49 protein-coding genes and 1 tRNA gene (1 of these 50 running past the window's edge) are annotated in these 57,671 nt (G+C 47.0%); 24 read left to right on the top strand and 26 right to left on the bottom strand.

The features are described from left to right. A protein-coding gene (dnaE, locus tag ADIS_RS04800) for a DNA polymerase III subunit alpha (RefSeq protein ID WP_010853220.1) crosses the window boundary here: on the top strand, positions 1–857 show its 3' end. Its footprint begins 3,430 nt before the window's first position; only the last 857 of its 4,287 coding nucleotides appear in the window; the start codon falls outside the window, past its left edge; it ends in the stop codon at positions 855–857. A 90-nt stretch (positions 858–947) separates the two neighbouring features. Next, positions 948–1,271, top strand: coding sequence for a thioredoxin (trxA, locus tag ADIS_RS04795; protein WP_010853219.1), 324 nt, complete (start codon positions 948–950; stop codon positions 1,269–1,271). Between the two features lie 87 nt (positions 1,272–1,358). Here the strand turns inward: trxA and ADIS_RS04790 are convergent, their stop codons facing one another. The 8 genes from ADIS_RS04790 to cmk form a co-directional block, all read right to left on the bottom strand. Continuing rightward, a complete protein-coding gene (locus ADIS_RS04790; protein WP_010853218.1) occupies positions 1,359–1,964 on the bottom strand; it encodes a DUF502 domain-containing protein in 606 nt (201 codons plus the stop codon). Positions 1,965–2,067: 103 nt separating this feature from the next. Further along, complete coding sequence (gene nqrE, locus ADIS_RS04785) at positions 2,068–2,679, bottom strand: NADH:ubiquinone reductase (Na(+)-transporting) subunit E (protein WP_035804703.1); 612 nt, start codon at positions 2,677–2,679, stop codon at positions 2,068–2,070. A 12-nt stretch (positions 2,680–2,691) separates the two neighbouring features. After that, on the bottom strand, positions 2,692–3,375 hold the full coding sequence (locus tag ADIS_RS04780) for an NADH:ubiquinone reductase (Na(+)-transporting) subunit D (protein ID WP_010853216.1): 684 nt from the start codon (positions 3,373–3,375) through the stop codon (positions 2,692–2,694). A 26-nt stretch (positions 3,376–3,401) separates the two neighbouring features. Beyond that, positions 3,402–4,169, bottom strand: coding sequence for an NADH:ubiquinone reductase (Na(+)-transporting) subunit C (gene nqrC / locus ADIS_RS04775; RefSeq protein ID WP_010853215.1), 768 nt, complete (start codon positions 4,167–4,169; stop codon positions 3,402–3,404). Then, entirely contained in the window at positions 4,156–5,358 is a 1,203-nt protein-coding gene (locus tag ADIS_RS04770; RefSeq protein ID WP_035804701.1) for an NADH:ubiquinone reductase (Na(+)-transporting) subunit B, read from the bottom strand. Before ADIS_RS04770 ends, nqrC begins: the two co-directional genes overlap by 14 nt. A 3-nt stretch (positions 5,359–5,361) precedes the next feature. After that, on the bottom strand, positions 5,362–6,726 hold the full coding sequence (locus ADIS_RS04765; RefSeq protein ID WP_010853213.1) for a Na(+)-translocating NADH-quinone reductase subunit A: 1,365 nt from the start codon (positions 6,724–6,726) through the stop codon (positions 5,362–5,364). Positions 6,727–6,855: 129 nt separating this feature from the next. Then, positions 6,856–7,758: a 4-hydroxy-3-methylbut-2-enyl diphosphate reductase gene (locus ADIS_RS04760; protein WP_010853212.1), complete on the bottom strand. Its 903-nt coding sequence runs from the start codon at positions 7,756–7,758 to the stop codon at positions 6,856–6,858. 11 nt (positions 7,759–7,769) lie between these two features. Further along, entirely contained in the window at positions 7,770–8,447 is a 678-nt protein-coding gene (gene cmk / locus ADIS_RS04755; protein WP_010853211.1) for a (d)CMP kinase, read from the bottom strand. A 132-nt stretch (positions 8,448–8,579) separates the two neighbouring features. Between cmk and ade the strand changes: the two genes are divergently transcribed. Together ade and ADIS_RS04745 are read left to right on the top strand one after the other, a co-directional pair. Further along, positions 8,580–10,241, top strand: a complete 1,662-nt coding sequence (ade, locus tag ADIS_RS04750; RefSeq protein WP_035804699.1) for an adenine deaminase — start codon at positions 8,580–8,582, stop codon at positions 10,239–10,241. 84 nt (positions 10,242–10,325) lie between these two features. Next, positions 10,326–11,603: a sensor histidine kinase gene (locus ADIS_RS04745; protein WP_035804724.1), complete on the top strand. Its 1,278-nt coding sequence runs from the start codon at positions 10,326–10,328 to the stop codon at positions 11,601–11,603. On the opposite strand, the gene ADIS_RS04740 is transcribed toward ADIS_RS04745, so the two are convergent. The 4 genes from ADIS_RS04740 to ADIS_RS04725 form a co-directional block, all read right to left on the bottom strand. Beyond that, a complete protein-coding gene (locus tag ADIS_RS04740; protein WP_035804697.1) occupies positions 11,593–12,573 on the bottom strand; it encodes a YpdA family putative bacillithiol disulfide reductase in 981 nt (326 codons plus the stop codon). The two genes, ADIS_RS04745 and ADIS_RS04740, sit on opposite strands and share 11 nt — an antisense overlap. A gap of 20 nt (positions 12,574–12,593) precedes the next feature. Continuing rightward, on the bottom strand, positions 12,594–13,361 hold the full coding sequence (locus ADIS_RS04735; protein ID WP_010853207.1) for an NRDE family protein: 768 nt from the start codon (positions 13,359–13,361) through the stop codon (positions 12,594–12,596). 208 nt (positions 13,362–13,569) lie between these two features. Beyond that, positions 13,570–17,013 carry a ThuA domain-containing protein gene (locus ADIS_RS04730; RefSeq protein ID WP_010853206.1) on the bottom strand — a complete coding sequence of 1,148 codons (3,444 nt, stop codon included), beginning with the start codon at positions 17,011–17,013 and terminating at the stop codon, positions 13,570–13,572. Positions 17,014–17,081: 68 nt separating this feature from the next. Then, positions 17,082–17,840: an SDR family NAD(P)-dependent oxidoreductase gene (locus ADIS_RS04725; protein WP_010853205.1), complete on the bottom strand. Its 759-nt coding sequence runs from the start codon at positions 17,838–17,840 to the stop codon at positions 17,082–17,084. A 212-nt stretch (positions 17,841–18,052) separates the two neighbouring features. Between ADIS_RS04725 and rhaM the strand changes: the two genes are divergently transcribed. From rhaM to ADIS_RS23245, 5 genes are all read left to right on the top strand, one after another. Further along, positions 18,053–18,367 carry an L-rhamnose mutarotase gene (gene rhaM / locus ADIS_RS04720; RefSeq protein WP_010853204.1) on the top strand — a complete coding sequence of 105 codons (315 nt, stop codon included), beginning with the start codon at positions 18,053–18,055 and terminating at the stop codon, positions 18,365–18,367. Positions 18,368–18,400: 33 nt separating this feature from the next. Next, positions 18,401–21,211 carry a glycosyl hydrolase gene (locus tag ADIS_RS04715; protein WP_010853203.1) on the top strand — a complete coding sequence of 937 codons (2,811 nt, stop codon included), beginning with the start codon at positions 18,401–18,403 and terminating at the stop codon, positions 21,209–21,211. A gap of 118 nt (positions 21,212–21,329) precedes the next feature. After that, the gene (locus tag ADIS_RS04710; RefSeq protein WP_010853202.1) at positions 21,330–22,379 is read left to right on the top strand and encodes a GntR family transcriptional regulator; all 1,050 of its coding nucleotides are present in this window, start codon (positions 21,330–21,332) and stop codon (positions 22,377–22,379) included. Between the two features lie 81 nt (positions 22,380–22,460). Continuing rightward, a complete protein-coding gene (locus ADIS_RS04705; RefSeq protein WP_010853201.1) occupies positions 22,461–23,867 on the top strand; it encodes a purine-cytosine permease family protein in 1,407 nt (468 codons plus the stop codon). A gap of 44 nt (positions 23,868–23,911) precedes the next feature. After that, positions 23,912–24,076: a hypothetical protein gene (locus ADIS_RS23245; protein ID WP_010853200.1), complete on the top strand. Its 165-nt coding sequence runs from the start codon at positions 23,912–23,914 to the stop codon at positions 24,074–24,076. 56 nt (positions 24,077–24,132) lie between these two features. Here the strand turns inward: ADIS_RS23245 and ADIS_RS04700 are convergent, their stop codons facing one another. From ADIS_RS04700 to ADIS_RS04685, 4 genes are all read right to left on the bottom strand, one after another. Then, complete coding sequence (locus ADIS_RS04700; RefSeq protein ID WP_010853199.1) at positions 24,133–25,941, bottom strand: alpha-L-rhamnosidase-related protein; 1,809 nt, start codon at positions 25,939–25,941, stop codon at positions 24,133–24,135. Positions 25,942–26,143: 202 nt separating this feature from the next. Beyond that, the gene (locus ADIS_RS04695; protein ID WP_010853198.1) at positions 26,144–27,283 is read right to left on the bottom strand and encodes a hypothetical protein; all 1,140 of its coding nucleotides are present in this window, start codon (positions 27,281–27,283) and stop codon (positions 26,144–26,146) included. A gap of 66 nt (positions 27,284–27,349) precedes the next feature. Continuing rightward, positions 27,350–28,447, bottom strand: coding sequence for an Ldh family oxidoreductase (locus ADIS_RS04690; RefSeq protein WP_035804720.1), 1,098 nt, complete (start codon positions 28,445–28,447; stop codon positions 27,350–27,352). A gap of 84 nt (positions 28,448–28,531) precedes the next feature. Next, on the bottom strand, positions 28,532–29,164 hold the full coding sequence (locus ADIS_RS04685) for a 3-keto-disaccharide hydrolase (RefSeq protein WP_010853196.1): 633 nt from the start codon (positions 29,162–29,164) through the stop codon (positions 28,532–28,534). Positions 29,165–29,443: 279 nt separating this feature from the next. Here ADIS_RS04685 and ADIS_RS04680 point away from each other — a divergent pair, with 279 nt between their 5' ends. From ADIS_RS04680 to ADIS_RS04660, 5 genes are all read left to right on the top strand, one after another. Continuing rightward, entirely contained in the window at positions 29,444–29,827 is a 384-nt protein-coding gene (locus ADIS_RS04680) for a TraR/DksA family transcriptional regulator (protein ID WP_010853195.1), read from the top strand. A 3-nt stretch (positions 29,828–29,830) separates the two neighbouring features. After that, positions 29,831–30,391: an SMC-Scp complex subunit ScpB gene (gene scpB, locus ADIS_RS04675; protein WP_081634863.1), complete on the top strand. Its 561-nt coding sequence runs from the start codon at positions 29,831–29,833 to the stop codon at positions 30,389–30,391. Positions 30,392–30,569: 178 nt separating this feature from the next. After that, positions 30,570–31,592 carry a pseudouridine synthase gene (locus ADIS_RS22605; RefSeq protein WP_010853193.1) on the top strand — a complete coding sequence of 341 codons (1,023 nt, stop codon included), beginning with the start codon at positions 30,570–30,572 and terminating at the stop codon, positions 31,590–31,592. A 90-nt stretch (positions 31,593–31,682) separates the two neighbouring features. Further along, positions 31,683–35,243 (top strand): response regulator, encoded by a 3,561-nt coding sequence (locus ADIS_RS22180; protein ID WP_010853192.1) that lies wholly within the window; start codon positions 31,683–31,685, stop codon positions 35,241–35,243. A 69-nt stretch (positions 35,244–35,312) separates the two neighbouring features. Further along, a complete protein-coding gene (locus tag ADIS_RS04660; RefSeq protein ID WP_010853191.1) occupies positions 35,313–38,195 on the top strand; it encodes a PAS domain-containing protein in 2,883 nt (960 codons plus the stop codon). Positions 38,196–38,198: 3 nt separating this feature from the next. Here the strand turns inward: ADIS_RS04660 and ADIS_RS04655 are convergent, their stop codons facing one another. After that, positions 38,199–38,798 (bottom strand): DUF6134 family protein, encoded by a 600-nt coding sequence (locus ADIS_RS04655; RefSeq protein ID WP_010853190.1) that lies wholly within the window; start codon positions 38,796–38,798, stop codon positions 38,199–38,201. A 252-nt stretch (positions 38,799–39,050) separates the two neighbouring features. Continuing rightward, positions 39,051–39,123 (bottom strand) — tRNA-Phe (locus ADIS_RS04650). 90 nt (positions 39,124–39,213) lie between these two features. On the opposite strand from ADIS_RS04650, the gene ADIS_RS04645 reads away from it, so the two are divergent. From ADIS_RS04645 to ADIS_RS04620, 6 genes are all read left to right on the top strand, one after another. Next, positions 39,214–40,545 carry a (Fe-S)-binding protein gene (locus ADIS_RS04645; protein ID WP_035804695.1) on the top strand — a complete coding sequence of 444 codons (1,332 nt, stop codon included), beginning with the start codon at positions 39,214–39,216 and terminating at the stop codon, positions 40,543–40,545. A gap of 25 nt (positions 40,546–40,570) precedes the next feature. Then, positions 40,571–41,365 carry a (Fe-S)-binding protein gene (locus ADIS_RS04640; protein WP_202900552.1) on the top strand — a complete coding sequence of 265 codons (795 nt, stop codon included), beginning with the start codon at positions 40,571–40,573 and terminating at the stop codon, positions 41,363–41,365. A gap of 168 nt (positions 41,366–41,533) precedes the next feature. Then, on the top strand, positions 41,534–42,019 hold the full coding sequence (locus tag ADIS_RS04635; RefSeq protein WP_010853186.1) for a hypothetical protein: 486 nt from the start codon (positions 41,534–41,536) through the stop codon (positions 42,017–42,019). A gap of 52 nt (positions 42,020–42,071) precedes the next feature. After that, positions 42,072–43,997 carry an OmpA family protein gene (locus tag ADIS_RS04630; protein WP_010853185.1) on the top strand — a complete coding sequence of 642 codons (1,926 nt, stop codon included), beginning with the start codon at positions 42,072–42,074 and terminating at the stop codon, positions 43,995–43,997. 41 nt (positions 43,998–44,038) lie between these two features. Next, complete coding sequence (locus tag ADIS_RS04625; protein WP_035804714.1) at positions 44,039–45,208, top strand: AIR synthase related protein; 1,170 nt, start codon at positions 44,039–44,041, stop codon at positions 45,206–45,208. Positions 45,209–45,233: 25 nt separating this feature from the next. Continuing rightward, positions 45,234–46,574 (top strand): neutral/alkaline non-lysosomal ceramidase N-terminal domain-containing protein, encoded by a 1,341-nt coding sequence (locus tag ADIS_RS04620; protein ID WP_010853183.1) that lies wholly within the window; start codon positions 45,234–45,236, stop codon positions 46,572–46,574. On the opposite strand, the gene ADIS_RS04615 is transcribed toward ADIS_RS04620, so the two are convergent. The 5 genes from ADIS_RS04615 to ADIS_RS04595 form a co-directional block, all read right to left on the bottom strand. Beyond that, positions 46,571–47,134 (bottom strand): pyridoxamine 5'-phosphate oxidase family protein, encoded by a 564-nt coding sequence (locus tag ADIS_RS04615; protein WP_010853182.1) that lies wholly within the window; start codon positions 47,132–47,134, stop codon positions 46,571–46,573. The genes ADIS_RS04620 and ADIS_RS04615 overlap by 4 nt on opposite strands. Positions 47,135–47,248: 114 nt before the next feature. Further along, the gene (locus ADIS_RS04610) at positions 47,249–47,866 is read right to left on the bottom strand and encodes a thioredoxin family protein (RefSeq protein WP_010853181.1); all 618 of its coding nucleotides are present in this window, start codon (positions 47,864–47,866) and stop codon (positions 47,249–47,251) included. Positions 47,867–47,874: 8 nt separating this feature from the next. Beyond that, the gene (locus tag ADIS_RS04605) at positions 47,875–48,360 is read right to left on the bottom strand and encodes a TlpA family protein disulfide reductase (RefSeq protein ID WP_010853180.1); all 486 of its coding nucleotides are present in this window, start codon (positions 48,358–48,360) and stop codon (positions 47,875–47,877) included. A 114-nt stretch (positions 48,361–48,474) separates the two neighbouring features. After that, positions 48,475–49,320, bottom strand: coding sequence for a sugar phosphate isomerase/epimerase family protein (locus ADIS_RS04600; protein ID WP_010853179.1), 846 nt, complete (start codon positions 49,318–49,320; stop codon positions 48,475–48,477). Between the two features lie 131 nt (positions 49,321–49,451). Continuing rightward, positions 49,452–49,793 (bottom strand): hypothetical protein, encoded by a 342-nt coding sequence (locus ADIS_RS04595; protein WP_035804694.1) that lies wholly within the window; start codon positions 49,791–49,793, stop codon positions 49,452–49,454. Positions 49,794–49,981: 188 nt separating this feature from the next. Between ADIS_RS04595 and ADIS_RS04590 the strand changes: the two genes are divergently transcribed. Beyond that, a complete protein-coding gene (locus ADIS_RS04590) occupies positions 49,982–52,456 on the top strand; it encodes a bifunctional UDP-N-acetylmuramoyl-tripeptide:D-alanyl-D-alanine ligase/alanine racemase (RefSeq protein WP_010853177.1) in 2,475 nt (824 codons plus the stop codon). A gap of 85 nt (positions 52,457–52,541) precedes the next feature. Beyond that, the gene (locus ADIS_RS04585; protein ID WP_010853176.1) at positions 52,542–53,237 is read left to right on the top strand and encodes a hypothetical protein; all 696 of its coding nucleotides are present in this window, start codon (positions 52,542–52,544) and stop codon (positions 53,235–53,237) included. A 14-nt stretch (positions 53,238–53,251) separates the two neighbouring features. On the opposite strand, the gene ADIS_RS04580 is transcribed toward ADIS_RS04585, so the two are convergent. Then, positions 53,252–54,175: a M28 family peptidase gene (locus tag ADIS_RS04580; RefSeq protein WP_238325373.1), complete on the bottom strand. Its 924-nt coding sequence runs from the start codon at positions 54,173–54,175 to the stop codon at positions 53,252–53,254. A 55-nt stretch (positions 54,176–54,230) separates the two neighbouring features. On the opposite strand from ADIS_RS04580, the gene ADIS_RS04575 reads away from it, so the two are divergent. Next, positions 54,231–55,220 (top strand): hypothetical protein, encoded by a 990-nt coding sequence (locus ADIS_RS04575; protein ID WP_010853174.1) that lies wholly within the window; start codon positions 54,231–54,233, stop codon positions 55,218–55,220. Positions 55,221–55,538: 318 nt separating this feature from the next. Here the strand turns inward: ADIS_RS04575 and yjjX are convergent, their stop codons facing one another. Then, the gene (gene yjjX / locus ADIS_RS04570) at positions 55,539–56,120 is read right to left on the bottom strand and encodes an inosine/xanthosine triphosphatase (protein WP_010853173.1); all 582 of its coding nucleotides are present in this window, start codon (positions 56,118–56,120) and stop codon (positions 55,539–55,541) included. 28 nt (positions 56,121–56,148) lie between these two features. Then, positions 56,149–56,856: a YebC/PmpR family DNA-binding transcriptional regulator gene (locus ADIS_RS04565; protein ID WP_010853172.1), complete on the bottom strand. Its 708-nt coding sequence runs from the start codon at positions 56,854–56,856 to the stop codon at positions 56,149–56,151. A 327-nt stretch (positions 56,857–57,183) separates the two neighbouring features. Between ADIS_RS04565 and ADIS_RS04560 the strand changes: the two genes are divergently transcribed. After that, positions 57,184–57,624, top strand: a complete 441-nt coding sequence (locus ADIS_RS04560) for a Spy/CpxP family protein refolding chaperone (protein ID WP_010853171.1) — start codon at positions 57,184–57,186, stop codon at positions 57,622–57,624. The last annotated feature ends 47 nt before the right edge of the window (positions 57,625–57,671 follow it).

Below are 57,671 nucleotides of genomic sequence, written 5' to 3'. Positions count from 1 at the left end.
CCATGGCAGGAGGGCTGGATTGTTTCAAAACGTATCATCGCCGCCAATACCTGGAAGCTCCCGAGGGCGACCTTCCCCTCATCGAGAAGGCCATCAAATACGCCCAAAAAGTCATACAGGAAGAAGAAAGCGCCCAAGTTTCTCTGTTTGGTGGCAGTAGCGGCATGGCCATTCCACTGCCAAATGTCCCGAGCATGGAGCCATTCAGTCAATTGCAGGCGCTTAATATCGAAAAAGAGGTGGTCGGCCTCTATATATCCGGGCATCCCTTGGATCAATTTAAGATCGAAATAGAAGCCTTCACCAATACGCATTTGCCCGAAATGACTAATCTCGAAACCATCAAATCGAGGGGAGAAATAAAGGTGGCCGGTGCGGTCACTTCGTTTGCCCACCGTACGACCAAAACCGGAAAACCCTTTGGTACCCTGACACTTGAAGATTACCATGGAGGCCATACTTTTTTTATTTTCGGCGATGATTACGTCAAGTACAAAGAATACTTTATGACAGGTTGGTTCCTGTACATCACCGGCAGTATCTATCCAAATAAATACAAACCGACAGAGGTGGAGTTTAAGATAAACAACATTTCCTTGCTTAACGAATTGAGGGGCAAGATGATAAAAGGCATACGGGTTCATATCGCACTGGATGACCTTAGCTATGACTTGATGGAAAAGCTTGAGGAAATAACCCGCACCTATCAGGGCGATGCAAAGCTATTCATCAATATCATCGACAACCAGGAAAACATAACCCTGGACCTGATGTCCAAAAAATTCGCAGTAGATCCATCCAATGAAATGATCCAAGCACTTAAGTCCATCCCCGAAGTCGCCTATAAGATCCTGTAAAAAATAAAGCCCGTTCGGAACTAATTAATTACAGAACGGTTTTACATAGATACTTTAAATATTCTGCAATAAATTGACAACTAATCAGAAATGGCAAAAGCAATAGAAATTACCGACGCTAACTTTGAGGATGTGCTTAAATCTGACCATCCTGTACTTGTGGATTTTTGGGCTGAGTGGTGCGGACCTTGTAAGATGATAGGGCCCATCGTGGAAGAGTTGGCCGGTGAATACGAAGGAAAGGCCGTAATCGGCAAATTAGATGTGGATAGCAACCCGGAAGTTACCATGAAATTTGGCGTGCGCAGCATTCCTACCCTGTTGATCTTTAAAGGAGGTCAAGTGGTAGACAAACAGATCGGTGCCGTTCCAAAATCCATTTTGAGCCAAAAAATCGAAGCTCAACTTGCCTAAATCGTACTGGATACAACACAATCAAATTATACCTAAAAAAGCTGCCCAAATGGGCGGCTTTTTTAGGTATATAGAAGACGAAGGCACCTACAACAGATCTGGATCCCTCCCCTCGGCGGTAGGCACCTCAGGCGTTTTGGCCAACTGGGAAACCCCTCCAGACACAATGAATTTCATGATCTCCGTGCTGTTGACATTTTTCAATACCCGTATGTTTTCCCTGGGAACCAAATAAAGGTTACCGCTAAAATTATACGAGTGAGGAAAGTAAACGGACACCAGGCCGGGTTCATCCAAGACTTCTAAACTGTCTTGGGTCATGAAGCCGAGCCGATGCATATTATCCGACAACTTAACCATAATGGGCGTACTGAATTTCTTCTTGTCCCCTACAAAGGCGGACATCAGATCCTTGATGCTCGTATAAAGTATGTTGACCAAGGGAATCTTAAAAACGATCTTCTCCAGTTCCTCAAAAATAGACCGGGTCAAAAACATGCTGGTCATGTAGCCAACTGCCGTCACTATGATGAATACAAACAGGATTCCAAAACCAGGTATGGGAATGGGAATAAGACTGTCCAGAAACTGAACAGCCAAAATGATGATATAGGCAGTAAGGGCAAAGGGAACCACAAACAACAAGCCCCTAAAAAAATAGCCAAGAATTCGCTTAGAGGTAAAACTAGACATAGCCGATTTGATTAGTATACATCACTCTCCCATAAATATTGTACCAAAAAAGGCCCTGTTCGCTACAAACAGGGCCTCTTCTCATAACTCTCAACTTTTTCCATCAAAGGTCAATACCCATAAACGACATAAAGGCGATCCCCATAAGCCCGGTCAGCAGCATGGTAATACCCAATCCCTTTAGGCCATTTGGAACACTTGAATACTTCAACTTCTCACGAATCGCAGCCAAGGCCACGATCGCTAAAAAGAACCCGGTTCCGGAACCAAAACCATAGACAGCCGCCTCTGCCAGCGTATAATCACGCTGTGCCATAAAAAGCGACCCTCCCAAGATCGCGCAGTTCACGGCGATCAAAGGAAGGAAAATACCTAAGGCCCCGTATAATGCAGGCGCAAATTTTTCCACTACCATTTCTACCAACTGCACCATCGCCGCAATGATTGCGATGAACATGATGAAGCGAAGAAAGCTTAGGTCAACCGAAGCCAAACCAGATCCTAAAAACGCCAACGCACCTTCTTTCAGCACAAATTCGTTCAATAGCCAGTTAAGTGGCACCGTGATGGTCAAAACGAAGATTACGGCAGCACCAAGACCCAACGCAGTACTTACCTTTTTCGAAACGGCCAGAAAAGAGCACATCCCCAAAAAGTAGGCAAATACCATGTTATCTATAAAGATCGATTTAATTCCTAGATTAATTAATTCCATTTTCTTTCGAATTTAATGTTCTACATATCCGGTCTTGGTACGCTGTACCCAGATAATCAGTCCCAAAATGATGAAAGCGCCTACTGGGCTTACCATTAATCCGTTGGTAGCCAAGTTAAAATTCTCTCCAAACAGCCCGGAGATGGCGTCAAACACAGGAACGCCAAAAACAGAACCAGATCCCCATAGCTCCCTAAAGAAGGCAACCGCCAAGATGATCCAGGAATATCCCAGTGCACTACCGAAGCCATCCAAAATGGAATCATAGGGCTTATTGCCTAAGGCATAAGCCTCCAAACGTCCCATTACGATGCAGTTGGTAATAATCAAACCAACAAATACCGAAAGTTCCTTGTACATGTCAAAGGCAAAAGCCTTCAAAATTTCGTTCACCAGGGTAACCAAAGAGGCAACCACAGCCAACTGTACGATGATCCTAACCCGGGTAGGGATTTTATTGCGTAGCAATGAGATGGTCAAATTCGCCATGACCATCACAAATATTACCGACAGAGCCATCACAAGCGTTGGCTGCATCTGGGTAGTAACGGCAAGCGCGGAACAGATTCCCAACACCTGTATGGTGATTGGGTTGTCATCTACCAGCGGATCCGTGATTAATTTCTTCCTTCGCTTCGACAAAAGAGGCTCGATGTCCTTCTTTTCGATTACTTTTTCTACGGTTTCTGCACTCATTATATCTTGAATTGAAACGTTTGAGATTAATTTAACGCCATGGCATCGGCATTGGACTTTTTCTTGTCAAGGTAAGCCTTGTAATGCCTCAGGTAGGCATCCAACATTTTGTTGACTCCTTCTGCAGTGATCGTGGCACCTGACAAACCGTCAACCTTGTGAGGGTCATCGGAATAATCCCTGCCCTCGCCCTTTTGCATACGAACAGAAGCCAAGTTGCCGCTATCATCAAATACCTTCTTCCCTTCAAACCTACCCTGTACATCTCTGGCGGTGATTCGGGCACCAAGACCGGGGGTCTCTCCTGCATGGGAGAACGTAACTCCCTCAATGGTAGTTAGATCCGTCTGTAGTGCCAAGTATCCCCAAATGCTATCCCAAAGGCCGGCTCCATAAACCGGTAGGATATAGGCTTGAACAGCGTCCGGATCACCTTCTTCGTGAAAGATAAATACAGGATACAATCGGTCTTCTGGAGCTTTCTTATAATTCCTGCCTATGTCTACCGACTCGGCTGTAACGGCTACTCCATCCTGTTCGGAAACCTCTTCTCCCTTGATGTTAACCACCTTGGAAGTAATATGACTTTCATAGAAAGCATCGATCTCCTCTGCCTTCATTTTTCGGATTTCCTCTGCTGAAATCACCGCACCTAAGATCTGTTTCTTGGTATCCAAGGCCTCCGCCTTTTTCTGGATCGGCTTCAGTACCTCCGCTGTGCCGGAAAGTAGTAAACCCAAAACGATTGTTAGGATTACGGAAAACGTAATCACATAAGCATTAGACTGTTGCACGTTGTAACCTCCTTTTCTTATTTGCTTTTACTACATAATGATCAATCAATGGCGCAAACACGTTCATGAATAAAACGGCTAGCATGATACCTTCCGGATAGGCCGGGTTGGTGACTCGGATGATGACGGTCAAAACACCGATCAGGAATCCGTATATCCATTTTCCTACTTCAGTTTGCGCGGCTGATACAGGGTCTGTTGCCATGAAAACAACACCGAATGCCAGGCCGCCCATTACCCAGTGGTACTGAGGAGGCATGGCCATAAACTGGTTGGCTGCAAATAGGTTCAATATCAAGCCCATTACATACGCGCCTGCAAATCCACTGAAAATAATCTTCCAACTTGCCACACCTGTTCCGATCAGAATCACCGCACCGATCAACGCCATCAAAACCGAAGTCTCTCCGATGGAGCCCGGTATCCAACCCATGAACATATTGGCAAAGCTAAACATGCCATCGCCCAGCACCGAATTATGCTTGGCCAAGGCATCCGTAACGGCTACTTCGTCAATACCTGCATTGTAGGCCACTGCCAAAGCGGTCGCACCAGAATATCCATCGATGGGTGCTTTGTCTCCCAGATAGGTCCATACCTGATCACCGGAAATTTGAGCTGGATAGGCAAAATACAAGAACGCCCTCGCCGTCATGGCTACGTTGAGGATGTTCATACCTGTACCGCCAAAAACCTCTTTACCAACTACCACTGCAAAGACGGTAGCGAGCCCTACCTGCCACAACGGAATATTGGGAGGCATTACCAAGGCTATCAGCATACCGGTCACCAAAAAGCCCTCACTAATGGGGTGGTTTCTGATTACGCAAAAGGTAAACTCTGTAGAAAGGCCCACTGCATAGGAAACAATCAAAATCGGCAAGACGGCAATCATGCCCACCAGCGCCTTGTCCAGCCAAGTGGCCTCCTCACCGGTTACCAGAAAATGCTGGTGTCCCACATTTAGAATCCCGAATATCAACGCGGGGATCATGGCGATCACCACCGTAATCATGATCCGCTTCAGGTCAGTCGCATCCTTTATCTGCGCCCCCTTGGATCCAGTGATCAAGTCCGGTGCAAACGCAATGGTACGGTGCCCCTCATACAACGTGTAGAACTTTTCCCATTTGCCTCCCTTCATAAAGTTCGGCTTAACACTGTCGAAAAGATTTTGTAATACTTTCATATCTTAACTATACATTAATAACTCGATACCACTTCTAAGCAACGCCTGTATTTCATTTTTGGAAGGGTCGATAAATTCGCAAAGAGCCACATCCTCTTCCACCAACTCGTATATGCCCAATTCCTCCATTTCATCGTAATCTTCCGCATGGATTGCCTTGAACAGATAAGTGGGAAGAATATCCATGGGCGTAACCTTCTCGAAAGCACCGCTCACTACAAACGGCCTCTCCTCTCCGTGGGTATTGGTATCAACTATGTATTCCTTATCTTTATTCAAAAAGGACAACATGCCGATTGCCTTATGAAAACTCAATTTCGTGGTACTCGGCTTTATCCATCCCAAGAACTCTTCATAGTCACCTTCGGGAATCACCGTAATCTGATGGTCATAATAGCCAAGGTAACCATCTGCGTTCACCTTACTCCCCGTCAGGACATTTCCTGAAATGACTCGAACATGGTCGGATTTGGTGTTGCCTGCTACAAAGCTGTCTACGCAGGCTCCTAAATAGGTGTTGACATACGCCGCCTTTTTCAGCTCTGACCCAGTAAGCGCTATCACCTTGGATGCGTCGTATATGCCGTTTAGGAAAAGTTTACCAATTTGGGCAACACCGAAGGGGCTGACCGTCCAAACAATATCGCCCTTGTTGATCGGATCGATGTGATGGATCTGAACACCCACATTCCCAGCGGGATGGGGTCCGGAAAATTTATTTACCTCTGCACCTTTGACGGTAGCGAATGCAGCGGGAACGGCACCTTCTGCCTTCAGTCCCAAATAGACTTTTCCTTCTGTCAATTTCTTCAAAACGTCGACACCCGTTTGAAATGCTTTCTCCTGTCCCTTGAAGAGAAGTTCGTAATCCGGTGCCAACGGATGACTATCAAAACCAGAAATATAGATTGCTTTGGGCTCATCGGCAGGATTCGCAATAATTCCGAAGGGACGTTGGATTATTTGAGGCCAAACGCCACTTTGGGTCATGTGGTCGATGAGCTTCTCCCTGCTGGCAGCCTGAATATCCCCATCGGTCAATTTTTCGAAGGACTCAAATTCGATCTCGCTATCCGCCAAAATCTTTATCTCAAGGAGTTTTCTCTTTTCTCCTCTTTTTATTTCGACCACTTCGCCGGAAACGGGTGCTACAAACTGCACTTTTTCCATTTTCTTATCAAATAATATGGGGGTACCGGCCTTTACAGTATCCCCTTCCTTGACAAGCACCTTTGGTCTTTCCATTCCAAGGAAGTCAGTCGGTTTGATAGCGAAGGTTTTAACCATCGGAAACGCCTCGACTTTCTTCTCGGCCTTTCCCGCAAGGTTAATATCAAACCCTTTCTTTAGCTTTACTAGTTTTGACATATTTGAAATTTAAAACTACATGATCCTTTGAAAAACGGCTCAAATCTAATAAATTACCTCAGTTATTAGAAGATAAATCCGCTATTTATTGATTTCTGCACTGTCCCTTTACGGAGTGTAGCGCATGGTTTATGGCTGAACGAAAGCCGGCTTTTCATCCAAGCTGACGATAAAGGACTTAACCTGTTCCATCAGCCACATCGGGGTAGAGGTGGCACCGCAAATGCCCACCTTATCCTCACTCTTTATCCAAGACGGGTCAATCTCCTCCTCGCTTTCCACAAAATAACTTCGTGGATTCACCTGTTTGCAAACCTGAAACAGTGCCTTACCATTTGAACTCTTTTTACCGGAAACGAAAACAATCACGTCGTTCTCTCCTGCAAAATGAGCCAATTGAGGTTCTCTATTCGATACCTGACGGCAAATGGAGTCGTTGGCATTGAAATCCAATTCCGTAAGCGTTCCTTTCTCCTCCCTTATACGGGCCTCTATCTTGTCCTTGAGCGCGTAGAACCCCTTGGTGCTTTTAGTAGTCTGACTGAACAAAGTGACCGGACGGCTGAAATCTATCCTATCCAAATCTTTATCCTCCATGACCACAATCGCCTTCTCCAACGTTTGACCGGTGAGACCGATCACTTCTGCATGCCCCTTTTTCCCATAAATGACTATTTGACCGCGTTCTTTTTCCATCTTATCGAAGGCATTTTTGACGCGGTGTTGGAGCTTCAGTACCACTGGACAAGAAGCATCTATCAACTCTATATTGTTTTCAATGGCCAGCTTGTAGGTCTCCGGAGGCTCCCCATGGGCCCTTATCAACACCTTACAGTCTGACAACCACTTTAATTGCTCACGGTCGATTACCTTCAGGCCCTTTTCACTCAGCCGCTTCACTTCCATGTCGTTATGCACAATATCACCGAGACAATAGAGAGCCTCTTCATGCTCCATTTCGTCCTCAGCCATCTGTATGGCATACTCGACGCCAAAGCAGTAACCCGAATTCTTATCAATTGTTACTTCCATGTTGCTTTCCTTCAGTTCATCCGTTCTTTCGCCAATTCCAAGATCTTCGCTACCTGATCTTCGAAGTGCAGATCACTGGTATCAATTTCCACGGCATCTTTGGCCTTCACGAGGGGACTCTCCGAGCGGGTACTGTCCAAGAAATCCCGTTTGGCTAGATTCTCCCGAATTTGCTCCAAATCAGCACTATGTCCCCTGTCTGCCAACTCCTTCATTCGCCGGGCGGCCCGCACTTCTAAATTTGCGGACATAAAGACTTTCAGTTCAGCATGCGGGAAAACCACGCTTCCAATGTCCCTGCCATCCATGACGACTCCTTTTCGGGCACCTAGGATACGCTGCTTGGCCACCAACGCCTGCCTGACTTCCTTAATTTTACTTACATCACTAACACGCTCCGTTACCGACATCCCCCTAATTTCATCTTCTACGTCGACACCGTTCAAAAGGATGCGTTGGGAGCCATCATTTCCATCCAGGTGAAAATCAATATGTACCCGATCCAAGGATTGGCTTATTTCCCCAATATTGTTTAATTTGGTGTGATTGTTTAAAAAATACAGGGTAACCGCTCTATACATGGCTCCCGAATCGATGTAGGCGTAGTTGAGTGCCTTTGCAACCGACTTTGCCGTGGAACTTTTTCCGCATCCAGAAAGGCCATCTATAGCGATAATGATTTTTTTCATTAAGGGAAATAGCTTTTGACGTCGATTGTGTAATTGGCTGCAAATATAGTAGTTTTATATCGATTACAGGAACATTACGGCCATTTAGAATTTTTTATTTCTTAATGATGCTTGGGTTTTATTTCGCAATTTATGGAAAACAAGGCAACAGACGATAAGATCGTTAATATATCGGGACAGTATGTCGACATTTACAGGGAACTTATTTACCCAGCTGAGATTCTTGTAAACCGCGGAAAAATCATTGCCTTGAGAAAGCTTGAAGCCGCGCCCAGCCAGTTTATTCTCCCCGGCTTAATAGACGCCCATATCCATATTGAATCTTCCCTCCTTATACCCTCAGAATTTGCCCGACTGGCTGTTCTACATGGCACGGTAGCCACCGTATCTGACCCCCACGAGATCGCAAATGTGTGTGGCATGGACGGTGTGAACTACATGATCGAAAACGGGGAGTCTGTAAACTTCAAATTCTATTTCGGTGCTCCATCCTGCGTTCCGGCCACTGGTTTTGAAACTGCCGGTGCCTCAATTGGGCCCGCAGAAATCAAACAACTCCTGGGTGACGACCGGATCAAGTACTTGGCGGAAATGATGAATTGGCCTGGTGTATTGAAACACGACAATGAGGTGATGGAAAAGATCATGCTGGCAAAAGAAGCCGGAAAACCGGTAGATGGACATGCGCCCGGTCTGACCGGCGACCTGGCAAAAGCCTACATCGAAGCCGGCATTAGTACCGACCACGAGTGCGTCAGTCTCGATGAGGCAACCCACAAAATCAAGCTTGGGATGAAAATCGCCATTCGGGAAGGTAGTGCTGCGAAAAACTTCGACACACTAATTGATCTCATGGATACCTATCCGGGCAGCTTGATGTTCTGCTCAGACGATAAACACCCGGACAGCTTGTTGGAAGGGCATATTGATCAATTGGTGTCACGCGCCATCAAACGGGGCAAGAAGCTATTCGACGTGCTACGGGCGGCCTGTATAAACCCAATCCAACATTACGGATTGGACGTAGGAACCCTGCGCGAGGGAGACCCGGCGGATTTTATCGTCGTAGACGACCTTACGGATTTCAAGGTCAAACAAACGTACATCAACGGAGTACTTGTAGCGGACAATGGGAAAACATTGATCAGCTCCCAAAAGACCGACCGCATAAACCGGTTTCATACCGAATTAATCACGGAAAACTCGCTTCGGGTCAATAGCGCAGGAGATCAGATCCGGGTAATCGTAGCCGAAGACGGTCAGTTGGTCACTAGGCAGGAATGGGCCTTTCTACCGAATCCAGACGGACTGTTGGCCTCCTGCGTAGAAAAGGATATTCTGAAAATAGCGGTAACAAACCGCTATGAAACAGCCACTCCAGCCATTGGCTTTATCCGGAATTTTGGCCTAAAAAAAGGTGCCATTGCGTCCTCCGTAGCCCATGACTCCCATAATATCATTGCCGTCGGCACGAACGACGCAGCGATCATGCAGGCGGTGAATGCCATCATACGAGAACGGGGCGGACTCTCTCTGTTCGATGGAGAAACCTGTACGGTACTTCCTCTTCCTGTGGCCGGGTTAATGAACACAGAGGATGCCTTCTCGACCGCCGCAAAATATACCGAACTGGACCACAAATCCAAAGTAGTGCTTGGGTCTACCCTTAAATCACCCTACATGACCCTTAGTTTTATGGCATTATTGGTCATTCCATCGCTAAAGTTAAGTGATAAGGGGCTTTTTGATGGAAGTTCATTTAAATTCGTATCTTTACACAAAGGCTTGAATTAGAAAGTTATCCGCCCAAAAATGGCAGATTGGAATAGATTTAGGGAGAAAATAGGGTCTTGGTTTTTTTGGCACAAAACCTCGGTAATGGAAAAGCAGCTTTTCAACTCCATGCTCTTCATCATTGCCGTATACCTAATAGCCATGGGTCTGTTGAACATTTTTCTAGGGCAGCAGCTGCTTACAATTATTTCATTTGCCACGCTTCTTCCACTTGGAGGCATTTTTCACCTTGTACGTATCAAAAATCAATTTACCCTTTCCCTTTATCTTTTTGGTGGCCTCAGCTATCCGCTTATTGCCATTAACTTCTTCCTTAACGACGGTGTGCTGGGCCCCACAGCCTATATATTTTTACTCATCAATGTGGTGATTATAAGTATATCCCCGCGAAAAATGATCGTTGGCTGGGCAACGGTTAATACACTGCTTTTCATCGCGCTGTTTTACATCGGCACCTACCAGCCTGGTTGGATTTACACAACCAATATTTCAAAAGACTACCTTTTTCTGGATCACATCCTGACCTATACAGGTTCCCTGCTCGGAATTACCCTGCTACTTGCTACGATCAAGGAATACTACTACTATCAAAAGGCGGAGGCAGAGGCAAAAAGAAACGAGTTGGCCCTGCTTAACCGAGATCTAAGCGAAATCAATAAGCAAAAAGACAAAATCATCGCCATCATTGTACATGACATCAAAAACCCCCTAAACTCGATACTCCAAACCCTTGAATTGATCAATCAGGACGGGGATCTTTCCCCAGAGGATCTGAACTTCATCCACTCCGAGTTACTTAAAAACACCAAACGTACCTACGACATGATGGAGAACATACTCGAATGGTCTTCTTTTGAACTTAACCAAACCCGAAACCGAATCAAAAGTACCGATCTTAAGGGATTGTTTAAGGATACATTGGATATTATGACGGCCATTGCCAAGCAAAAGCAAGTAACGCTGCTGGTAGAATTTGCCAAAAACCCAATCGTAAACGGAGAAACCGACCGTATCCTATTGATCGTCCGCAATCTCATTCAAAATGCAATCAAGTTCACGCACTCCGGCGGAATTATTCGCTTCGAAGTATCCGGAGAGGATCGTGAGGTGGTGATTTCGGTGGAGGACAATGGAATCGGTATATCGGAAGAAAAAATCAAAGATCTGTTCCGGCTGGAAATTAAGCCAACCTACGGAACGGCCAACGAAAAAGGCACGGGAATGGGTCTTCATATTTGCCACCAAAATGCCGTTAAATTGGGAGGTTCCATTGAGGTAAGGAGCAAGGAAGGAATGGGCAGCGTTTTTACCTTGCGATTCCCAAGCGTTCTATCCGTGGAAAAGCCCGCTGTCAGCCTTTAACCTTCTTTTTTTGGGATATGTCGCCCATGATATAGGAAGCATGGACAATCGTGTTCTCAATAAAGAATTCCCTGGTATTCAACCCTCCACATACAACGCCTGCTAAATACAGGCCGGTCACATTTGATTCCTGACTTTGACTATCGTAGCAGGGTTTTTTATGTTCATCCAGACTGAGCTTTACGCCAAGCTGATCCAGCAGCGCAAAATTTGGCCTATATCCGGTCATCGCAAGGACAAAATCGTTTGGAAGGCGAACACTTCCATCGGGAGTATCAATCCAAACATGGTCAGCTTCTATGGAGTCAATTTTCGAATTGAAATAGGCCTTAATGGAGCCCTCTTTGATACGATTTTCAATATCAGGAAGCACCCAGTATTTTACCGTTCGGTCAATGGTCGGTTTCATTACTACCATGGTTACCTCGGCACCTTTGCGCCAAGTTTCAAGGGCCACATCCACCGCAGAGTTTCCACCACCCACCACAATGACCTTTTGACCTATATAAGGCCAAGGCTCCTTGTAATAATGGGATACCTTCGGTAAATTCTCCCCAGGTACATTCATTGAATTGGGCAAATCGTAGAAACCCGTGGCCATTACCAACCGGTCGGCAAGGTACGACGCCTTATTGGTCTGAACTTCAAATTCACCGGCAGGGTTCTTTTTAAGCTGTGTAGCCTCTTCATACAAATGAATCTTCAGCCCATAGTGTTTTACGATTCGCCGGTAATACTCCAAAGCTTCGGTGCGAGTCGGCTTATTGGCAATCGACATGAAGGGGATACCTGCCATTTCCAGTTTCTCGGAGGTCGAAAAAAAGGTCATGTTGGAGGGATAGTGAAAAATCGAATTGGTCAATACGCCCTTTTCAATGATCAGGTAGTTCAGGCCTGCTTTACCGGCTTCCACGCCACAGGCGATACCAATGGGGCCTCCTCCAATGATCAAGACATCTAATTTATTCATCTTCAGCAATTATGACACGTTCAACTCACCAAGGCCGGCTCCATCTGAAAGGAAACCCGGTTCTTCTCCAATTCCGGAATATACCTTTGCTCCATTATCTCAACTTCTCCGCTATGCTTCCACAATAAAGCTGTGGTATTAACGGTTCCATAATAATCCTCGACACGGATAAATTGTGCTGAAACGGATCTTTCCAACTGTCTATCAAGTCCAGTCGACGGAAGCATTGCTTCTGGGGCATAGTCCCTCGACTGCAATAACCCTCCCAATGCATCTAACCCTACAAATTCCGCAGATATCAGTCCCTCTAAGCTTTTTTTTGCACTTTGTACTTTTGCCCAAGGCGTGTCAAGAAGGGCGTTGCTCAGGCCATGTACCCCGGGCGTGACTTGGATTGCCTCCGATTGATAGTTGGAGATATACCACATTTCCGTCCCCTCCACCACTAGCAAACTAAACCCATTGTACTGATGCTTTTCTGTTTGAAGCAAATCCAGATAGCCAGATATCGTCAAAGGACTGCTTATGAAACCGGGTATCAAATCCCCCCTGCTTCTCTTACCTTCCTCTTCGTTCGGGATATCCCTATAATTGGTGAGGGCGGCAAACCTCCCATTTGGGTGAATTCCAAGCCAAGTCCCCCCGGCCTTCCTGTCCCTACCAGCGTACAAACCCGACTCCCAACGGTGCAGGGAGTCTGTTGGGCGATCGAAATACTCATCCCTATTGGCCACCAGCACCAACCTATAAACGGGGTGCTCCACCCAGTTAAACGTAATCAGACACATTGGATCCTCCTTCTACATTCCCCAAATTACAACCCACTAAAAACACCATCATCCAAAAAGATGTTCAAACACGTACACCACAAATAAAATACCTCCCCGTGTCCGCTGTAATCAAGCCCTCCCATTCGACCGGTTCTGCACGTAGGAAGACAGCGCCTCCTTCCGATAATTGGTTGGCGAGAAAGCGCTGCCTCGAGGGATAAGGCCCCTATTCCGAGATCATTTCAGCCGCTACAATGGTCATCGCCACCGATTCATCCGAATTTAAAGGAGATACCACCAAGTGCACCGGCTGCTTTGTAGATCCAGCTTGGGATCCGATTGGCAAACTAACCATACCCGAATAGCGCCCCTGGGCTTCCTTCAAATCAGGCCCTCGTACCACCTTTGATGCAATGACCTCGCCCGCTATGGTACCTCGCCTTAACTCTACCTTGTACCCAAACTCCATGGGGGTCTGACTGCCCAGCTGCAAATCCAATGACCGTACGCCTACCAAGTCTATCGTGCCTAATGAAACGGAACTCTCCAAGTCGGTGTCAGCAAGAAGCATGGTACGGCCTCTCATTTCAAAAGTCCTGAAATTATCTACTGCCATTTGCCCAAAATCGAACTGCGGGCTTCTAAGATAGATTGACCCTCCACCGGTAAGTGGCTTAATATTCTGCCCCCCTTTATCTGTAAAGGTAGCGGTGATACGCAATGTTCCAAAATCGGAAACAGGCTTTCCGAGGGTTGGATCCAACGAACCGGAGGCAGGCAAGGAAGCCTGTCTGCTGGATCCATTTACCAACGACATAATGTAGGCGATTATCTTCTTGGCATCGCCTTCTTTCACGTCCGGATTGGCCGGCATCATGGTCTCGCCCCAAATACCCGAACCACCTTTCATTATCTTATTGATGAGATGAGCCTCTGCGGATGGGTTGTTGCGGTACTTTCTGGCGACATCCAAGTAGGCCGGGCCAATCGAGGCTTCATCCTCTTTATGGCAGGTCTTGCAGGTAAGCGACTCCATTAAACTCTTACCCGCCATTGCTTCGGTCATCACTTGATGCCCCATAGAGGCCTCTGCTTGGTCAAACCCTTCGATGTAATCCGCCACCACATAGAGGGTCGACAGGTCATTCGCCGCACCGGGATCATCGGGGTCAACGACCTTCACCTCATAATTTACCTTTTTACCGGGAAAATAAAACGAACTATTGCCACTGACTTCTATACTCACATGTGGGGCAATATTACCGGCATAAACATCCACCGCCTGCGACACGGCGGTCAGTCCCCCAGTATCAGTAACCCTAAGCCTGATCGAATGATCCCCTACCTGGGTAAAGGTGTGGGTCAAACTCGGCTCTTTGGTCTCTACCAGCTCTCCATTGCCCAAGTCCCATTCAAAACGCAACTTGTCGTTTTCCGGATCACGGACCTGAGCTTTTACCGTAACCTCAAACGGAAGCGCACCGGAGGTATTATCTACCGAAATGGATGTAATAACAGGTGCACGGTTTCCTGGATTATAATCAATACGGGAAAGGGCAGCATCTGGATTTTTGGAGAACCATCCGTTGCCATATTCCAAGTAGTACAGTTTTCCATCAGGACCCAACTCCATATCAATCAAAGCATTGTTTCGGGTACTTTGCATAAAAGGCTCCATCTTCTCGTAATCACCATTCTCATCCATGGTCACCAGCTTTACCCAGCCCCGAATCCATTCGTAGATGAATAGCTTACCGTCAAAGTAGTCAGGCAATCCGCCACCATTGGGATACATATCTGAATAATATACGGGGCCTGCCATGGCATTTCTTCCGCCGGTACCTACTTGGGGAAATTCGGCAGACTCCACATAGGGATACCAGATAAATGCCGGTTGCGCCGGCGGCAATTCCCTGAGTCCAGTGTTGTTTCTGGACAAATTAACGGGCTTTTTCGGATCAAAGGTGATACCTGACTCACCGGTATCAAAATTATAGGTTGTGTAAGGGTAATTGTCTCCCACAAAAAACGGCCAACCGAAGTTACCGGCCTTTTTCGCCTGATTCACTTCGTCGTATCCCATCGGGCCCCGTATACCCAGACTATCTGCCCGTGCATCCGGTCCGACCTCACCCCAATAAAGGAAACCTGATTTTTGGTCTACGCTAATCCGGTACGGGTTACGGTTGCCCTGCACATAGATTTCCGGCCTTGCCCCCTCCGTGCCTTTAGGGTATAGATTGCCGTCAGGAATATCATAACTGCCGTCTTCGTTTACTCTAATGCGGAGAATTTTTCCCCTTAGGTCGTTGGTGTTACCAGATGAACGTGCCGCATCGTATTGCTCCCTGCCAGGACGGTCGTCCAAAGGAGCATAACCTCTGAGCGTAAACCTTGAATTTGCCTGGTTGAAGGGAGTCGCATTGTCTCCAGCGGAAACATACAGCAGGCCGTCCTTGTCAAAAGCAATGGAACCGCCGGTATGACAACAAATATCCCGCTGGGAATAAAACTGGAGAATTACCTGCTCAGAGGCCAACTCCAGCTGATCATTTTCAAATTTGAAACGGGAAAGTCGGTTAACCCATTCCCCTGTTGGACTGTAAAAAAGATACACCCATCGATTGGTAGCAAAATTTGGATCTACCTGCAGCCCCAGCAGACCCTCCTCCGCATTAACACCGCGTACGTCTGTCCGCCAGTACACATCCAACAAACCCACCTGCTTTACAGTGGAATCTTCCTGTTTGTACAGTAACACCTCTCCCCTTCGCTGCGCCACCAAAATATCAAGATTGGGCAAAATAGCCATCTCAACCGGTTCAGTGAACACGCCCGAGGCTAGGGTTGTCTTTTGAAAACGGTCCTCTTCGGGTACCCGTTTGCTGGTTGCTTTGGAATAATCCCGCTTACCGGTTTTGCCCATGGCGTAGTTGATGCCTTCCAAAATATGCTTAAGAAAAAGCTCTTCGGTAAACGATTCGGAGGTATGTCCTCCGCCCGTATAGAAAGCGCGTCCTCCATCGTACTCATGGTACCAGGCTATGGGGTGATATCCCGTTCGGGCACCTCCCTGGTAGCTGTCTTCATCCAACGTGATGAGCACGTTTACGGCCTCGTTGAAATTTTTATAGGTATACCATTCATCCTTACGGCCCCACCTTTCGGGCAGAAAAACGGTGGAAGGATGACTTCTGTCCACCACATCCAACATACCATCCTGCACGTTAGGGTGTGGATCATTGATTCCCGGGTGATCCAAGAAATTGCCACCCACCATTTTGGCGTACCAGGGCCAGTCGTACTCGGTATCCGCAGCAGCGTGGATTCCCACAAAGCCTCCACCAGCCTGAATATATCGTTCAAAATCGGCCTGTTGGTAGTGGTCCAACACGTCGCCGGTGGTACTAAGAAACACAACTGCGTCATACTGCTTCAATATTTCTTCCGTAAACATCGATGCATCCTTTGTGGTATCTACCTGAAAGCCATTTTCCGCTCCCAGACGCTGTAGGGCAGCGATCCCATCCGGGATGGAGGTGTGGTAATACCCAGCTGTTTTACTAAATACCAATATTTTTGGTTTGCCTGAACGCCCTGAACAAGCGACCACAAAGGCAGCCAGCACAAGCATCAGCAATAGGCCGATAGGTTTTCTAATGCGATTCATTATGGATTACTATTTGTTTTTTTAATTCTCGATCAACAAAAAAGCACTGCGCTTGCCGTGGGTCACTGTCAATAGGTTGCCCTGCCTCCCGAAAGATCAAACACAAAGGCGGTATTAAAACTTGCTTCCTCCGAAACTATCCAAGTAGCCAATGAGGCCGTCTCTTCCACCGTACCCAACCGTTGCATGGGGATTTTTGACGCCATATATTCGAGCTGTTCTGGTGCTGTATCGGCATTCATGGGCGTCCTGATCACCGCCGGTGCTATGGCGTTGACCGTGATACCGGTAGTCGCTAGTTCCTTGCCCAAGCTCTTTACCAGTCCGATCACACCTGCCTTTGTAGCTGAGTACCCTACCATAAACGGATTGCCTTCTTTCCCTGCGATGGAGGCGATAAGGAGTATTCGCCCATAATTTTGATTTTCCATATAAGGAACTGCGTACTTGCAGACCAAAAAAGAGCCACGCAGGTTCACCCGGTAGATTTGATCGAAGGCCTCGGCGGAGTAATCCGTGATCTTGGTTTGGGTAGGCCCTACAATACCGGCTGCATGCACCAATATATCTATCTTCCCAAAATGGGCTACCGCATCGGAAAAAGCATTTTCTACCTGCTCTTCGTCCGCTACGTCCACCACCTGAATCAAGACCTCTGTCCCACGTTCCCCTAATTCGGTGGCCCTCTGCTTTAACAGGCTTTCTTTGATATCCCAAAGGACTACCTTGCCTCCCTCCCTCGCAATTCGCTCGGCGATGCCCCTGCCGATACCATCAGCGGCACCCGTGACCACAGCCACCTGATTGTCAAATCGAATACTTGTCATTTTGGATTTTATAAAACTAGCCCCCTAAGCTAATACATGAACCTCAGGATTCCATAAGAGGTTTGCGTTTTTTACATAAGTGATGTTTTCGCCACCATGTAAATGGTCAATACCCCTATTGTGGAAAAACGACTATGCATCATTGCAAAATATTTGTTAAACTTACACGCTGACTAACGTTCACTTCCCATTTACCCAAAAAACCAAACCCCATGAACCAAATCGCCTTTACCATGAAGCTACTCCCGGGATTTGAAAAGGAGTACGAAAAGCGACACGATGAGATATGGCCGGAACTGCAGGCACTTCTAAAAGCCTCCGGAATAAGTGACTACCACATATTTCTTGACAGATCATCCAATACCCTATTTGCCTTTCAGCAGACCTCAGGAACATCCTCTTCCCAAGACCTCGGAGAGACAGAACTGGTAAAAAAATGGTGGGCCTATATGGCGGATATCATGGAGACCAACCCTGATAATTCGCCGGTTACCAATCCATTAACCAAGGTATTTACCCTCAAATAATAGTAATAGACGAAATCAATAACCCCCAGCCTATTGAAAAAAACAGCTACTTCTGATACATTCACTCATCTTCTCGTTGGCTTTCTGCTTATCCTCACTGTAATGCCTGCGCTAGGTCAGGTCATTGCCAAAAAGGGTACCGAAAGCGATCTATGGCCAGCCCAAACCCAAACAAGCAAACCCTGGAGCAGATGGTGGTGGATGGGAAATGCCGTGGATAGGGGAAACATTAGTTACCTTATGAAAGCCTACGCAGAGGCAGGTCTCGGTGGTTTGGAGGTAGCACCAATCTATGGTGCAAAGGGTTTTGAGGAGCATTTCATCGAATACCTGAGCCCTGAATGGCTTGATATGTTGCACCATACCATTTCGGAAGCGACTTCCCATCAAATGGGAATTGACCTGACCCAAGGCACCGGATGGCCTTTTGGAGGCCCGTGGGTCTCACCCGAAATGGCCGCACAACGAATGCACCTTCAGGAATACACGTGGGAGAATAGCCGCCTCGATCGTCCGATTGGACTGGAAGGGCGCAGGATGGAAGGCTTGGCTTACGAAATTGAGCATGTGATGGCCTTTCCTGAAGAGGGAGGCCCTGTAGAAATCACCCATACACTCCAGGCAGATGGTAGCTTGCGGTGGAACGAACCCAATAATCACAGCCTCTGGGTTATATTTAGGGTACAGACCGGGCAACAGGTAAAACGGGCCGCTCCGGGGGGTCAAGGATTTACGTTGGACCATTTCTCGAAAACCTCCGTAAAGGCCTATCTCGACCATTTCGGCAAGGCATTTGCAGAAAAGACTCCCTTAATCCGGGCTTTTTACAACGACAGTTTTGAGGTCTACGGTGCTGACTTTACGGCTGGCTTTTTTGACTATTTCGAGCGGAAACGTGGCTATGACCTAAAACGCCACCTGCCAGAACTGCTTTCGAAAAATCCCTCCGATCGAAGTATCCGTCTGAAGTCCGACTACAGAGAAACCATCAGCGATATGTTGTTGGAAAATTTCACCCAACAGTGGACTGAATGGGCCCACGACCGCGGTAAGAAAACGAAAAATCAGGCCCATGGATCTCCGGGGAATCTGCTGGACCTTTATGCGAGCGTTGATATTCCTGAGGGCGAAACGTTTGGCTCCAGCTTCTTTCCCATCCCCGGACTGAGAAGAGACAGCGCGGACGTGCGAAACGTAGACCCGGATCCCATCATGTTAAAGTTTGCCTCCTCTGCGGCGCACCTGTCCGGCAACCCCCTTGTTTCCTCAGAAACCTTCACCTGGCTGGGCGAACACTTCAAGTCTTCCTTCTCGCAGGCCAAGCCGGAACTCGAACAAGCCTTTCTGGCCGGAATAAACCACATGTTCTATCACGGCGTCACCTATTCACCAAAAGAAGTGGACTTCCCGGGATGGTTATTTTACGCATCGTTGAACCTGACTACCCACAACAGTCTGTGGGCACATTTTAGAGGTTTCAACGATTTTGTTACTCGCAGCCAATCGGTATTACAGTATGGAACCCCCTCACAGGAAATCCTAATGTATTGGCCTATCTATGATGTCTGGGCAGATCCGCAGGGACTCTCCAAGATGATCACCGTACACAACATCGACGAATGGCTACACCCCACCGCATTTTACAAAGAGTCCAAATCACTCATGGAAAAGGGCTACTCGGTAGATTTTGTCTCAGATGCCCTACTTCAAACGGTTTCGCCCCTGGAGGGGCGGCTCATCAGCAATGGAGGGAGCATGGCCGATGTGATCTGTGTCCCAAAGCTAGCCCATATGCAACCCGAGACCCTAAACCGGCTGGTTGAGCTGGCATCCTTAGGTGGCAGGGTCATCTTTCAGGAAAAGCCTTCAGATGTTCCTGGTTTTTATCGGTACGAAGAGCGGAAAGCCGATCTGGAAGAAAGCTGGGCAATGCTTAATTTCAGGCATGATGCCCCGGGTGTGGTTGTCGCAAAGGTTGGGGAAGGGCTTATTTTGCAGAGCAGTGATTTCCAAGCTGCTTTAGACCTGTTGGGAGTGCAGCGGGAACTACTATCCGATACGGGACTGAAGTTTATCAAGCGCATTGCCGATCAGGAAGCCTACTATTACTTGGTAAACCATTCCGCAAACAACATAGACGGTTGGATTCCCTTAAATCACCGAGGAGCAGAGGCAATACTGCTGGATCCCCAACATGGACATTCTGGCAAAGCCGCCACCCGCCTCGTTGACGATCAGTGGCAGGTACGGGTACAAATTGCCCCCGGCGAGTCCATGATCGTAAAAACCGTACCGGATAAAATCCCTGATGTTAAAAGATGGCGTTACCGCGATGAACAGGTCGCATCGGTTCCCGTTTCCGGGCCTTGGATGGTGTCCTTTGTTTCCGGTGGCCCAACCCTGCCAGATAATCAAAAAATTGACTCGCTGCTACCCTGGACTGAATTCGGCGATGAGCGGAACCGTCAGTTTTCGGGCTTGGGTGTATACGAAACGTCTTTTAACCTTGGGGATATTTCCGAACAAGTTTACAGGCTACACCTCGGCAGTTTATTTGAAGGCGCAAAGGTTTGGGTAAACGGTGTGGAAGTAGGCTATGTGTATGGCCTCCCCTTCACCATTGATATCAGCCACTATGTCAAGTCCGGTACCAACAGCTTGAAAATAGAAGTAGCCAATCTGATGGCCAATCGCATCCGGTATATGGATCAGCAGGGACAAAGTTGGCGTAACTACCACGAGATTAATTTTGTAAACATCGATTACAAACCCTTTGATGCGTCGAATTGGCAAGTGATGCCATCGGGACTTGGTGGGCCGGTGCATTTGGAAATATTCCGCTGAAAAACAAAATACAGACACCTGAAAAATTTTGCGCTGGATTTATTCGGAAATACCCTGTTTCGTTGATAAATTACAGCAGTTCACTTAAACCCAATTAACTCACCAAAATAACCTAGTCATGTTAGCAACCAAGACTCTGATCCGGCTGGACGGAAACTCCAGAATACCCAAATACCTTCAAATCGCCCATTCAATCATCGAAGATATCGAAACCCAGCAACTTGCCGTCGGGGATAAAATTCCCTCCATCAATGAGATCAGCGAGGAGTACTACCTTTCCCGAGACACCGTGGAAAAGGCCTACAACCAGCTGAAAGAGAAAAAGATAATCGTTTCGGTAAAAGGAAAGGGGTATTATGTAGCCCGAAATATCTCAAACAAAAAAGAAAAAGTCTTATTCCTTATGAATAAGCTGAGCAACTATAAGTTGCGCATTTACAATTCCTTTATTGACAGCATGGGATCCTCCGCACAGGTGGATCTGCATATCTATCATTGTGATCCAAAAATTCTATTGACTGTCTTGGAGGAGAATATGGGCGTCTACGACCACTTGGTGGTCATGCCCCATTTCAAAGATGGCAACAGGAGCCACTATAATGTCGACGCCAAGGTCATGGATGTGCTCAAGAAATATCCACCGGAAAAGCTCCTGATCATGGACAATTATCTAGCGGAATTCGATGGGCAGGCCGCATCTATCTACCAAGATTTCAAACGGGACATTTACAATGCCCTTTGCGAAGGAATCTTTCAATTACAGAATTACCAAAAGCTGATTTTGGTATATCCCCATACTACAGTATACCCCTATCCCAAGGAGATCAAACAGGGCTTTAAGAAATTCTGCAAAGATTTCGAATTTGACCACGAAATCCTGGAGACCGTGTATACCGATATGGAATTAAAGCCTGGCGATGTTTACATAGTCATCGAGGAAAACGATCTGGTCAATTTGGTGAAGCAGGTGAGGGAGCAAGATTTCGTACTGGGCACCGATATCGGCATTATTTCCTACAATGACACACCCCTCAAAGAATTGCTTGGTATCACCGTAGTATCCACCGATTTCCGCCTGATGGGTGAAACGGCTGCCTACATGATCAGAAAGCAAAAGAAGGAATCTGTGAAAAATGTGTTTAACTTTATAAACCGGGGTTCAGTCTGATTAAACGCTACAAAATCCCTATCTATCCTGATTTTACAAGCACAGCAGTTGTGTTTGCACGAAAGCCATAACCAAACGTTCATGTGGAGTAAAAAGTCGCTAGTCCAACAGCTCAATGCAGTCAACGAATATGAGCAAGAGCCGATACCGCAAAATAAACTAAAGGGTTGGAAGAGTTTTTTGGGAACCTATGCCGGTGAACATACCGCGGGCACGGAGTTTGTCATAGGCCCGTTGTTTGTGGCCCATGGGGCCAGTGCGGTGGACTTGGTAAGCGGTTTGATTATCGGCAATATCCTCGCCGTCCTGAGTTGGGCGTTTTACACTGGCAAAATAGCCGTAAAAACGAGGGTTACTTTATACTACCAGTTGGAAAAAATAGCCGGGCATCGGTTTACTACCCTATACAACTTGGTCAATGCGGGTCTTTTCTGTTTCTTGGCCGGGGCCATGATAGCTGTATCTGCCACCGCTGTCGGCATTCCCTTTAACCTGCCCATGCCCCAACTGACCGATGTGTATCCCAATAGTGTGGGGTGGGTACTTACGGTATTTGCGATCGGAACCATCACCACCGTGGTGGCCATGTTTGGGTTTGACCTTGTCTCCAAATTCGCGAATGTTGCGGCTCCGTGGATGATCATGGTATTTATCGCCTCTGCGATCGCTGTTTTACCGCGCCTTGGAGTAACACAGCTCAGCGATTTCTGGCCGGTTGCCCAGGAAACCATATGGACGGGAATTCCGCTCGAAGGCCAGAGTAAATTTACTTTTTGGCACGTTATGTTCTTTGCTTGGTTTTGCAATATGGCCATGCATATCGGATTGGCAGATATGTCTATTCTGAGGTACGCCAAAAAATGGCAGTATGGCTTCGCCTCCTCCACCGGTGTCTTCTTGGGACACTTCATTGCTTGGATCGCTTCCGGCATCCTATATTCGCTTTTTCTGCTGGAGTCTCAAAACAGCCTTACCTTCGCTCCCGGACCGATCGCCTACAGTGCGGTGGGCATCGCAGGAGCCATCTGTGTTATTATCGCCGGCTGGACAACGGCCAATCCCACCTTGTATCGGGCCGGATTGGCCATTCAATCCATTAACCCCAAATGGAAGACTTGGAAGGTAACGCTGTTTGTTGGATTCGTGACGACCCTAGCTGCTTGCTTTCCGGCTTTGGTGATGATGCTGCTTGAATTTGTGGCCTTATATGGTCTGATCCTGATGCCGTTGGGTGCAGTGATATTCATTGACATTTATGTACTCGAAAAGATGGGACTTCAGCCAAATTATGCCTCCTTTACCGGATCCAATCTGAATTGGTCTGCCGCACTTACCTGGGCCATCACCCTCGTCTTTTGTCTGGGACTGAATCTCTTCGTAGGTGTCGAGATTTTCTTCTTGGGATTACCGGGCTGGTTTGTAGCCGTAGCGGTCTATATCATTGCTAGTAAAATCAACCAAAAGAAACCGATACCGGTAAGTGCTTGAGAATCGGGGCAGGTTAACTGATCATATCAAAAAATTATGGACACATGAAAACCCTTATAAAAATCGCCTCCTTTGTCGGATTGGGAATGTCGATTGTCCCCGCCATCCTAGTTTTTCAGGGAACGATCACACCTGAAAGCTGTAAATCCCTGATGGCCATAGGGACCCTACTTTGGTTCACCACGGCTCCCTCCTGGATGAATAAATAATTCGGATTGACGGGTGCCTTTCTACTTTTCCAGAGTTAGCCCGTCATCGTTTCACCCTATTTGCCGGGCGCAACAACTTGAACTACAACGCCCGACGGAGCCTTAATCTCAGAAGAAATCGACCCATCCGATTTCCTTTCATGGCGGATATGAACCACTCCCTTCGACGTCGGGTAGGTGCCCTCTACCCAGTCCAGATCAGCGAGGTTTGGCTGAATTCGAAGCACCGTTGCTCCCGGTTCCACCACCTCGACCCCCAGCACATGCCTACTCATCCACGCCGTGGGACCGGAAGCCCAGCCATGGCTTAGGTTATGTCTGAGTTTTTCGTAGCTATAACCGCCATAACTGGCATGCACATCAACTTTTCCATCTGGGACAAAATCATCAATCCGGGCCGCATTCTCCATCCATTCGATGTTAAAGTCCTCCCAAAAGGTGGTCGCACCCAAGTCGATCATCGCTCCCCAATATTCCCTAATGTTGTCAATTGCTCCCTGAAAGTCCCCAGCCTTGGCCTTGGCTTCGAGCATATAGTAGCCATAAAACGTAGAGAAATCCTTTACCCCACCCACGGCCACCACTTCTTGGTTGGCCTTTTGGGCATCGATCAACCCTACCAGTGCCATCAGTGAGGCGGCCTGCTTGGAGTCTCCATGCGTTGGCACATAGCTCCTGAGCGATGAGGCCATTGATTTCGCTTGGCTTTCCTTGCGTGGATCTTGTAAAATGCCGTATAGGTCAGCCGCTGCATCAAAGGCCCAGATTAGCATCGCCTGCAAACCCGCATGGATGGCCTCTGGGTTTTCGCTTGATGGCCAGTCCAGGAAACGAGTACCATCCAACTTCTCCTTATTGCCCTCCACCCTGCTGACCATGAGCTCGGTAAGTTGGTCCAAATAGCTTTTTTGCGCTTTTAGATAATCCAAATCACCGTGTTGCCTATACCAATCCCGGTGAATGATTACCCACCACATGGAATAGGTACTGATCCCATTCATCCATTCCGGCATGGGAGTTATATCCCGCACCAGATCAAGACTAGCCGGCACCACATCGTTGAATCCAAAAACGGCATTGATCGTGGATACCTCCGGATGCATATCGCCAATCCAAACCAATCGATCCCGCTTGATGCCATCCCACAGATATTCCTGCATGTTTAGATGCACGGTATAGGCTCCCATATCCCAGATATGATTCAACCGCTCGTCACTGCTCTTAAAACTGCCCAAATAGGGAATGTCTCGATAGGAAAAAACCGCATTCACCTCCTTTAAAATCAATTCCCTGTCTTCGTCGATGAGATCGATCCGTAAAAAACGAAACCCCGAATTGCCTACCTCAATGGCACCCAGCCAAGGCAGTGGCAGGATAAAATCCCGCATCGCATGGTCATTGGTGGCACCTCCAATTGTATCTATTTCGGACATGGATTCGGAGACAGACTCACCAAATCGAACCCTGACTCGAACAGGCTCTTTGTTACCTGTCATACCTGTCACAAACTGCACACCTCCGTGAAGGGTGATGCCAAAATCCAGTAAGATAGATGGCTTCACCGATGAGGAACTTCGTAGAATGCAAAAATCCTGCTGCGACGCCAAAACCGCCTGCCCCCTGTTCGGGCCTGTGAGATACGATGGGTTACTTATAAACTGCTCATCTGCGATGGATTGCCAATGTACGCGGATTGGGGATACATATTTTCGTACCCGGGGATCGTGCCTCACCTGCATCCCATCCACCTGCTGAAACGCAGGCGGTAACTGGGCAAAAAGATCTATTTGACCCATAAGACCAATAAAAAGCACACCGACCACCACCAAAAGACGAATCGCGCGTGAACCACAAATTATATACATAGATTTGAAATGTTTTTGATGACAAGAAGCCGTTTTCTCCTTCGGGAGCGTTAGGTCAACTCCAATCAGTTTATTATCAGCGAAATACCTATCAGAGCTATTCCAGATTTTCAACCAATTCCGGACAGATTTAAACCGATCAGTAAGTTACATAAGATCATCCAAAAAAGAAGCAAGCTTGCAAAGACTCGTTAAAAAACCCTCAATCAATTACGCCGAAAAGCCGGAGCTCCTCATCGATTAGGATATTCCAGCGCTCCTGCGCCGGTCTGTTCATACCGTGGGCGGTTTCCCGGTCGTATTGCTCTTGCAATCGGTTCATTTCCCGATAACTTTCCAAAAATTCAAAGGAAACAACCCGATCAAAATTATGGGGCATTAAATCCATGTTCCGTAACCTTGCCTTCAGACGTTCGGTTATGATTTGGGCAATATCGAAATGCCTCTGCTCGTGGTTTAGCCCATACTCATTGTTTCCTGGCCTAACCCAGGATGAGCTTTTCAACATGTAGGTCTTGAATACCAAATCTATCTGAACCTCTCCATTCACCAACTTGGTATCGCCCTCATACGCTATGCTGGCAAAAATGGAAGCGGCAAAGTTTCCCATTCGGGGTCTTCCGGTAAAGTCATTCCAAGTAAGCGGTCTTTTGGGATCATAAAATACCGTGTCGTCCCGATTGTCCACTCGATAATCCCGGATGGCTACACTAACCCGATCAGCCAATTTTTCATTGGTCCCCGCTTCCCTTTCTACCCAATCGTGAAAATAGGTGAGGGCATTTACCAAAGATTTTCGGAAGATGGGCTCAATTACCGCTAATTGACCTACACGACGCTTGTAAGACATACCCCCTTGAAAATCCAACAAGTGTACCGGATCACCCGTACGATGAAGAAAGTATCCGAAATCTAAGTACACATCTCCCTCGACCACGCCCCTGCTAGGATCGACCAACCTCTCAACGATTTTGCAATCCCTTACCTGAATCTGTATAGACCTTAAGGATGGCCTTCGAGGTACTGCCCCAAAAACAAACGCTTCGAGCGCAGGCATGGTACCGCCCCTGAGATCTACGATGTCCAGATTCCCCCTCGTATTGGATGAGGACACCAAAAAGGCAACCGGCGACCGGTCGGTACGTTTGTCGACCAATTTGGCAAAATGGTATTGGGTAGGAACAACATCCATGGGCAAAACCCGCAGATCAAGGGAATTGATCCCTGTTTGAGCATAGGAAAATACGTTGAAGAGAAAAAAACAAAACAGTGCGGGAAAAACCCGCCGGAAGGGATTTTCCCATTCAAACCATGGATCGGCCAGTTTAAATGTCCGTTTCAACAAAAACTTGAGGATTAAGATCGTAAAACTATAACGAGGGGATAGGCAACATGGTTCTTCCTGTCTCTAGGAGACTCTCATTGGCATAGAAACACCCGCCAACCTCGAAATCCGTACTAAAGCGGCCACTACTCGGGCATCCAAAGGAATCCCATGAATGGACCGATACTCAAAAGCCCGATGCTCCGGATCTCCTGGCACCAACACTTCCACCGCTCCCGGTAAAGGCAGAGTGCCTCGCATCTCCCGAATCCATGCATCCACCGACTCCTTGAATACATCCGGATCCTGAAACCCGGAAATATCCCAAGCGCCGAAAAAGTGCCCAATCCCTTTGCCTACTTGCCGATTCTCCGCCTGACCTGTCTTTATGGCAAAGGGCACTGCAAACGGACCCCAATTGGCACCACTCAATACCGCTGACAGTACATCCACCATCGCAGCAAGGCAGTACCCCTTGTGGCCACTCCCATTTTCATCGCTGCCCAAAGGCAACAACGCACCACCATTTATCATAGCCAACGGATCCACTGTGGCCGTACCGTTGGCATCGATGCACCAACCCATTGGCACATTTTTACCCTGTCTATCAGCGATTTCTACCTTCCCATAAGCGACCGTACTACTCGCCATGTCAATGATGAGCGGCAGCTCTTCCTTCCCGGGAAAAGCTACGGCCAAGGGATTGGTCCCCAATTTCTTTTCCCTTCCGTTGAAGGGTACAACGCCTTTGGATGTATTCGTCATGGACAGACCAATGAGCTCCCGCTCCAGTGCTTTTACCGGGTAGTAACCCGCTGCCCCGTAGTGATTGGTGTTGCTCACACTGACCCAACCTGATCCAAACTCCTCAGCTTTCTCCATTGCGACTTGATTGCACTTTGGACCGACCACCAATCCCAGCCCATTGTCCCCATCCATTGTAGCAACAGAGGCCTTACCGCGCTCCAGTCTTATTTTCGGATCCTTATTTATCCTTCCAGCACAAAGTAAGTCATAGTAGGTATCCAAACGAGCTACTCCGTGGGAATCAATCCCATGCTCATCGCTGTAGGCGAGCACATCCGACGCCAGCTCGGCATCGGCTGGTGGTATACCAGCGGATTCAAACACTTCCCGGACAAACCTGCGTAGGTCCAGCGGATTAAAATTACCTTCTTCCATCTTGTCAAAATAAAACAAAAAAGCCCAGTCTCCTCCGACTCGGAAAAGGCTGGGCAAATTAATAGGACATGAAGCCCAGGTCTCTTACGGCAAAGGCTTTATACGAATATCCTTGTAATAAATTACACTGTTTGGGTCATGTGCCTGTAAGGCGATGGTGCCGCTTCCCAATCTCTTTTTGCTCTCTCCGATCTCTCCTCTGTCCGCAGATTCAACAAATTCATTGATCACCTTACCGTTCACTTTTACGGTGATCTTATCCCCCTGCACGATGATGGTTTTGGTATACCATTCACCATCTTCCACAAAGGTTTCACGCACATCTTTGAAGCTGTACACACTGCCCGTTTTTCTCCAGTCTCCATGCGTCTGATTGACCTGGATCTCATACCCTACGTCCGGCCAACCGTCTTCGATGTAGGTTGTGTGGATGAATATTCCTGAGTTGGCCTTTGGCTCCGTTTTGATTTTGGTCTCAAATTCAAAGTTCTTGAAATTATGATCCTTTAGTTTACCGGCATAAAACAGGTGTGCCCTTGGTCCGTCCACTTTTATGACCCCGTCCACTACACTAAACGAAGAAGCATTCACTCCTACTTCCCAACCCTTTAGCGACTTGCCGTCAAAAAGCGTGTACCATCCGTCTTTGCCTTTTTTTTGCGCCTCGGCCGAAAAAACGAGGAAGGCGGCGAGACAAACTAAAATAAATCTTTTCATGTTCTTTTTTGGTTTATTGGCTACAATATTTCCTTAAATGTAAGGGTTTCCGCTAGAGATGTCAAAACAAAACTTACGCAAACGGCATTCCCAATAGGTAATTACCTTATGACATAGCTGTCTAGCCTCGAATCCAAACAAGTTGGTTTGAATCCATTTGGGCGATTATATTTTAAAATCAATAGGTTTTGATTTTAAAAACCTAGCTGTAATTTAGGGAAATTTTTGCGATGAAGTGACTAATGATGTAATCAGTGTAAACCGTAAACCGTACGACGCATGGGCCAAGTGGAAAAAACTTCCTATTCACAGGAAGAGCTTAAAGAATTCGAAGATTTGATCAATGAAAAGCTTTCTGTTGCGAAGGAAGAACTTTCTCAGTTAAAACAAACACTCAGTAAAAGTAACGACAGCGGAACCGATAACACAGCTTCCACTTCCAAGCTACTGGAAGATGGTGCGGATACATTGGAGCGGGAAAACCTGAGTCAACTGGCAGCCAGGCAACAAAAATTTATCATCAATTTGGAAAATGCCCTAAGAAGAATTAAGAACGGCACCTATGGTGTTTGTGTTGACACCGGCAAGTTGATCGCAAAAGAGCGCTTAAAGGCTGTACCCCACACCATGCACAGCATAGAAGCCAAGTTAGCTAAGAAATAGGCCTTGGACTTTCTCCACCGACATATTGAAGCGTTGATATTCTGCTCTCAGGAACCTCTTCCCGTAGCCGATATACAGCGATGCCTTTCGGAGATGTTCGATGCGGAAATCCCTGTAGACCAATTGGAAAATGCGCTTCAGGATATTTCTGAAAAATACCGAGGGGATGACTTCGCTTTCTCGTTAGAAAAAATCGGTGGTGGTTACTTGTTTTTGACCAAGCCTGCCTACCAAAGCAGCATTTCCATCTTGCTAAAGCACCAATCCCAGCGAAGGCTTTCGAGCGCACAGTTAGAGACCCTATCCATCATCGCCTACAAGCAGCCTATCACCAAATCGGAAATGGAGCAGATCAGAGGCGTGAACTGCGACTATTCGGTTCAAAAGCTCCTGGAAAAGGAGCTTATTGCCATCAAAGGAAAGTCTGACACCGTTGGAAAGCCTCTGCTATACGGCACCAGTCAGAAGTTCATGGATTATTTTGGCATCAACGACTTAAAAGACCTGCCCCAGCCCAAGGATTTCGCGGAGGAAGAAAACCAGATCGGTAACCAAACTGATTGATGGCATCGCAATAATAATAGCAGAACCTGTTCCATGCGTTAGCACGGATTCCTTACGCTGTTTTTTCAAAAGGACGGTTAATGGCAAAAAAACCATACCTTTGCAAAAACAAGGAAGAACCTTTTGCTTCTTTGGCGTCTAAATCCTTTTAAAATACAGCAGAGATGCTGCTAGTCCCATGAAAAATCCACAACGAAACAACAACGAGGGCAAAAATAAGCCTTCCAAAAAAAGCGTTCCATCAGGTAATCGCACCAAAAACAGCCCAGACGCCGCACCCTCCACCGCGCGAAAGCTCTATAAAGGGCGGGACAAAGCCCAAAAACCGGTTTATGAGTGGGTAGACGAAGCACCCGCAAAGCGTCCCTCCACCACGAAGAAGCCATTTTCTGGAATCAAAAAAGAAAGCCCTGACAAAACATCCCTTAACAGGCCCGACTACGATCTAAAACGGACAGGTTCTTCCCCCAATGACGATGAGGTGCGGCTCAACAAATACATCGCAAACGCGGGGATTTGTTCTCGAAGGGATGCAGACAAGCTAATAGAAAGCGGTGAAATTTCGGTAAACGGCGCGGTAATCACCTCGTTGGGGTACAAAGTAAGACGTACGGACAAGGTCACCTATAAGGACAAAAAGCTGAATCCGGAAAGGCCCGTCTACTTGTTGCTCAACAAACCTAAAGACTTCATTACCACTACCGATGACCCATTTGAGCGAAAGACAGTCATGCAACTTATTTCAAATGCCTGCAGTGAGCGGGTTTTTCCGATCGGCAGACTGGACCGCAATACCACCGGGTTGCTACTGTTTACGAACGATGGAGAACTATCCGAGCGTCTGGCCCATCCATCCAATCAGATCAAAAAAATCTATCAGGTATCCTTAGATAAGCCCCTGGCGAAGAAAGATTTAGAGATCATACTGGAAGGTGTGGAGTTGGAAGATGGACTTACAAAAGTCGATGATCTGCAGATTCTCTCCAAAGACAAGACCATTTTGGGAATGGAGATTCACTCTGGAAAGAACCGGATCGTACGCAGGATCTTCGCCCATTTTGGATATGAGGTAATCGCACTGGATCGGGTTATGTATGCCGGCCTGACCAAAAAAGACCTTCCACGGGGCAACTACCGCTTCTTAAGCGAGTCAGAAGTGATCAACCTGAAATACTTAGGCAAATCGAAAAAGCGGTCTTAAAACCGCTTCTTTCGGTCTAGCTCGTTTTACTAAATTTTTTCTTGTATTTTTATCTATGGAAAGTAACTTTGACCCTGTTTTTTTCAATAGATGACCAATAAAAACCTACTGGATATCCTACATGGAAGCTCACTTGGGTATGCCGTTGTAAAAAAGATCAGCAAAAATGGCTTTTCATCCCAAAGCTATCAAGTCTCAGAATGCAATCCAGGATTTTGGAGGTTATTGGGCAAAGAGGATCTAAGCGATAGTGGCCTAACTATTGTGTCGGATCAGGATCCGTTTTGGGAGGTCATTCACTACGTGGAAAACAACCCCTCAACTGGTTCGTTTTCCTCCGCCTTTTTTCCCAGTATTGACAAGTGGTTTCAGTACGAATCTACCGAGTTCCCGACAGGAGAGCGATCCATTTTGCTTTTGGACATCACCTCCGAGCAAAAAAAACGTAAAGACTTGGACGATTTTGCGAAAGCAAAATTGGATTTACTATGCATTTTGGATACTTCGGGACACTTCCTAAACCTGAATCCGGCATGGGAGGACAAAATGGGCTACCCGTTGAATGAGATGGAGGGAAAAACCGTCTTTTCCTTTGTTCATCCCGAGGATCAAGAGGCCACAAAAAAAGCCCTCGAGCAGGTCAATTCAGAAGGAGCCATATTCAATTTTATCCACCGTTTCAGAGCTAAAGATACTTCTTTTTGTTACTTGGAGTGGAGAGGTCTACTCATTGACGGACGTGTAATTGCATCGGCCAGAGATGTAAGCATACGCGTTAGGTCCCGAGCAGAACTCAGCCGGACGAAAGAACTCTTGGAGGAAGCCGGAGGTCTTGCAAAGATAGGCGCATGGGAACTGGACCTGGTTACCAATAAAATTGTTTGGTCCCCCGTAACACGGGAAATACACGAGGTGGGCGATGAATTTGATCCAAATTTGCATACTGGAATCGCTTTTTACAAGGAGGGATATGACCGGAATCGAATCACAGAGCTCGTACAAAACACCATTAAAACCGGTGAAGGATATGATGAGGTGTTACAGATCATTACAGGCAAGGGCAATCCCAAATGGGTACGTGCACTCGCAAAGGCTGAATTTAAAAATGGTCGATGCATCCGTCTGTATGGGGTGTTTCAGGACATACATGCCTACAAAACCAATGAAATTGCACTGACCCACCTTACCGGGCTACAGAACATTTTGGTAGAAATGGCACTGACCTACATCAACATGGCGGTGTCAGACGTTAACCAATCATTGGAAAAATCACTCAAAACGCTCGGTGAATTTACCGGTGCCGACCGAGCCTACATTTTTTCCTACAACTGGGAGGAAGAAACCTATACCAATACCTTCGAATGGTGCGCAGAAAGCATACCTCCTCAGAAAGATTTTTTCCAAAATTCCCCCATCGCAGAAATTACCGAATGGGTGGACAGGCACCGCATGGGCCAAGAATTACTTTGGGAGGACATTACTACGCTTCCGGACAGTAGCAAACTTCGAAGCCTTCTGGAGAAACAGGGGATCAAAAGCATCTACACCGTCCCCATTATGAACGGCGACCTGTGTATGGGATTTGTCGGTTTTGACTTTGTCAAGAAAAAACAAACCTCCAAAACAAGTGACAAAATTCTTTTGACATTTCTCGCCCAACTTTTGGTCAACATTGAATCCAAAAACCAAACATTCAAAGAGTTGATAGAGGCACGTCAACGGGCAGAGGAGGCGAGCAAATCAAAATCCGAATTTTTGGCCAATATGAGCCACGAGATCCGCACCCCTTTGAACGGTGTCATTGGATTTACGGAATTGTTGCTAAACACACCACTGAGCCAGCTTCAGCAGCAATATGTGGAGAACGTACATGTTTCTGGTAAATCTCTACTGGCTATCATCAACGACATCCTCGATTTTTCCAAAATCGAAGCCGGAAAACTGGAATTGGAACTGTTGGAAACGAATGTTTGGGAACTCGCTGAGGAAGCCGTCGATATCATTAAGTATCCAGCCGGCCAAAAGGGATTGGAAATATTATTGAATATTTCACCAGATACACCCGAGTACGCGCTCTTTGATCCGACGCGGCTGAAACAGATCCTGATAAATCTGTTGACAAATGCCGTAAAATTCACATCCAAAGGAGAAGTGGAGCTGCGCATCCATTTTGAAAAGAAAGAAGGGGATGAAGGCGTATTTTTTTTCGCTGTGAGAGATACGGGAATTGGCATTCCAAAAAACCAACAAGAGCGGCTATTCACTGCGTTTATCCAAGCAGACAGTTCCACCACCCGGAAATACGGAGGCACGGGGTTGGGGCTTAGCATCTCCAATTTGCTGGCCCGCAAAATGGGAGGGAAGATTGAATTGACTAGCGAACCATCCCAGGGTTCTGAGTTTTTCTTCCAATTGGAAACCCAAGTAAATCCAACGAAAAAGAACCAAGGAGAAGTTATTCCATCTCTAAACAAGGTATTGATCATAGACGACAATGACCGAAGCAGCGTAATCTTGGGGCGTCACCTGCAATATTTGGGCATCGCCAGTTCACGGGCGAAGAATGGATATGAAGGCCTCAAACTGCTTCAATCGGATAATGCATTTGACTTGGCAATAGTAAACTATCACATGCCCTTTCTCAATGGAATAGAAACCGTACGGATAATCCGCGAGAAATTAAAGATCGACCCTGCCAAATTACCTGTCATCCTGACCCATAGTGCGACCGAAGAAACCGGTTCTAACCTTCACAGAGGTCTTGGCATCAAATTTGGATTAATAAAACCTGTAAAAACTAGAGAACTAACCCACCGGCTTGCCTCTCTAAAAACCGACGAACGGACCAGGCCAACTCACCCGAAACGCTCCACGGAACGGGATCCAGAAATATCAAAAACCATCTTGATTGCTGAAGATGTCCCAATGAACCTATTGTTGGCTCGAACCTTTCTAAACCGAATGGTTCCCAATGCCAAAATTATGGAGGCCCAAACCGGAAAAGAAGCTTTGGATCTGGTTCAAAATCGATCGGTTGACCTGATTCTGATGGATGTTAATATGCCGGAAATGGATGGGATAGAAGCCACCCAAGAGATACGGAACCTCAACGGATCCCACCTTGCCCAAATACCCATTATAGCCCTAACCGCCACCGCCCATGCCGAAGAAAAAGAACGATGCCTACTTGCAGGCATGGATGATTTCCTAACCAAACCCATCAAACAGGAAGCCTTGTTTGACATGTTGATGAAGTACCTTTATGAAGGCCCCTCCGAAGAAACGGATACCGCTGGGGAGGATACTCGGGACAGCTTCGACAAAATCGGCCTGATGAAACAAATCAACGGCGACCAAAGGATCTATGAGCTAATGCTTTCATCTGCTCTGGAAATTTCCACCGATATATCGGAACTGATCAGGCATATTCACCGGCAGGACGTAAGTGAATTAACGCGTCTTGCGAACACGGTCAGAGAATCCTGCCAAACCTTGCATTTCAGTCGTATGGCAGAGTACATGGATCATGTACTCATCAACGAATCCCCCAACTGGAAATCCTTGCTACTATTGGGCAAACAAATCGAAAATGAATGGGAGTCGCTCGAGTCCATCCTCGCGAGGGAATGTGGCGAAAAGCCGGATACCTAAGGAAGTCATTTTTCCAATTACCGACCATAAAAAATAAACCCTGGTTATTACCTACGCGCAAACCACAGCATGCCTTTCGACCGCAATTATCTTGAAAACAAGTGGAAAGAAAGCTTTCCCATTCCTCCAAACATCCTGCGCAGTTGGGGTCTAGGGTTGTTGGTAGTCGAAAAAAATGGGCTTACCGCAAAATTAGACTCCTCGGCCACGGCCTACTTTGGTTTGAATGAATCAATTACCAACGGATGGGAAATACAACTTGGCGATTTTTTGCGTGATGAAAACCTTGCAGAGATCAAGCGTCAGGTTTTTCAACTCGCGGCGAAGGAGTTTGAACTGGATCTCAGTCTAAAAAAGAACTCAGAACGAGAGGAACTCCGGTCGTTTTGGCGTACCCAAAATGAACTCTTTTTGGTAGCCGTTTGGAGAGAAAAAACCGCTGAACATAAATCAGCCCCAACTCCAGCGTTTCCGGCCGATTTGCACCGCATTGCAATAATCTGCTTTGATCGGGATCAAAAGGTATGCTCCGTCAATGAACCGTTCACCCAGTTGACCGGCTATACCATGAGGGATATTCCAAGCCTGGATAAATGGCAGGCAAAACTTGGTAATCTCTCGGCAAGTTTATCAGACGAGCTGGATACAGCGCACTTCCTAAACAGTAATGCTGCTCTGCAAAAAAACCTGAAGATCCTCCGAACGAAAGAGGGCAAAAGCCTGATTGTAGAGGAATCCCATTTTTTCTACGGTATCCACCATTTCTGGACGTATCTTGATGTGAGCGATCATTGGCAGATAGTGGAAGAACTGGAAAAACAAAAACAATATATTGATTCAATCTTATCCGCGCTTCCTGACTTATTGTTTATCATTGACAGAGACGGCAGATTCATCGAAACCAAATCTGGCCAGTTGGACAACTTGGCAATCCCACTCGAACAATTTGCACATAAAAAAATAAGTGAAGTATTGCCAAATCCTTTTGCGGATCGATTGATGGCAAGCATTGTTCAATGTATTGCCGACAAGGAACCGACTGCAATCCAATACGATCTACCTATAAACGGTGTAATCCGGGACTTTGAAGCCAGAATTGCCCCATTCGGATCTGATCGTGTTGTGGTGCTGGCAAGGGATATTTCGGCTAGTAAGAACACAGAACGCAGCCTAAAAAAAACGAAGGAATTCTTGGAACAGGCGGGTAGAATGGCCCAAGTGGGAGCGTTCGAGTACTTCCCGGCTACCCGGCAGCTTAATTGGTCTTCAGCCACCCGGGAGATACATGAGGTTCCGGATGATTTTATTGAAACGATTGAAAACGCTCCCACTTTTTTTGAAAAAAACACCGACCGAAGCGTTGTTTTCAAAGCGTGGAATAACGCACTTTGTTTTGGTGAAAATGCGGATTTTGAAGCAACACTTTTAACTTTCTCTGGAAAGAAAAAATGGGTGAGGGTCATCATCAACTCGGAACTTGAGGAAGGAAAATGTGTACGCATGTACGGTACTATGCAAGACATCACTGAACGCAAAAAAACGCTTGAAAAACAGCAACAATTTATCAGCGAAGCTCCCTCGGCCATGGCCATGTTGGATACCCAAATGCGTTACCTCGCCTATTCCAAAAAATGGATAGAAGATTACCAAATTACGGATAAAGATATCTTGGGCAAGTCACATTACGAGGTATTCCCGGAAATTGGGGAAGAATGGAGGACCATTCACACCCAAGCGCTTACGGGACAGAGTTTTGGCAGAGACGAAGATAGGTTCGAACGAGCAGACGGCTCGGTCAATTACATGAAGTGGAAAATCAACCCATGGTATGACGGTGAAAAAATCGGTGGATTAATCATGCTCACTGAAAATGTCACCAATGAAAAAGTAGCCCTAAACAGTCAGCGGAGGCTAAGCAAAATCGTAGAGGAATCCGTCAATGAAATATACGTATTTGACAAGAACCTTACGATCACCCATGCAAATAAAGCTGCTACCAAAAACCTGGGCTACAGCATAGAAGAACTGACCGGTATGCGAATTACCGATTTGCTGGAAGATATTTCCCCTTCGGGGTTACACTCAACTTACCTTGACAGCCTTTCCAGTATCCCAGACCAAAAAATGACCCTGGAAACCCTCCATAGGCGAAAGGATCGGTCACTTTATCCCGTACAAGTAAACTTTTCCAAACTCGCATCAGATGGCGAAGAGTTTTTTGTCTCTATAGCCCTGGATATTACCGAGCGGATAAATCATATCCGTGCCATAGAGGAACAAAACCGCATCCTTAAAGACATTGCTTGGATGCAATCTCATGTGGTACGGGCACCCCTGTCCCGAATGATGATGTTGCTTTCCCTTCTCGAAAACAAAGACATTGTTTACGGAGAACATGACCTCCTAAAAAGCAGGGAAGAGGTCATTCAGTCGGTAAAAGAAACCGCCGAGGAAATCGACCGAATCATCAGCGACATTTCAACAAAGACAAAAACCCTCAACCCATCTCTCGAAAATGAAGAGGCCCCAACCCCTGCAAAGCAACCAAGCACGGATTCCTGCGAATTCTGGCTGATTGACGAAGATGAACTGAGCCAATTGGTAAACCGATATACGGTCATACAGCATGGACTTTCCGAGAGACCCAGGCAATTTCACGAAGCCGAGGAAGCCTTGGAAATACTGATGGCAGAAAACCAACCGGGTCGATCCTTCCTTATCCTACTGGATCTGCAAACCCTCGAACGTTCTAAAACCAACTGGCTTGATACCTTGATTTCAGCGGAAATAAAAGCAAGCCTGGCCATCATAACCATGGATGAGCAGGGCAAGAAAAACCATGAACCAAAAGGTAAGGCAAATCCCTATGTGGTGGATCATGTGACCAAACCGCTCAAAAAAAGCCAAATTGAGCGAATCAAAAAACACATGAGGGAAATGGGGACCACCTAATGCCTACCTCCTTTTAATTACATAATTCTTGATCGGGCTTTGCATCACGGCTCGCTGTAACCTGCCTTCCTGATATTCATATCGGTTCTTATCACCGTTGGCCAGCGACTCGTAGTTCCCTTCTTTCAGTTGAAACACCTTGCCAAATACCCCATAATTCTCCGCCAGCATACGATCGGTTTCGACCGGTTCTTCGAAAAACAACCGCACTGCACTATACGTGATGTCTTCCAAAATCCTGCCTCGATGCTCATAGTTATAGGAATTCGCATCCACTTGATATACCCCCTCTTCCAGCCAGACACGTGAGGAAAAATCGCCGCGGTTGGTGGATGAGGTCACACTCGAAGAAACCAGCTGATCCCCTACGTAAACCACCTCGGTGAGGTAGTCCACATTTATCTGGCCAAATAACCAGAAACTGGCCTTTGAAGTCAATCGAAACGTGGTCGTATCTTCTGTATCCATCTTCCTAGCCTCCATCTCCCCGATCGTAAATCCGGCAACGGTAACATCATACAAATGGAGATCCTGTGCTACAGTGGCAGGCAGATTGCCTAACACAAAAAGCGTAAAAAATAAAGGTTTTAAGGTTTTCCACATAAATCAACTTGTATACGAATAAGGCTCAGGATTGGGAATTTACTAAATAAAAGCCAAAACCCAAGCCTGCATTTAGGTTAGGTAAACTTACTTATAAAAAGAACAAACTAAATTTAAATGGGTTCAGGATAGTGTGCATAACGACTATTTGCTAATTTGCGGTATGAAATTAAAAGCAACCCATCTCCTGTCAAACGCTTTCCCATGGCTGGGGTCTAGCAATAAAAAAGCCCCGGCCGGAACCGAGGCTTGTGGTGATGAGTGGGCTCGAACCACCGACTCACGGATTTTCAGTCCGATGCTCTACCAGCTGAGCTACATCACCTCCTTAAAGTGATGCAAAGGTAGGTATTTGCCCGATTTGAGCAAATGATTTCGAATGAAAATTTAGATTGAAAACCTCAATTTATTAACAATGAGTCTATTATCTGCTTTATTTTTTTTGATGGTCCTAAGTATTTCGGGATTTCTTCTTTACCGAAGAATTCGATTTGTTAGACAGGCAATCCTTCTTGGAAAGCAGGAATCCAGAAACGACCAACCAACAACCCGTTGGAAAACCATGGCGTTGGTGGCATTGGGCCAGCAGAAGATGTTCAAACGTTTTGTGCCCGCTTTTTTCCACCTATTGATCTACGTCGCCTTTATTGTGATCAATTTGGAGGTGTTGGAATTCATGATAGACGGCATCACCGGATCCCACCGGTTCTTTCTGCCATTTATAGGGGGATTATATTCAGTGGCAATCAATGTGTTTGAATTTCTTGCATTTGCCACACTGCTCGCATGCGTGGCTTTTTTGGTCCGAAGGAATGTCACAAAGGTTCCTCGGCTGACCATGCCGGAGCTGAAAGGCTGGCCGGCATTGGATGCCAACCTTATCCTTATAATCGAAATAGTGTTGATGGTAGCCATCCTTACCATGAATGCCACCGATCAGCTATTGGCAGGGCGTGGAGTGTCCGGTTACCATGAATTGGGTGGATTGCTGTTCAGCAAGCCCTTGCAGCCACTCTTCGGAGGCTTGAGTGACACGGCCTTATTTCTGACCGAACGGATCGCTTGGTGGTTTCATATTGTCGGTATTATGGCCTTTGCGGTCTATGTTACCTATTCAAAGCACCTGCATATATTTCTTGCATTTCCAACTACCTGGCACTCGAATCTAAAGCCCAAGGGAGAAATAAAAAATATGGAGGAAGTAACCCGAGAAGTCAACCTTATGCTGGGCATTCAGACGGGGACTCCCGAAACACCTACCGGTGACGTTGTCGGTCGATTTGGCGCGAAGGATATAAATGACCTTAGCTGGATAAACCTCATGCAGTCCTTTGCTTGTACCGAATGCGGCAGGTGCACTTCGGAGTGCCCAGCTAACCTGACCGGCAAAAAGCTTTCACCTCGAAAAATCATGATGGACACCCGAGACAGGGCAGAGGAGGTAACCCGAAGCCTACAGTCCGGTGGTCCCGGCCTAGATGACGGAAAATCGCTGTTGGGAAACTATATCACCAAAGAAGAAATCAATGCCTGCACGACCTGCAATGCCTGCGTAGAAGCATGTCCGGTGAATATAGATCCCCTATCGATTATCCTGGAGCTTAGGCGCTATGCAGCTATGGAAGAAAGCAGCAGCCCTGCTCAGTGGAATGCGATGTTTCAAAACATCGAAACGAGCTTCTCTCCTTGGAAATTTGCTCCTTCAGATCGGTTCCGCTGGGCAGACGAACTTAAAAACAAGTCCTAATTTTACATTCTTTTAATTTGATCCAATGAGTGATGCATTCAGGGTACCGACCATGGCAGAACTAGCCGCAAAAGGAGAAACACCGGAGGTTCTTTTTTGGGTAGGTTGCGCCGGGTCATTCGATGACCGATACAAAAAGGTAACCCAGGCAATTGTGAAGATACTATCCAAGGTGGGAATTGATTTTGCCGTCCTGGGGGAGGAGGAAGCCTGTACGGGAGACCCTGCGAGAAGGGCTGGAAATGACTTTTTGTTTCAGATGCAGGCGATCGGAAATATTCAGGTGTTGAATGGCTATGGTATAAAAAAAATTGTGACAGCCTGTCCTCATTGCTTTAATACGATCAAAAACGAATACCCTCTATTGGGTGGCTCCTATCAAGTGATGCACCATAGCGAGTTCCTTCAATCGTTGATTGCGGAGGGTAGAATTGTGTTACAGGGCGGTGGGCCTTTTAAAGGAAAACGGATTACCTTCCATGACAGCTGCTACCTCGGTAGAGCAAACGATGTATACGAAGCCCCGAGAGAGGTCATCAAAGCGTTGGATGCCGAATTGGTCGAAATGAAACGGTGCAGAACCAAAGGTCTATGCTGTGGCGCGGGAGGCGCCCAGATGTTTAAGGAACCCGAGCCGGGCAAAAAAGACATCAACATAGAACGCACCGAGGAAGCACTCGAGACCGGTGCAAAGACAATTGCGGTGGGCTGTCCGTTTTGTCTGACCATGCTATCCGATGGGATTAAAAACAAAGAAAAGGAACAGGAAGTCAATGTGCTTGATTTGGCGGAAATCATCGCACAGAATCAAGGAATATAAATAGAGCCTTCCATGTACGATCCGTTGACCAAAATAAAAACAATCGCAAGTTTCGACGTGTTTATGCGTATAGATGACGGGATTTTTGTATCATTATCCCAGATTTATACGTTAAACCAACGAATAGCTTAAACCTTCCATACTAGCTTAATAGGCGCAAAAGCAACTATGTACGTTCCGTTTGAAGAAATGCCGGCCACTTCGAGGATCTGGATTTATCAGTCCGATAGGCCATTCGCCCCCGATGAAGTGCACTGGATAAATGATCGACTGAAATCATTTTGTGAGGGTTGGAATACCCACGGGCAACCCATGGCGACGTCGTTTGACGTTATGCTGAATCAGGTGATCGTCCTTTCGGTAGATGAGCAAAGTCAACTTGTGAGCGGATGCTCTATCGATAGCTCCGTAGGTGTACTGCGGGAAATCGAAAGGAAACTGGCCCTTAACCTTCTTGACGCCGGAAAAATCGCCGTAGTGTCCGAAAATGCAGTTTCGGTGAGTGCACTAGGCAGTATACGGACTAAAGTTAGCGAGGGTAGAATAGGCCCGGAATCCCGAATTATAGACGTGACGGTAAACAAGAAGGCCGATCTGAGGGATCGATGGATCATACCGGCCAAAGACAGTTGGTTGAAAAGGTACTTTCGTTAAGTAAGAAGGCTTTACACCTCAAAGCGTCCTAAAAATAATTTAAATACTTGAAATGAATCGCGGCTTACCCTTCCTTCTGATTCTTCTTATTCTTATCTCAGGCTGTAAGAGCCTTGAACAAAAGGGAATTGGCCAATTTGGCGCCGGTGAATACCAGATTGCCATCGCTACTTTCAATCAAATCCTCGAAAAGGAACCCGATAATCGACAAGCTAATTTCTATGTAGCAGAAAGCTTTCGTCTCTCCAACCGAGTAGAAAAATCGCTGCCCTATTATGAAAAACTGCTGGAGCAGGAGGAGAGTTTTGACTTTCATTTCTTCAGGGGCCAAAGCTTGAAGAGTCAAGGAAGGTATGAGGAAGCAGCAGAAGCATTCAAGGCATCGAAAGCCTTTACACAAGATGACCGACTTCAAGCCCGGGCCGATAAGGAAATCAGAAATCTTGAATATACTGCATCCATTGAGCCAATATGGCCGAACCATAAGCTGGAAAACTACGAGCTTCTGAATACCCCTGGTATCGAATATGCGCCTGTAGTAAGTGAAAACCACTTGTACTTCACCAGTTCCCGGGGAGGTGGAGGCGTTTATTCCGCGACCGGTCAAGGCTACACTAAGCTGTTCCGTGCCAGAGCTGACGGCGTAAAAGTGGACGTCCAAAATATCCAGCCTATCCCCGAGTTTCGAAATGAGCAGGGATTAAACCAAGGCACCATCGCCATAAGTCCAGACGGCAACACGATCGTCTACGCAAGGGGCAACACCGCCAGTAAGCGGGATCTTCCGGATGTAAGCCTGTTCGCCTCGTATTTTAGAGGAGGTGGGTTTACCGAACCGATATTCATGGCACTGAACGATGAACCCGGCTATTGGAACTCCACACCGGCATTCAGCCCAGACGGAGAGACTATTTACTTTGCTTCAAATCGACCCGGAGGCTACGGAGGGTTAGATCTATACAAGGCCACAAGGCTCGCAAACGGTGACTTTGGGAATGTACAGAATCTTGGACCGGAGATCAACACCGCCGGAAATGAGCTTTTTCCACGTCCTATGCCAAACGGAGAATTTTATTTTTCATCTGACGGACATCCGGGTTTCGGAAAACTGGATATTTTCGTCGCAAAGCAGGAAAATGGGAAAACGACTATCCGCAACCTTGGCCCCAACTTCAACTCTACCGCCGACGATTTTGGTATTTTCTTCACTAATTACCCGAAAGAGGGTTTTATCACTTCCAACCGAGAGGGCGGAAAGGGTGATGATGATATTTATTTCTTCCAAGACCTGACACCCAAGCCAAAAGTGGTCAATGTTATTCTTAACATTACCACACTGGCCACTACCGAATCGGGATCGGAGGAAGTGCTACCCCAAACGAGGGTAATGTTATATGACCAAAACAACCAAAACATAGACGGAAATTTTTCGAATCAAAACGGGCGGCTACGCTTTCAGCTTCAACCGGATCAGAACTTCAGCATCATTGCTTCAAAGAACGGGTATTTCAACAGGAGCCTCACCTACAGTACAATTGGCAAAACCCCACGCCCGGAGGAGCTTATTCAAGATGTAACCAATGTGGTACTTGACACGGTGATCGTGCTTGATCCATTGATTTTGGAGCGGGCAATCGTGTTGGAAAACATCTATTACGATTTGGATAAGGCAGATATCCGCCCGGACGCAGCACTTGAACTCGACAAACTGGTGCAGATATTGAAAGACAATCCCCAGATACGCATTGAATTGAGCTCTCATACCGATGCCCGCGCAAGCGACAGCTACAATGACAACCTTTCACAGCGGAGGGCAGAATCTGCGGTACAGTACCTGATCTCACAGGGGATAGCCGCCGACCGACTGGAGGCCAAGGGATATGGTAAGCGCCAACTGATCATTGAAAATGCGCAGACGGAAGAGGAACACCAAGTGAACCGAAGGACGGAGTTTAAAGTGATAGAAATCACCCAATAAATTGCGTACCTTTGGCCGCTGACCAGCCAAGTACCCAGCTTATGAATGAACGGTATATGCAGCGGGGGGTTTCCGCATCCAAAGAAGACGTACATCAGGCGATTGCAAACCTGGACAAAGGACTTTTTCCGAAAGCATTTTGTAAAATCGTGGAGGACGTCCTGGGAAACGACCCCTCCTATTGCAATGTAATGCATGCGGATGGCGCAGGAACCAAATCCTCCCTCGCCTATCTGTATTGGAAACAAACGGGAGACCTTAGCGTTTGGAAGGGCATTGCCCAGGACGCGATCATCATGAATATCGATGATCTCCTGTGCGTAGGTGCCATCAATAACATCCTTGTTTCCTCCACCATCGGAAGAAACAAAAACCTAATCCCAGGTGAAGTAATTGCTGCCATTATAAACGGCACAGAAGAAGTCCTCCAATTGTTGCGGGATCATGGGGTACACGCCGTTCTTACTGGCGGGGAAACTGCCGACGTGGGCGACCTAGTGCGAACTATTATTGTAGATAGTACCGTAACCTGCCGGATGCGGCGGGATGAGGTGATTTCAAACGATCGCATAAGGCCCGGGGATGTAATCGTAGGTCTAGCCTCCTTTGGCCAGGCATCCTACGAGGCAGAATACAATGGAGGGATGGGAAGTAACGGCCTCACTTCAGCACGGCACGACGTCTTTGGCAAAGAACTTATGCGGACGTTTCCCGAAAGCTTTGACCCAGCGGTTCCCTCAGAATTGGTTTACAGCGGTCGTTTCGGCCTTACCGATCCTGCCCCTGGCACACCCCTCGATATGGGAAAATTGGTGCTTTCTCCAACCCGTACCTATGCACCCATCATGGCAGCGATATTCAAAACGCTGAAATCCCAGTTACATGGGGCGGTACATTGTAGCGGAGGAGCACAGACAAAAGTGCTTCACTTCGTGGAAAACCTACATGTGGTCAAAGACAACCTGTTTGAAACACCTCCCTTATTCAAGTTGATACAAGAACAGAGTGGCACAGACTGGAAGGAAATGTATAAGGTTTTTAACATGGGGCATCGTATGGAACTCTACATGGATCAATCCCACGCTGATGAGGTGATCGCCATAGCCAACTCGTTTGGGGTAGACGCTCAGGTAGTAGGGCACGTAGAAAAGGGAGACGGAAAATCACTGACCATCAAAAGTCCCCATGGCACCTATTTTTACGAAGCATAACCTAATTTAGTCTGCGTTTGGAGGCATGGTGATTAAGCTACTAAAGGGGATCGGAGCGGTTTTGGCCTTCATGCTGTTGATGGCTGTCTCCACGATTACGTTCATCGACTGGACCCCATACACCGAAACCTCCTATTACAAAGAAACCATGGCCGCAATAGACACTGCGACATGGAGCACTTCCGATAGCGGCTATCTTTTAGCCGGATGGTCAAAGGAAAACAGCACACCTGATGAACCGAAACCTCTCATCCCCTACAAACCTCGTGGCAATTATGAGTTTGTGTTGGACAGCAACTTCGTACGCACCCTTGTGATAGGAAATGGCAGCGATTTTGTGGCCTTTGTCAACTTTGAGATTTTGTTTGTACATCCTTACCTCGCGGCAGCGGTGAAAAAGCGTGTACAGGAAACCAACCCAAACCTAAAAAACCTTTATTTCACCACCACGCATGCCCATAGTGGGTTCGGAGGCTATTCACCGGGCTTGATCGGAAAGCTAACCATGGGTGGTATGGATCAGGAAGTTGTGGATCTATTGGCCGATCGGACCGCTAAAAGCCTGGACAAAGCTTGGAGCACGCTGGATACCGTGAGTATCGAATACAGAAAAAACAATGCAGCGCCCTTTGTCACCAACCGGCTTATTGCGGGGGATCCTATAGACCCCTTTCTTCGACGTCTTAGAATGGAAAAACAATCAGGAGAAGTCGCTGAACTAACTACATTTAGCGCCCACTCCACCCTTCTTTCGGCAAAATTTATGGGTCTTTCCGGTGACTACCCCTTTTATTTTACCGTGTTTCGGGAAGAAGAGATTGACTTTTCTCTTTTTGCATCGGGCACGGTTGGCAGCCATCGGCCTGTTGGATTTGGAGCAGACCCTTCGGGAATAGAGCGGTACGCCTTTGCGTTGGATTCATTGGTAAGGGCAGATACATCGGGATTAAACATCTCTACCGAGCTTACACGTTTTGCGACAGCAAGGATACCTGTGAAGTTGCGGTCTTCGCATTTCCGGATTTCCGAAAAATTCCGCCTCAGGCCTTGGCTTTTTGATCTCATTTATGGAGACAGCCCTGCCCATGTTGACGTTGTATTGCTGGGAAATAACCTTTTCCTATCCAGTAGCGGGGAGCTATCAGGGGTATTCTACGAAGATTGGGACCACGCTGCCCAAGATCTGGGCTTAAACCTCTTTGTCACTTGTTTTAATGGTGGATATATCGGCTACATTACGCCGGATGAATACTACGAAAAGAAATTGTACGAAACCTGGGACATGAATTTCTTTGGCCCCTACAACGGAGCTTACCATTCGGAGATTTTCCAAAAACTCATCCAAAAAGCAGGCAATATTCGCTAGGGCGCAACCCAATGCATTTCCCAGTGGTCACGGTTCTTCACAAACTCAGCCCTAAGGTGGGTTAGCCCATCCAGTTGCATCACATCCAATTTTTTCACCTCCAGCATAACCGCCGCAAAAAAGCGATCGTCTACCTTTTCTATCCAATGGTGTGCATCGGCCGGTGTTGCAATACGATGTCCGGGATAGACCACAGAACCATAGGCCTTTCGGGCCTCCCCTTTCACCTGATCCCAAAAGGAAGCGCTTATTTCGTCTTGGTGGTGGATATTGGCCCTGGCTTTTACCCTAACCTGAAAGCGCTTTTCTGGATGATAAAAGACGGCTGCAACTTCCGAATTCTTAAGGATTTGTCCCACTTTTGAAGACCTCGAATCCGTAAAAAACCAAAGGGCTAGATCGGAAGTGGTATGGCGAAGCACCACGTACCGTGCATCCGCCCCTGATGTGCAAAAGGGGAAGAAGTGAAACGGATGATTCGGCAAAGAAGCACCCAGTTTCAGTTCCTCCCGTACTCTATGTAGCACTTCGTCAAGAGAAGTTTTTCCGTCAAACAGCATCGATTTATACGATTTTTTTTCATCGTCCAGTGGGGGCAACCATTGATCCTCCACCAGCAAATGTAGCTAGGAATCAACAAATGATGTGTTTTTTCAGAAACGTTTATCGGGTATTTACAACTTTCTCCACTTGATCGTGCAGCCAATCGCCCGGGTACGCTCTTCTGGCACGGTACCGCCGGTTAGCAAAGCAGACACTGCATCTTCCACATATCGTTTGGTTACCGCTGACTCATCCTGATAGTTGTTGTCAATCGCACCAATATACCTCACAATATATTCATTTCCGGATTTCTCGAGCAAATAGACTTGGGGAGTATTCGTTGCCCCGTAGGCTCTGGTTATTTCCTGGGTTTCATCAAATGCGTAAGAAAACGGGAAACCCTTCTTTTTGGCTCGCTCTTGCATCTTTTCGAAGCTATCTCCGGGACTGATTTTTGGATCATTTGGATTGATGGCTATTAATGGATAGCCCATGGGTGCAAATTTATTGTGCAGTTCGATCATTCTGTCTTCGTACGCAACCACATAAGGGCAGGTATTACAGGAAAAAACGACCAAAAAACCTTTTGCATCCGAATGGTTTTTCAATGAGACCCTTTCCCCATTGACCGTAGGCAAATCAAAATCAATGGCTTTATCCCCTACTTGATAGCCCTGTTGGGCAAAGGAAGTGGATAAACCTACGAGCGTGACCAGTAAAGCAGCGAGTAATAACGGAAGTTTGTTCATGGCGTTCGTTATTTTAGTTTAGTAATCAGATTCTTCAACTCATCCTCGTTAAGCTCTCCTTCGTGAAAAAACCTACTACCATCGGGCTTTACGAAAAGCGTAGCCGGAATCGCCCCAGACCAGTCTGCATTTACCTTACCGATCCAACTGTTAAAATCAACGTCATTCAGCAGAAACACCGGAGACTTGATCGCCCGTCGTTCTATGAAGGTATTGACTCGCTCAGGCTTACGTCCATCGTCAAGCGAAATAAACACCAGTTCAAGGTTCGGATCTTCCGCATTTACCTTTTCAAACGCCGGCATTTCCTTAACACAGGGGGCGCACCAAGTAGCCCAGAAATTGTAGATCACCAACTTATCTGAAGCCTTCTTGGTCATGCCATCAAAGTCGGAAAATGAGATAATCTTAACATCCGCCTTGTTCTCGCTAGGATCAGCAATGAAATCCACAAATAAAAAGAAACACAACAATGTGGAAAACAAATAGTGCATAGCAGGGGGAATTTATACGAACGACAAACTGGTTCCCATCGAATGGGAGACATTTAATACTACGAGATGAAGCTCAAGAGGTTGTCCTTTGAAGTCTCAAAAAAAACACGGATTTCATTGGGCCAGTATCTGCTTTATATAATAGATACTTTGTGGGATCTGACTTACCGAACGGGAGGACTCGTCTTCAATAATCAGGTATTCCACACCATTACGTTTGGCTTGACGGATGATTCCAGCAATATCGATGTCACCGGTGCCAAGCACCACGTTTGACTCTACATCTCCCGTACCATCATAAGTGCCGGGAGTACCTTTTTCTCTGTCTTTTAGGTGAATCAATGGGAATCTGTCCGGATGTTTTTGAAGCAACGTCAGTGGATTCGCTCCTCCCATCTGAACCCAAAAGACATCCATCTGAAAATCAAAGTCTGAAGCGTTGGCCAGCATATAATCAAACAGGGTACCCCCTTCGTGGGGCCCAAATTCATACCCGTGGGGATGATAACAAAACTTCAGCCCGGCACTTTTTGCCAATTTACCGGCTGCATTAAATACCCTAACAGCCTCCCTTGCTTCGCTTTCACCAAAACGCCCGGAAGTGTGCGGAATCCAAAAAGTAACGATGTAATTAGCACCAAATGCCTTGGCGCGTCCAATAACTGCATCAGGGCTGTCCCTCATCTCTTCAAACGAGGCTCCTATTGACACCATTTTCAATCCCTTTTCTTTCAAAAACGCCCGATAATCCGCATCCGACATACCGTAGGTGCCTCCCCCCTCAATATATTGGACACCCCACTGACCAATGATCTCGTGGTATTGGTCAACATCCACCTTCATTTGATTTCGAAGACTATACAACTGGAGGGCAATTTCTTGGGCATGGGTTGATGCCAGTGTTCCGGAAAAGAGGCAAGTAGCTAACAAGACACCTAACTTGGCATAAAAGCGGTTCATAATAGTTGGGTTTAATGGATAATTAGTCAGAAGAGCTGCAACAGTGCAAGAGTCCTCTATTTAAAAACGAGAATCATGGGAGTCATGAGCGAGGGCAAACCAATCTAGTAAATTTGACCGTTTGGTAGCTATCAATTTTCTCTAAACTTATCTATCACGTAGAGAAACAAGTTGAAAGAAAGGGTAGATTTCCCCTCTTGCTTGTTGTCCCTCTCGTCGGACGTTCCCTTCTCTCTAAACGAACTGTAATCCCTGCCTTCCTCAGGTTTCTCGGGCTGTTCCCTTTTGATCACACTGTAGTCTGAAGTTACCTCTTTGGTCGATTGGGAAGGTTCCTCGACCCTTATCACATCTGAATAAGATCTCTCCTTATCCGACTGCCCAAGAGCATTACCCAGATTAAAAAACAAACAAAATAGACCCATACACCCGATTAAAATAAATTGTTTAGGAGAGAAGGCAAGCGTTTTCATGGGTAAAGGTGTCTATTTACTTATACTACCGTTTCATTCAACATTATGTTTTCAAATATAATTAATTCAACGGATTTTTCAAAAAATCCGTACAATGCTTCCCGAATTTCCAAAAACCAAATGTGATCTGCTTTCTTTAATTTTAGTAGCTTTGGCTGACGTTACGATTCGCTACCAAATACTGGCTTATGATTTCTTCCATTACCCCTATTCAGTTAGCCACTATCATCCACGCAGACCATAAAATCGATGCTCCCGAGCTATCGATTTCCCACGTAGGGATCGATTCACGTAAACTACTGGATGGTAAAACCACAGTGTTTTTTTCGCTGCGGGGAGGCCAATGGGATGGCCATGATTTTCTAAATAATTGCTATCGTAGCGGAGTAAGGAATTTTGTCATTGCCGCGGACAGAGCCCCAGTGTCTGGAGGCGATGATTTTGAGGCCTGTAATTTTTTTGTTGTCCCGGATACGTTGATTGCACTACAGGCACTGGCAGCATGGAACCGCGCGCAATTTAAGGGACCAGTAGTCGGTATTACGGGAAGCAACGGAAAAACAATTGTCAAAGAGTGGCTGGGGCAGCTGCTTTCGACTGCCTTTCTGACCGCTAAAAGTCCAAAAAGCTTCAATAGCCAGCTTGGTGTACCCCTTTCCATTTTTTCCATTGCTCCCTATCATCAGGTGGCGGTTTTGGAAGCGGGCATTTCCCTTCCAGGGGAAATGGAACGACTTGAAAAAATGATTCGCCCCAGTGTAGGAATCCTAACCAATATCGGAACCGCCCACAGTCAGCACTTCACCGGTGAATCCCAGAAACTGGAGGAAAAACTGACGCTGTTCAACCAAACAGACTATCTTATCTACCGAAAGGAACAAGGTCTGGTCGCCGCGACCGTCGAACGTGTCTTTCCAAAGGAACGTCTGGTCTCTTGGTCGGAAAATTTGGATTCCGACTATCATCTTCGGGTAAAAAAACAAGCCGGAGGCAGTCGAATATTTCTGGTAAAACCCGATCTCAGTATCAGGACCTTCCATACGCCTTTCACGGATGAAGCGTCGCTGGAGAATCTACGCCATGCCATCGTGGCCGCCTCCGTCTTGGGAATGGATCCACAAACCATCGAGCTTGGAGTTCAACAGTTGCGGCCGGTGGATATGCGCCTAACAAGTAAGTCCGGCAGGCGCAACTGCACACTGATTGACGATACATACAACAATGATCTGGCAGGGCTGGAGATAGCACTGGACTTCATGCAGTCACAGCGAAGAAAAAAAAGGCGCATACTGGTACTTTCCGACTTTCCGCAAATCAAACATTCCGAAAAGGTGTACAATCGAGTCGTGCAACTGCTTAACCATTACCAAGTCGACCAATTGATAGGTATAGGACCAGCCATCGGCAGTAGCGTGGCAGAATCGGAGGTTTCCGCCGATTTCTTTGACAGCACCGAGGAATTTCTGGCCAGCGACCTCATCCATAGCTTTGAAGACGCTGTGATACTGATCAAAGGGGGGCGAACCTTCGGCTTCGAACGGATTGTCCATGCACTGGAGGAACAGGTACATGGCACCGTATTGGAGATAAACTTGAATGCACTGACGCATAACTTTCATTTCTACAAACAGAAACTGCCTCCGACTACCAAACTGATGGCGATGGTGAAAGCTGCCGCCTATGGTGGTGGCGCAACGGAAATTGCCAATCACCTCCAGAAATTAAAGGTCGACTATCTGTCTGTAGCCTATTCAGACGAAGGCGCGCAACTACGCGAAAAAGGAATCACCCTGCCCATTATGGTATTGAACGTATCTGCCGATAACCTGCCCCAGATCATCCAGTACCGCTTGGAACCTGTGATTTACAGCCCGAGAATCCTTCGGATATTTGGGGAACACGCACAAAACGTACAAGAGACCATCGCCATTCACTTGGATATAGACAGTGGCATGAGGAGGTTGGGATTCGAACCCAGCGAGGTGGGGGAACTTACCGATCTGCTGAAATCATACCCCAACCTGAGGGTTCAAAGCATATTTACCCACCTCACCAGTACCGACAATGCCGAACATGACCCTTTTACCCTACGGCAGCTGGAGGTTTTTCAGGAATTTACGGCGGAATTCACGCAACGATTGGGCTATAGACCCTTGGTTCATGCGCTTAATACTGCAGGAATACTACGCTTTCCCGACCATTCCTTCGACATGGTTCGCCTGGGTATAGGACTCTACGGTATCAGCGTAGACCACTTATCAGCGGACAAACTGCAACAGGTAGGTACGCTAAAAACGACGATTTCCCAGATCAAAGAGCTCAAAAAAGACGATCGGATCGGATACAACAGGGCGGGTATCATGCCCGACCACGGCAAGATTGCGACCATTGGCCTTGGGTATGCCGACGGCTTCGACCGCCGCTTTAGCAATGGTAGGGGCTATGTCCTGATCAATGGACAGAAAGCTCCCGTAATCGGAAATGTCTGCATGGATATGACCATGGTAAATATCACTGGAATAGACGCCAAAGAGGGAGACGAAGCCATTGTATTTGGGGAGGGGATAGACCTGCCCAAGCTGGCGTCGCATATAGGAACCATCCCGTATGAACTCCTCACAGGCATCAGTTCCCGGGTAAAGCGGGTTTATTTTCTTGATTAACCAATCCGGTCGGAAATACTAGCGAGTTCTAGCAAATATTTATTTTCTTTGTAGCTTTACTACGGCAATTATAACACCTTTCCTGTTGAAAAATTTTAGTTGTTTCTTGGATCGCTCCCAGCTAGGTTGGTTCTTTTTCAATAAATGCCATGGGCTTTTACTTTTAGGCCTTCTCAGTGCTTTTTATGCCTGCTCTCCGGAAATAAACGAGGACGTCCGCTTCTATACCAGTGACTTTGGATCGGGAAACCTGGAAAATTTCACGAATGCAAAACTGGGCACCTTCAACGAAAAGAGCGTGGTAGGTTTCTATCACAACGACACCGTAACCCTTTCGCTGTCAGGTCTTCCGGCACACGATGCCCTGAAAATAAGCTTCGAACTGTACGTACACGATAGTTGGGATGGAAACGTAATGGACGTTGGCGGACCGGATCTTTGGATGTTGGATGTGGATGGCGTAGAGATTATGCGAACGACCTTCTCCAACAGTCCCTGCACCTCATCCTACTGCCTGCAGCAATCATTCCCTGGAACCTACCCCAGCTTCAATAACCCTAAAACCGGAGCCACTTCAGGCACTCTTCCGGGCCGCTGCCAGTACCAAAACGTGGCAGGCTGGACATCTGTATACCACCTCACTCAACTAGTGCCCCACCGAGGAAACGCCGTAGAAATCCGCTTCAGGGACCAGATAAAACAAACCAATGCGAGAAACGCTCTCTGTGACGAAAGCTGGTCTCTCGGCAGTGTAAGTGTTAGCACAGTTACTATCCGGTAGGGAGTCAACAGCCGTTAATCAACTCCTCTACTATCTATTTCCAATAGAAACTGTAGCACCAGCGAAGTCGCTTGAAAGAAAAATTCCGGATCGATGTTTTCAAAGGTGTCGGTAGGCTTGTGGTAATCTTTGTGATCATCTACCCCGAAGTAGACAAATGGTATGCCCTCCCTGTGAAAAGGTGTATGATCGGAAGAATTGGTCCAATCCTGGCCTCCCTGCTCTCCATCATTGCCCATTACCAAGTCTATAGAAGCAGTGGCCCTTACAGCCTCTAAAGCCGGCTTCAACTGGGGATAATGACGGGTCCCGACCGCATATAGCCGGTTCGTGGTACTTCTGCTGATCATGTCCATATTTACCACCAAGGCGATCTGCTCCAATGGAAACGGGAAATCCGCCACCAATGCCTTGGATCCCAACATCCCTATCTCCTCCGCATCCACAGCCGCAAACATCATGGAGTGCGCAGGACGGAGGTTGGAGAAATATTCGGCAATATGCAACAGGGCCGAAACCCCGGACGCATTGTCGTCAGCACCCAAATACAAATCCTCTCCCTTTCTTCCCAAGTGGTCGAAATGAGCGAGCACAAGAATGAGCTTGTCTGACGACGCACCAGGGATGAAGCCTACAATATTTGCTCCGAAGGGGGTACGCTTGTCGGGAAAACGTTCCTTGATCGAAAAAGGCTGCACAAAGCCTTTATACTGGGACATCATGCCCAGTTCCTTAAACCTCGAGGCGATAAACTCCTGCGCCAATCTACTGCCATCCGTAAGTGGTGCCCTACCCTCCAAGGCGGGTGAAGAAAGGTAACGGATGTCGGCAAGAAGACGGCCTCTGTCTATTCCCTGCCCGGCACCCAAATGCGACAGAACAAGAAAACAAGCGAGAAACAAATACCTCGCAGGGGTCATATGTAAATTGTGTGCCATTCGTTATGTATATTCGTGAAATTACTAAACTTTGTGAACAGGAACTTTGAAGTCCATGAAATATATTTTGGCATTTGGCTTTGCATGTTCAGTAATGCTATCTTCTCTTGCCCAAGAATCCGTCGTCAACAGCTTTTTGGATGGAAAATCAGTAATCCTGATTTCCGCTTCACAGGCCGTAGAACCAGTTTATAGTTGGCAGGAAATTGCTAACGAAATTCACGCCGCGCTGGTTGCCGCAGGCGGGGATCCGGTAGCCTACTACGAACTGGAAGACGTGGTGCTTACAGAAGGTAATCAGCGTGCGTATGCGGAGGCTTTTTCAAGGAGATTGATACGAAATGTAGGGGTCATCACACGACCGGCCAACGGAAACTTCCATATCCACTTGGCTCCCTTTTCCCAAGATCAGGCGTTGGTTCGTCCAGGCCAAGGGCTCAGCGCACAGGCAAATGATCTCAGCTCGTTCAAAACTACCATACTAAACCTTATTGGAAATCAACCCAGTAGCAATTTTCTGGTGTTGGATGTTCCGGAATTCCCAACACCCCCAACAGGAGGTACGGGTGCCACAACTGCATCCTATTTCCAGCAGGCACCGCTTAACCTAAACGTTTTCCGCCTCGGAGTACTTTTGTCGGGTGCCGCCGGTGATGAGGGTTACCTCAATACCTTCCGACAAGATCTGTTCGGAAAAACTCCTCAGCAACTTCAAGCGGAGCAACTCGAAGAACGACAAGGCCTCGAACGGATTTTTGGGGACAACTACCCCTACGAGGTTGCTTTTTTGACCGAATCATCTTCGAATCAGCAGCTGATCCAAAATAGGATCCAGTTTATGTTGATGCGCATAGAAGGTAGAGAAACAGATATTATGAGAACCATGGGGGTGAGTGTACCCAGCGACCGGGACACCAACCGTATCGTAGTCAAATTCTATATTAAACTTTTGGTAAGAAATGAACTCTACATCGGCGCCGAATGGGACGCGGATCCGGACTGGCGAAAAGCGTTGGCAAACTTTCTGAGCCAAATCAGCGGATAAACGGACACTGAAAACAACGTTCTGTACACGAGCCAGCGGTAGTCAGGTTAGCTAAAAAAACTAAAGGCATGCCCGGATTCAGGCATGCCCAACACAAGATAGGTAATTGGTTTTTAATTGTGGGTGACAAACAACCTTTCTCCTTCTACGTGTAGCTCGTTTTGGCACTGGTTTTCGACGATCGGAAACGAAACACTAGACCAGTTGCCTTATTTTATCAGTTACGTTTGCGCTGCTTCCGGGGTTTCCATTTTTATCCCCCCTCAAGGCGTTGTCCTTTTAGAGATGCTTTAGCCCCTTTGCTATGAACATCAGAAACTATTGGTACAAATCCTTGTTCAGAAATGGAATCAACGCCAATAACACCGCCTGCTTATAATACAGTGAGCGATTAACAATCCCCTTGGTCAGTAGACCGACTGCGCCGCCACGTTGCTTGGTATTCTCCTTGGAGAATACCATATCATCTGCATCCCCGAGTTCGATCCCTTTTTTTACCAACACCTTGATCGCATCCGGAAGAAAGAAGGTTCCGGTCTTTGCTTTTCCAATGATCGTACTCCCATTTAAGATTACAACCCACGCAAAAGCGACCATCTGATCGCCGACCTCGTCCACACCGCCTTCGATCCCCACCCAGCAATCGGCCTCCGGAAATGCCCTCTTGGATGCAGCCGCCCGGTTATAGGCACCTGTATAGGTTTCTACGTCGCCAAAGGGCTGTCTATTCACCTGGGAGTCTACATTCATACCCTGAACGATAATCTGATCCTCGAAAGCTGCCTGAAAGGCGTCTTCCACACATTGGATCTTTACCGGATTCCTACTTCCTACGATGATCAGTTTCTCTCTGCCCTGTGGAGGAATCTCCTGTAAGTTTTTTCTTTTTGGAAAAGCCATTCTTTTTTCTTGGTGGTAAAAAATGGCACTAGGCCATGTTGTGATAAACGTGGTTGACGTCGTCATCTTCCTCCATACGCTCAATCATTTTATTGACGTCTTCCTCCTGCTCAGGTGTCAATTCCGTATATGACATCGGAAACCGTTGGAAATCCGCGCTTATTATTTCAATTTGCCGCTCCTCGAGGGCTTTTTGCATGTTGCCAAAGTCTTCAAATGCTGTGTAGATATAGATCTCCCCTTCGTTTTCGTCGATGTCCTGTAGGCCAAAATCAATCAGCTCCAGCTCCAATTCCTCCATATCAAAGTCCGCTTTGGCAAACCGAAACACTGCCTTTCGCTCAAACATGAAGCTGACCGATCCGGACGTACCCAGCGATCCGCCCGCCTTGGTAAAGTAATGTCGAATATTGGCAACGGTACGGTTTATATTATCCGTGGCCGTCTCTACGATGATGGCCACGCCATGGGGAGCATATCCTTCATAAACGACCTCTTCATAATCTTTCTCATCCTTGTTGCTTGCCCTCGCGATTGCCGCTTCGATTCGGTCTTTGGGCATGGCAGCACCCTTTGCATTTTGGATCACAGTACGAAGCTTCGCATTCGTGGTAGGATCCGGGCCACCACCCTTCACAGCTATTACGATCTCCTTGCCCAACCGGGTGAAGACCTTCGACATTTTACTCCATCGCTTGAATTTTCGCTCTTTTCTAAATTCAAAAGCTCTTCCCATATAGCTTGATTTTTCTGCGTGGTAAAATTAGCAAATTTTTCGAAAAGGCACCGTTAACGTACCTACAATAATCTATTTCGCCAAAATATCGCCACAAACCAAAAATTATTCTTTCAGACGCCTCCTATTCAGGTTTCACTACGTCCGTTTTCCTGCCTTTAAACCAAATTAAGGTTTCTTAACAATTTACTTCCGCCCACTGATTAAACCGAGGAGGCCTAAAGCGGTCTAACCGTCAGATTACACAATGAATGAAACTCCTCTGACCAGAACGGGCCCGGAAGGTCGGAGTAGCTAAAATCAAGTATAAATTAACTACAGGAAATCATGAAGAAGGTATTGATAATATTGGCGTTAAGCTTGGGATTTGTAGTGACTGCAACTGCCCAGCAAGAAGGAAGGCCTGAGAGAACGCCTGAAAAAATGGCAGAGCGCAGTGCAGCGCACCTAGCGGAAAAACTGGAGCTGGACGATGCCCAAAAGCAAAAAATCTACGAAATCCAGTTGCAGCACGCCGCTGAAAGAAAATCCGAAATGGAAGCCTTGCGAAAACAGATGCAGGCACGCCGTGAAGCCCAACAGGCCGAAATTTCAGCGGTGCTGACTCCCGAACAAAAAGAGAAATGGGAAGCCATGCACCAACAACGCAAGGAACGCTCCGAAGCGTGGAGTGGCCGAAGGGGAGAGCGTCGTGGGGAACAACCAATGCACAGAAAGCGGGGAGGCTATCCCGGCCCGCAACGGGGCGGACCCCGCTCAAATTCCTAGAGATTTAACCCACATTGCAGCTAACCGCTCAGAAGTAGTTGTTTTTT

It is taken from the genome of Lunatimonas lonarensis (assembly GCF_000390185.1).
Taxonomy (GTDB): domain Bacteria; phylum Bacteroidota; class Bacteroidia; order Cytophagales; family Cyclobacteriaceae; genus Lunatimonas; species Lunatimonas lonarensis.
The sequence above is the reverse complement of the archived record's forward strand: the minus strand, read 5'-3'. Positions and strand labels throughout refer to the sequence as shown.

Coding starts and splice junctions, on each gene's coding strand:
- trxA (WP_010853219.1), top strand. CDS start 948: ATGGCAAAAGCAATAGAAATTACCGACGCTAACTTTGAGGATGTGCTT.
- ADIS_RS04790 (WP_010853218.1), bottom strand. CDS start 1,964: ATGTCTAGTTTTACCTCTAAGCGAATTCTTGGCTATTTTTTTAGGGGC.
- nqrE (WP_035804703.1), bottom strand. CDS start 2,679: ATGGAATTAATTAATCTAGGAATTAAATCGATCTTTATAGATAACATG.
- ADIS_RS04780 (WP_010853216.1), bottom strand. CDS start 3,375: ATGAGTGCAGAAACCGTAGAAAAAGTAATCGAAAAGAAGGACATCGAG.
- ADIS_RS04770 (WP_035804701.1), bottom strand. CDS start 5,358: ATGAAAGTATTACAAAATCTTTTCGACAGTGTTAAGCCGAACTTTATG.
- ADIS_RS04765 (WP_010853213.1), bottom strand. CDS start 6,726: ATGTCAAAACTAGTAAAGCTAAAGAAAGGGTTTGATATTAACCTTGCG.
- ADIS_RS04760 (WP_010853212.1), bottom strand. CDS start 7,758: ATGGAAGTAACAATTGATAAGAATTCGGGTTACTGCTTTGGCGTCGAG.
- cmk (WP_010853211.1), bottom strand. CDS start 8,447: ATGAAAAAAATCATTATCGCTATAGATGGCCTTTCTGGATGCGGAAAA.
- ade (WP_035804699.1), top strand. CDS start 8,580: ATGGAAAACAAGGCAACAGACGATAAGATCGTTAATATATCGGGACAG.
- ADIS_RS04745 (WP_035804724.1), top strand. CDS start 10,326: ATGGAAAAGCAGCTTTTCAACTCCATGCTCTTCATCATTGCCGTATAC.
- ADIS_RS04740 (WP_035804697.1), bottom strand. CDS start 12,573: ATGAATAAATTAGATGTCTTGATCATTGGAGGAGGCCCCATTGGTATC.
- ADIS_RS04735 (WP_010853207.1), bottom strand. CDS start 13,361: ATGTGTCTGATTACGTTTAACTGGGTGGAGCACCCCGTTTATAGGTTG.
- ADIS_RS04730 (WP_010853206.1), bottom strand. CDS start 17,013: ATGAATCGCATTAGAAAACCTATCGGCCTATTGCTGATGCTTGTGCTG.
- ADIS_RS04725 (WP_010853205.1), bottom strand. CDS start 17,840: ATGACAAGTATTCGATTTGACAATCAGGTGGCTGTGGTCACGGGTGCC.
- rhaM (WP_010853204.1), top strand. CDS start 18,053: ATGAACCAAATCGCCTTTACCATGAAGCTACTCCCGGGATTTGAAAAG.
- ADIS_RS04710 (WP_010853202.1), top strand. CDS start 21,330: ATGTTAGCAACCAAGACTCTGATCCGGCTGGACGGAAACTCCAGAATA.
- ADIS_RS04705 (WP_010853201.1), top strand. CDS start 22,461: ATGTGGAGTAAAAAGTCGCTAGTCCAACAGCTCAATGCAGTCAACGAA.
- ADIS_RS23245 (WP_010853200.1), top strand. CDS start 23,912: ATGAAAACCCTTATAAAAATCGCCTCCTTTGTCGGATTGGGAATGTCG.
- ADIS_RS04700 (WP_010853199.1), bottom strand. CDS start 25,941: ATGTATATAATTTGTGGTTCACGCGCGATTCGTCTTTTGGTGGTGGTC.
- ADIS_RS04690 (WP_035804720.1), bottom strand. CDS start 28,447: ATGGAAGAAGGTAATTTTAATCCGCTGGACCTACGCAGGTTTGTCCGG.
- ADIS_RS04685 (WP_010853196.1), bottom strand. CDS start 29,164: ATGAAAAGATTTATTTTAGTTTGTCTCGCCGCCTTCCTCGTTTTTTCG.
- ADIS_RS04680 (WP_010853195.1), top strand. CDS start 29,444: ATGGGCCAAGTGGAAAAAACTTCCTATTCACAGGAAGAGCTTAAAGAA.
- ADIS_RS22605 (WP_010853193.1), top strand. CDS start 30,570: ATGAAAAATCCACAACGAAACAACAACGAGGGCAAAAATAAGCCTTCC.
- ADIS_RS22180 (WP_010853192.1), top strand. CDS start 31,683: ATGACCAATAAAAACCTACTGGATATCCTACATGGAAGCTCACTTGGG.
- ADIS_RS04660 (WP_010853191.1), top strand. CDS start 35,313: ATGCCTTTCGACCGCAATTATCTTGAAAACAAGTGGAAAGAAAGCTTT.
- ADIS_RS04655 (WP_010853190.1), bottom strand. CDS start 38,798: ATGTGGAAAACCTTAAAACCTTTATTTTTTACGCTTTTTGTGTTAGGC.
- ADIS_RS04645 (WP_035804695.1), top strand. CDS start 39,214: ATGAGTCTATTATCTGCTTTATTTTTTTTGATGGTCCTAAGTATTTCG.
- ADIS_RS04640 (WP_202900552.1), top strand. CDS start 40,571: ATGAGTGATGCATTCAGGGTACCGACCATGGCAGAACTAGCCGCAAAA.
- ADIS_RS04635 (WP_010853186.1), top strand. CDS start 41,534: ATGTACGTTCCGTTTGAAGAAATGCCGGCCACTTCGAGGATCTGGATT.
- ADIS_RS04630 (WP_010853185.1), top strand. CDS start 42,072: ATGAATCGCGGCTTACCCTTCCTTCTGATTCTTCTTATTCTTATCTCA.
- ADIS_RS04625 (WP_035804714.1), top strand. CDS start 44,039: ATGAATGAACGGTATATGCAGCGGGGGGTTTCCGCATCCAAAGAAGAC.
- ADIS_RS04620 (WP_010853183.1), top strand. CDS start 45,234: ATGGTGATTAAGCTACTAAAGGGGATCGGAGCGGTTTTGGCCTTCATG.
- ADIS_RS04615 (WP_010853182.1), bottom strand. CDS start 47,134: ATGCTGTTTGACGGAAAAACTTCTCTTGACGAAGTGCTACATAGAGTA.
- ADIS_RS04610 (WP_010853181.1), bottom strand. CDS start 47,866: ATGAACAAACTTCCGTTATTACTCGCTGCTTTACTGGTCACGCTCGTA.
- ADIS_RS04605 (WP_010853180.1), bottom strand. CDS start 48,360: ATGCACTATTTGTTTTCCACATTGTTGTGTTTCTTTTTATTTGTGGAT.
- ADIS_RS04600 (WP_010853179.1), bottom strand. CDS start 49,320: ATGAACCGCTTTTATGCCAAGTTAGGTGTCTTGTTAGCTACTTGCCTC.
- ADIS_RS04595 (WP_035804694.1), bottom strand. CDS start 49,793: ATGAAAACGCTTGCCTTCTCTCCTAAACAATTTATTTTAATCGGGTGT.
- ADIS_RS04590 (WP_010853177.1), top strand. CDS start 49,982: ATGATTTCTTCCATTACCCCTATTCAGTTAGCCACTATCATCCACGCA.
- ADIS_RS04580 (WP_238325373.1), bottom strand. CDS start 54,175: ATGGCACACAATTTACATATGACCCCTGCGAGGTATTTGTTTCTCGCT.
- ADIS_RS04575 (WP_010853174.1), top strand. CDS start 54,231: ATGAAATATATTTTGGCATTTGGCTTTGCATGTTCAGTAATGCTATCT.
- yjjX (WP_010853173.1), bottom strand. CDS start 56,120: ATGGCTTTTCCAAAAAGAAAAAACTTACAGGAGATTCCTCCACAGGGC.
- ADIS_RS04565 (WP_010853172.1), bottom strand. CDS start 56,856: ATGGGAAGAGCTTTTGAATTTAGAAAAGAGCGAAAATTCAAGCGATGG.
- ADIS_RS04560 (WP_010853171.1), top strand. CDS start 57,184: ATGAAGAAGGTATTGATAATATTGGCGTTAAGCTTGGGATTTGTAGTG.